Origin of the sequence: Sphingomonas sp. Leaf21, from assembly GCF_916858675.1 — a bacterium.
GTDB lineage: Bacteria > Pseudomonadota > Alphaproteobacteria > Sphingomonadales > Sphingomonadaceae > Sphingomonas.
The window spans coordinates 1-57,388 of sequence record NZ_CAKASM010000005.1 but is presented as its reverse complement, the minus strand read 5'-3'; the positions used below and the strand labels follow the sequence as shown (position 1 = coordinate 57,388).

Below are 57,388 nucleotides of genomic sequence, written 5' to 3'. Positions count from 1 at the left end.
CGCACCGTATGCGGCCCCGGCCGCAGGTAGACGACGAGCAGCAGCGCCATCTGCCTGTTGGTCAGATCGGGCTCGCCCGAACGGACATAATCGACCAGGGCGCTCATCCAGGCCAACAGCGACTGTGCTTCGTGTGGGTGCGACACGGGTGGCGATTCCAATGGCTGAGCCGGGCTTTGCCGGGCGTTGTTTCGTAGTCATAACGCCCTTTATCGGTGAGGGTTTCCACTCATGTTCCACCGAAGCGAACAAGATGGATCAAGGCTTTTCCGCCTCTATTCCTTCCTGTCGCCAGATCGGGCGGGGACTGCACCCGTCACGGCGTGGTCGAGGGGCAGGGGTGCTGGCCCTCCACCACTCGCCCACGCGAGCGGTCCCCCTCCCCGAGCAAAGCTCAGGGAGGAACAGGGGATATCCCCCGCATGGTTGATCCTGCCACCCGTGTCGCCTATGTGCGCGGTTTCGCACACCCTCCATCGGGATCACACGCGCCTCATGTTCGCATTTCTGCTCGTCATCCACGCTCTCATCGCCGCGACCCTGGTCACGGTGATCCTCATGCAGAAGTCGGAAGGCGGCGGTCTGGGCATGGGCGGCAGCCCGTCGGGGCTGATGTCGGCGCGCGGCGCGGCGGATTTCCTCAGCCGGGCGACCGCGGTGCTGGCGACGGCGTTCGTCGGCTTCTCGATCCTTCTGGCGGTGATGGCCGCAACGCGCAGCGCGCCCGCGATCGACACCTCGCTGGCCCGCACGCCCGCGACTCAGGCGCCGATCACCCAGCCCGCACCCGCGCCGGTCCCGACCGGTAGCGCGGCGGCGCCCGCGAACACCCAGCCTGCCGACAATTCGGCGGTCCCGCTCGCGCGCTAAATCCTGATTTCATCGCAGCTTAGGCAAACGCGCCGCCGCAAATCGTCGGCGGCGCGCATCTTTGCTGTTGTCGTATCCACCCCATCCAAGCTAGGCGATTCTTCCCATGGCGCGGTATATCTTCATCACCGGCGGCGTGGTTTCGTCGCTCGGCAAAGGCCTCATGGCGGCCTCTCTTGCGGCTCTTTTGCAGGCACGCGGCTACCGCGTGCGCATCCGCAAGTTCGATCCCTATCTCAACGTCGATCCGGGCACGATGAGCCCGTATCAGCATGGCGAGGTCTACGTCACCGATGACGGGGCCGAGACCGATCTGGACCTCGGGCATTACGAACGCTTCACCGGCGTGGCCTCGCGCCAGTCGGACAACGTCACCTCGGGCCGTATCTACAAGACCATCATCGAGCGTGAGCGGCGCGGCGATTACCTGGGCGCGACCGTCCAGGTGATCCCGCACGTGACCGACGCGATCAAGGCGTTCGCGCGGGCCGACACGGTGGACGAGAATGGCGAGGATCTCGATTTCGTCCTGTGCGAGATCGGCGGCACCGTCGGCGACATCGAGTCGCTGCCCTTCATCGAGGCGATCCGTCAGCTCAAGAACGAGCTGGGGCGCGGCAAATCGATCAGCATCCACGTCACCCTGGTGCCCTATATCGCGGCGGCGGGCGAGCTGAAGACCAAGCCGACCCAGCATTCGGTGCGCGAGATCGCCGCGCTCGGCGTCGCGCCCGATGTGCTGGTCTGCCGCTGCGAGCATCCGCTGCCCGCGTCGGACCGGGCCAAGATCGGCCTGTTCTGCAACGTCCCCCCCTCGGCGGTCATCCCGGCGCTCGATGCCAAGAGCATCTACGCGGTGCCGCTGCAATATCATGCCGAGGGCCTCGATTCGGAAGTGCTGCGCGCGTTCGGGATCGAGCCCGAGGGCGCACCCGATCTGTCGCGCTGGACCGAAATCGTCGACCGGCTCGTCAATCCGGAGGGCGAGGTCACGATCGGCGTGGTCGGCAAATATGTCGGCCTCCAGGACGCGTACAAGTCGCTCAACGAGGCGCTGGTGCATGGCGGTATCGCCAACAAGGTGAAGGTCCATATCCGCTGGATCGACGCCGAGCTGTTCGAGGGCGACGAGAGCGAGATCGCGCAGCAGCTCGAACCCTGCCACGCCATCCTCGTCCCCGGCGCGTTCGGCGAGCGCGGCGCGCAGGGCAAGATCGAGGCGGTCCGCTTCGCGCGCGAACGGCGCGTTCCCTATTTCGGCATCTGCTTCGGGATGCAGATGGCCTGCGTCGAGGGTGCGCGGCACCTGGCGGGGATCGCGGACGCGTCCTCGACCGAATTCGGTCCGACCTCGGAGCCGGTCGTCGGCCTGATCACCGAGTGGATGGGCCGCGACGGCCTGGAAAAGCGCGAGGCGAGCGGCGACCTGGGCGGCACGATGCGGCTTGGCGCCTATCCGGCGAAGCTGGCGGGCAACAGCGTCGTCGGCTCGATCTATGGCTCGGAAGACATTTCGGAGCGCCACCGCCACCGCTACGAGGTCAACACCGCCTATAAGGACGCGCTCGAACAGGGCGGCCTGGTGTTCAGCGGCATGTCGCCCGACGGCACGCTGCCGGAGATCGTCGAGCGGCCGGATCATCCCTGGTTCGTCGGCGTGCAGTTCCACCCGGAACTGAAGTCCAAGCCCTTCGACCCGCATCCGCTCTTCGCCAGCTTCGTCGAAGCGGCGGTGAAGCAGAGCCGGTTGGTCTGATCTCGGAACCCCGCTCCCGGTTGATGGGGGCGGGGTTTTGCTTTTGCCGTTCGGCCTCAGCGAAGTCGGAGGCTGGGCGAGGGATGGCGAGACGTCGGCTTCGACGGCGCTCAGCCGGAACGGGGCATGGTGATCCCGGTCCTCCCTGAGCTTTGCTCGGGGAGGGGGACCATCGCGCCCGCGATGGTGGAGGGGCAAGGACGTACCGGCCAAGCCCCTCCACCACGCCCTGCGGGCGCGGTCCCCCTGCCCAGGCGAGACTGGGGAGGAATGGCTCCTCCTCGGTTCGCTCGGCCTGAACGGACCTGGGCGTTCAAAACAAAGGGCGCCCGGACCCGTCGGTCCGGACGCCCCGCGACGTCTTCAGGGAGGGTAAGACGTCGAGCCTGTTACGCCGCCTTGGCCTCGTCGGCCGCGTCGGCGTGATGCTCCACCGCGGCGAGCGGCTGGCCCGTCTTGATCGCGATCGTCTTGGGCTTCATCGCCTCGGGCACCTCGCGGACGAGGTCGATGACGAGCAGGCCGTCGTTCAGCCGCGCATCCTCGACGAACACGAAGTCCGCCAGTTCGAAGCGCCGCTCGAACGAGCGATTGGCGATGCCGACATGCAGGAAGTTGGGCGAGCCCGCCTTGTCATCCTTCTTGCCGGTGACGAGCAGCATGTTCTGCTGCGCGGTGATCTCGATCTCGTCACGCGCGAAACCGGCCACCGCCAGGGTGATGCGATACCGGTCATCGGCCAGACGCTCGAGATTGAAGGGGGGATAATTCTCCGCCGAAGCAGCCCGCGAATTGGCCTCCAGCAGATCGAACAGCCGGTCGAAGCCGATGGTCGAACGGCGGTACGGGGTCAGATCGATACGCATGTCAAAACCTCCAGTCGAAGCGAATTGAAACGGGATCGGCCGCGTCGCCCCGGCGCGGGGCGGCCCGACCATCCGTGCGGCCCGGAACCGGCACCGCACGCGAACCCATATGGTTCGACGGAATTGGCGTTCAAGGGCCTTTGCGGATCGAAAAGCAAATCTTGCCGCGCCCCAAGCCATGGCTGACTTGAAACCCTACTAAAACGATGTGTGAATGGGAGATGAAATCAAAAGGGGAGCTTCCATGTCCTTCACCCTGGCCCTGATCCTGGCCGCCCAGAGCAGCGCGCCCCAGGCGGCTCCGCCCGGCGATCCACAGGACACGTCGGTCGTCACCGCGCCCACGACCGAGGGGCGGCGAGACGAGGGCCGGTTGGGCACCGCGCAGCAGGGCGGCGGCGATGTCGTCGTCACCGCGCGCCGCCGCGCCGAGACGATCCAGAGCGTCCCCATCGCGATGTCGGTGATCGGCGGCACCGCGCTGGCCGAGACGGGGACGTACAATGTCAACCGGCTGACCCAGATCCAGCCGACGCTGCAATTCTATTCGACCAACCCGCGTAATTCGGCGGCGAATATCCGCGGGCTCGGCGCGCCGTTCGGGCTGACCAATGACGGGATCGAGCAGGGCGTCGGCATCTATGTCGATCAGGTCTATTACAGCCGCATCGCCTCGGCGACGTTCGACTTCACCGATACCGAGCGGATCGAGGTGCTGCGCGGTCCGCAGGGCACGCTCTATGGCAAGAACACCACGGCGGGGGCGATCAACATCATCACCCGCCCGCCCAGCTTCACGCCGGAAGCGCGGGTCGAGCTGAGCGCGGGCAATTACGACTTCTTCCAGGCAAAGGCCTCGGTTTCGGGACCGCTGGTCGACGACAAGGTCGCGGTACGGCTGTCGACCTCGATCACGTCGCGGCGTGGCACCATCTGGAACACGCGGCAGGACGAGTGGCAGAACGGCCAGGACAATCTGTCGCTGCGCAGCCAGTTCCTGTGGCACGCCACCCCCACCCTCGACCTGACCCTGTCGGGCGATTATGCGCGCCAGAACCCCAATTGCTGCGTCCAATATTATGCGCGGGTCGGCGCGACGCAGCGGCCGCTCAACCGGCAATATGCGGCGCTGGCGGCGGCGCAGGGCTATAGCGTGCCCTCGACCGATGCCTTCGACCGGGTGACCGATGTCGATACCGATCTGCGGGCCAAGCAGGAATTGGGCGGCCTGTCGCTGGTCGCCAATTGGGATGTCGGCGACGCGACCCTGACCAGCGTCTCGGCCTGGCGCTTCTGGCACTGGGATCCGTCCAACGACCGCGACTTTATCGGCCTGCCGATCACCACCGTCTCGGCGAACCCGTCGCAGCAGACCCAGGTGACCCAGGAACTGCGCATCGCGTCCAACGGCAAGCGGACCCTCGACTACGTGCTGGGCGCGTTCTACTTCTGGCAGTCGATCGACACCCAGGGCCTGCAGGTCCAGGGTCCGGCGGCGAGCGCGTTCCTGCTCAATCCCACCAGTGCGGCGGGGCGCAATCCCGCGACGCTCAACGGGCTGACCGCGCGCAACACGATCGGCTTCACCAACACGTCGGCGGCGCTGTTCGGCAAGCTGACCTGGCATGTCGACGATCGCCTGTCGGTGTCGCCGGGACTGCGGCTCAACTATGATCGCAAGGACGGATCCTATCTCTCGATCGTGACCAACGGCGCGGGGTCGACCAACCTGACCAGCGACCAGCGCGGGGTGCTGGCACCGCAGAACTACTCGCCGTCCTTCACCAACTGGAACCTGTCGGGCGACCTGACCATCGCCTATGCGTTCAATCCGAACGTCCATTATTATGCGACCTATGCGCGCAGCTATAAGTCCGGCGGCATCAACCTGTCGGGCCTGCCGCTCGATGCGCAGAACAATCCGATCCTCGCGACGCAGACGGTGAAGCCGGAAAAGGTCAATCACTTCGAGCTGGGGCTCAAGACCCAGTTCGCCGACCGCCGCGCGACGGTGAATATCGCGGGCTTCTGGACCGAGATCGGCGACTATCAGGCCACAGTGAACAATCTCCAGGTCAACGTCCTGCGCGGTTATCTCGCCAATGCCGGGCGGGTCAGGACGCGCGGGATCGAGATCGATTCGGCCTTCCGCCCGACACAGCGGTTCAACGTCTATGCCAACGCCGCATTCACCGACGCGCGCTACACCCGTTTCACCAATGCGCCGTGCCCGCCCGAATTGGCGGGCGGCACCGCGCTGCCCGTGGTGAACGGCCAGATCGTGGGCACCCCGGCACCGGCGGGAACGCCGGGCAACTCGCTGCCCTATTGCGATATCTCGGGCCAGTGGCTGCCGGGCGTGTCGCGCTGGGCCTTCTCCTACGGCGCGGAATATGACCTGCCCGCGACCGTGGCGGGGACGGAGGGGCAATTCTACCTCGGCTATGACGGCAGCTATCGGTCCAAATTCTCGTCCAACCCGTCGCGTTCGGCCTATACCGACATCAACGGATACAGCCTGTCCAATGTCCGTGCTGGGTTCAAGGCACCGGGGAGCTGGAACGCGTTCGTCTGGGTCCGCAACCTGTTCGACCACGACTATTACGAGCTGCTCGCGACGCAGTCGGGGTCGACCGGGCTGATCGTCGGCCAGCCGGGCGATCCGCGAACCTATGGGTTCACCATCTCCAAGTCGTTCTGACGCCGGGGCCTGCCCCTCCACCACCGGGCCGACGCCCGGCGGTCCCCCTCCCCAAGCTTGCTTGGGGAGGGGGGCGCTCGCGTAAGCGAGTGGTGGAGGGGTATGCCGCCCTCCGACGAATCGCAGGATTCGTCCACATTCGGTTCATCTTGGTCTGCTAAGACAGAGGTCCCGTGAACGGGCGCCGGGCCGGCATCTGGGGACGGAGTCTGGAAGCTCCCCGTTTCCCACGCCGGTTCCGGCGGCTTTTCCCAAGCGTGGAGCGATCGTCGTTGGTGCCGGAATGACAAACGCCCGGACCGTTTCCGATCCGGGCGCCTGCGTGACGATCGCTCGTCAGCCCCCTTTTCCCGCTCCCGCATCAACCTCGTTGGGTGAGCGTTGGAGCAATCCCCGAACCACGGCCGTTGCTGCCTGTGTCTCAGTAAGAGTGTGTTACGGCAGGGGGGGCGGGCTTGTCATCCCTCTTGCGGCATCCGCGCTACGATTGGCGCGGTTGTGTGGCGCCCGCGCAACAATGTCCGGAGTCGCCGGTTTTACCGAGCCGGCGGGGCGCGGCATTGCCAGCACCCGGCCGCGCTCCTACAGCCTGACGGCATTTCGCTTTCTTCATGGATCGATCGGACCTCAATGATCCTGTCTCGTTACGAACGGTTGATCGCGCGGCGCTATCTGCTGCCGGGCAAGGGGGAGGCGTTCATCTTCCTCGTCGCCTCGATCAGCCTGGTCGCGGTGATGCTCGGCGTCGCCGCGCTGGTCATCGTCATGAGCGTGATGAACGGTTTCAGGGCCGAACTGTTCGACAAGATCGTCGGGCTGAACGGCCATGCGGTGGTGCAGGGGGTCGGTGGCCGTCTGCCCGACTGGCGCGACATCGTCCGCGACGCCCGCGCGACGCCGGGCGTGACCAGCGCGGTGCCGATGATCGAGCAGCCGCTGATGTCCAGCTACAACGGCCGGGTCGAGGCGGTGCTGGTCCGCGGGATGCGCGTCGCGGATATCCGCGGCAACTCCGCGATCCGCTCCAAGATCGTGATGGGCGACCTGAACAGCATCACACCGGGCAGCGGCCGGATCGCGATCGGCAGCCGCCTGGCCGAGGCGCTGGGCGCGACCGTCGGCTCCGAGATTTCGCTGATCAGCCCGCAGGGACAGACGACGCCCTTCGGCACGGTTCCGCGTATCGTCAGCTACCGGGTCGGCGCGATCTTCGAGATCGGCGTGTACGACTATGACAAGGCCTATATCATCATGCCGATCGAGGATGCGCAGACGCTGCTCCTGATGGGCGACGCGGTCGGGATGATCGAGGTTCAGACGGTCGATGCCGACCGGGTCGGACAGATACTCGCGCCCCTGGCCGACAAGCTGGGCGGACGCGCGGTGATCGCCGACTGGCGGACGATGAACGCGCAATTGTTCGAGGCGCTGGCGGTCGAGCGCGTGGCGATGTTCACCGTGCTGTCGATCATCATCCTGGTCGCGGTGTTCAACATCCTCTCCTCGCTGATCATGCTGGTCCGCGCCAAGACGCGCGATATCGCCATCCTCAGGACGATGGGCGCGACGCGCGGCGGCCTGATGCGCATCTTCATGACCGTCGGCACGACGATCGGCGCGCTCGGCACGGTCGCGGGACTGGCGTTGGGCGCGGTGTTCCTCTTCTATCGCCAGGGCGTGGTGAACTTCGTCCAGTTCGTGACGGGACAGAATTTGTGGGATCCCTCGATCCGTTATCTCACCGAATTGCCGTCCAAGACCGATCCCGTCGAAGTCATCGTGATCGCGTCGATGGCGCTCGTCTTCTCCTTCCTCGCCACGCTCTACCCCGCCTGGAAGGCGGCGAGCACGGACCCGGTTCAGGTGCTGCGCTATGAATGATCCGATCATCCGCATGGGCACGGCGGTTCAGCCTCTTACTGGCCAGCCTGTTACCGGCCAGCCCCGTACCGCCCAGCCGGTACTGGAGACGCGCGACCTGTCGCGCAGCTTCACCCGGGGCGGCCAGACGATCGAGGTGCTGCGCGGCGTCGACCTGGCGGTCGCGCCCGGAGAGATCGTCGCGCTGCTCGGCCCGTCCGGGTCGGGCAAGTCGACGCTGTTGCAGGCGGTCGGCCTGCTGGAGGGCGGTTTCTCCGGATCGATCCGGATCGCGGGCGAAGAGGTGTCGAAGCTCGACTCGCATGGCCGCACGATCGCGCGGCGCGACTATCTGGGCTTCGTCTACCAGTTCCATCACCTGCTGCCTGACTTCAACGCGATCGAGAATGTCGTCTTGCCGCAACTGGTGCAGGGCAAGCTGCCCGCCGCCGCCGATGAGCGCGCCAGGGGATTGCTGACCGCGCTCGGCCTGGGGCATCGCCTGACGCATCGCCCCAGCCAGTTGTCCGGCGGCGAGCAGCAGCGCGTCGCGGTGGCGCGCGCGCTGGCCAACCAGCCGCCACTCGTCCTTGCCGACGAGCCCACCGGCAATCTCGATGAGCACACCTCGGAGGTCGTGCTGGCCGAATTCCTGCGGCTGGTGCGGGGCGAAGGCTCGGCGGCGTTGGTCGCCACCCATAACGAGCGGCTGGCGCAGAAGATGGACCGCGTCGTCCGGCTGCACGAGGGACGCCTGCAATGACCGCCTGGACCGAGACGCCCACGCTGACCGGTCGCCATGTCACGCTTCGCCCCTTTGCCGAGGACGACCTCCCCGCGCTGGTCGAGGCGGCACGCGAGGGCGATCTGTGGGATATCTTCTACGCCAATGTGTCGATGATGAAGACGCCCGAACGCTGGCTGGCGGCGGCGTTGAAGGAACGCGACGTCGGGCGTGCGCTGCTGTTCACGGTCGAGACGCCCGACGGTGGCGTGGTGGGCACGACCCGCTATATGCGGATGGCGCCGTCGCATCGTCGGCTGGAGATCGGCGGCACCTTCTACGCGACCCGCGTCCAGCGGACGGGCGTGAATACCGAGGCGAAGCGGATGCTGCTCGCTTATGCCTTTGAGGTCATGGGTTGCCAGGCCATCCAGATCCGCACCGACTCGCTCAACAAGCGAAGCCAGGCGGCGATCGAGCGGCTCGGGGCCAGGAAGGACGGTGTGCTGCGCGGGCATCAGGTGATGGCCGACGGCCGGATCCGCGACAGCGTGGTCTATTCGATCGTCGACCGCGAATGGCCGGGCGTTCGTGCCAATCTCGACTATCTTCTGGAGAAGCGCCGATGAGCGGTATCGCGGATTTCACCGTCAGGGCGGCGGACGGGCGGGTGGTCGATATGTCGACCTTTGCCGGACGCGTGCTGCTGATCGTCAACACCGCCTCCAAATGCGGCTTCACCCCGCAATATGAGGGGCTGGAGGCGCTGCATCGTCGCTATGAGGGCCGGGGGCTGACGGTCATCGGCTTTCCCTGCAACCAGTTCGGCGGACAGGAGCCGGGGGACGCGGACGAGATCGCCAATTTCTGTACGCTGACCTATGACGTGACCTTCCCGGTCATGGCGAAGGTCGATGTGAACGGTGACGATGCCGATCCGCTGTTCCGATGGCTGAAGGCGGAGGCGCCGGGGCTATTGGGGACCAGGGCGATCAAGTGGAACTTCACCAAGTTCCTGGTCGACCGGGCCGGGCAGGTCGTGGGCCGCTACGCTCCGACGACCAAGCCCGAGGATTTGGCGAACGATATCGAGGGGCTGTTGTAAGCTTCACCTCGCGGGGGGCGAAGCCCAGGAACGACCACTCACATCGAAAACGCGCTCGCACCCTTTTTGTGGTCCAGCGCGGAGGCGATCGAAATCACCCCGCCGAACAGGAAGCTGAGCCCCAGGATATAGCCCGGCAAGGTCATCGCGCTCCACGGCAGTGTCGCCAGCACGAACACGGCGAGCAGGATGTTGAGCACCCCCAACCCGATCATCCAGCCGCGCCGCCGCCGCATCCGGGTGCCGAGCCCGATCTCCAGCACGCCGCGCAGGATCAGCCAGGCGGCGACGAGCAGCGTGATCGAGATCGCTCCGGTGGCGGGCTCGAACGCCATGACCAGCCCGATGACGAGCGAGACGATGCCGAAGCCGATGGCGTAGCCCCGCCCCTCATGCCCCTTGCCGAAAAGCCCCGCGCCGATCGACACGATCCCGGTCGCGATGAAGAACGCACCGATGACCAGCGTCGCGGCGAAGGTGGCGGGCACGGGGAACACAAATGCGGCGAGGCCGAGCAGCGCCGAGAACACGCCGTAAGCCAGGATCCAACCCCAACCCGCACCGGGGCGGGCGGCGGTCGCATAGGAACGGTCGGTGTCGGTCATCATCATATCCCGGATTGGACGGATCCTTCTGATGCCGTAACGGATCGTCCGACGCGGGGTTCCGTGCTGGTCGAATCAGACGGGTTGGGCTAGGGAGTCGGGATGCATTCCGGATATGTGCCGCTCCGCATCTTTTCCTCCTTCACGATGCTCGACGGCGCGATCGATCCCAAGGCGATCGCGGCGCAGGCCAAGGCGAACGGCTTTCCCGCCGCCGGGCTGACCGACCGCAACGGCCTTTACGCCGCGATGGCGTTCTCGGACGCCGCGAAGAAGGCGGGGGTGCAACCGATCATCGGCACGATGCTGGGCGTCGCGCGGCCCGACATGCCCGAAAACGTCGGGGCCGTCGTCGACTGGATCGCGCTCTATGCGCAGGACATGACCGGCTATGACAATCTGTGTGCGCTCGTCTCGGCGGCGCATCTGGAACGGCCGATCGAGCTTGCCGCGCATGTCGGCTTCGACGTGCTGGAGACGTTCAGCACGGGTCTGATCGCGCTGACCGCTGGCGGCGAGGGCGGCATCGCACGGCTCTTCGCGGAAGGACAGCCCGACCGCGCCAACGCCTATGCCGACCGGCTCCAGGCGATCTTCGGCGACCGGCTCTATGTCGAGCTGGCGCGCCGCGACGACGCGATCGAGATGGCGGCCGAGCAGGACCTGATCGACCTGGCCTATGATCGCGACCTGCCCCTGGTCGCGACCAATCCCTGCTGTTTCGCCGATAGCGGTTTCCGCGACGCGCACGACGCCATGCTGTGCATCGCCAATTCGACCTATGTCGAAATGGACGACCGCCCGAAAAGCTGCCCCGAGGCGTGGCTCAAGCCCGCGGAGATGATGAAGCAGCTCTTCGCCGATTTGCCCGAGGCGATCGAGAACACGCTGGTCGTGGCGCAGCGCTGCGCGGTGATGGCGCCGTGGCGCAAGCCGATCCTGCCCAGCCTGGCGGGCGACCGCGAGGGCGAGGCGGCGATGCTTCGCCGCGACGCAACCGCCGGACTGAACGCGCGGCTCGACCGCATCGCCGAGCTGGAGGGGGAGGGCGAATCCGGCTGGCGCGAAGCCTATCACGAACGGCTGACGTTCGAGGTCGACATCATCATCCAGATGGGCTTTCCCGGATATTTCCTGATCGTCGCCGACTTCATCAAATGGGCCAAGGATCACGACATCCCCGTCGGCCCGGGCCGTGGTTCGGGCGCGGGCTCGGTCGTCGCCTGGGCGTTGACGATCACCGACCTCGATCCCTTGAAGCTGGGTCTGCTGTTCGAGCGCTTCCTGAACCCCGAGCGCGTGTCGATGCCCGACTTCGACATCGACTTTTGCGAAACGCGGCGTGGCGAGGTCATCCGCTACGTCCAGGAGAAGTACGGCCGCGATCAGGTCGCGCAGATCATCACCTTCGGTAAGCTCAAGGCCCGCGCGGTATTGAAGGATACCGGCCGCGTCCTCCAGATGAGCTATGGGCAGGTCGACCGGCTGGCGAAGCTGGTGCCCAACCACCCGACTGACCCGTGGGACCTGAAGCGCGCGCTCAACGGCGTTCCGGAGTTGGCGAAGGAATATGCCAACGACAATCAGGTCCGCCGCCTGCTCGACCTCGCAACCAAGCTGGAGGGGTTGCCGCGCCATTCGTCGACCCACGCCGCCGGTGTGGTGATCGGCGACCGGCCGCTGGCGCAACTGGTGCCGCTCTACCGCGATCCGCGCTCGGACATGCCGGTCACGCAGTTCGACATGAAGTTCGTCGAGGGCGCGGGGCTGGTGAAGTTCGACTTCCTCGGTCTGAAAACCCTGTCGGTGCTGCAAAAGGCGGTGCAATTGCTCGCCAAGCGGGGTGTCGTGGTCGATCTCGGGGCGCTCGCCTGGGATGACGAGGCGACCTACGCCCTGCTCCAGAAGGGCGATACGGTCGGCGTGTTCCAGCTGGAATCGGAGGGGATGCGGCGCACCCTGTCCGCCGTTCGTCCGTCGAACTTCGGCGACATCATTGCACTCGTGTCGCTCTATCGGCCGGGCCCGATGGATAACATCCCCAGCTTCGGCCGCCGCAAGCAGGGCACGGAGGAGATCGTCTACCCGCATCCCCTGCTCGAACAGATATTGTCCGAGACCTATGGCATCTTCGTCTATCAGGAACAGGTGATGCAGGCCGCCCAGATCCTGGCGGGCTATTCGCTGGGCGGCGCCGATCTCCTCCGTCGCGCGATGGGCAAGAAGGTGAAGGCGGAAATGGACGCGCAGCGCGCCATTTTCGTCAAGGGCTGCCAGGAGGTGAACGGCATCCCCGCGCAAAAGGCGAACGAGCTGTTCGACTTGATCGACAAGTTCGCCGGCTATGGCTTCAACAAGAGCCACGCCGCCGCCTATGCGCTGCTCGCCTATCAGACGGCGTGGCTGAAGGCGCATCATCCGCACGAATTCTACGCCGCGTCGATGTGCTACGACATGGCGCTGACCGACAAGCTGGCGATCTTCGTCGACGATGCGCGGCGCATGGGCGTGACGATGCTGCCGCCCTGCATCAACGCCAGCCAGGCCGAGTTCGATGTCGATCCGCATGAGGATGGGCTGGCGGTGCGCTATGCGCTGGGCGCGCTCAAGTCGGTGGGCGAAGGGGCGATGGAGAAGCTGGTCGCCGAGCGCGAGGCAGGTGGCCCGTTCGGCTCGCTCGATGCGCTGGCCAAGCGGGTCGATCCCCGTCTCATGAACAAGCGGCAGCTGGAGACCCTCGCGTCGGCGGGGGCGTTCGACGGCATCGAGCCGAACCGGGCGGGCGTCCATGCGGTGGCCGAAACCATCCTCGCCATCGCCGCGCGAACCCATGAGGGGCGGACCAGCGGGCAGGGCGGTCTGTTCGGCGAGACCGAGGTGGCGGGCGACGCCATCAAGCTGCCGTCCGGTGCCCGCTGGACCCTGTCGCAGCGGATGGAGCAGGAGAAGGAGGCGTTCGGCTTCTATTTCTCGGCGCATCCGGTCGACCGCCATGCCCATATCGCCAGGATGCACGGCGCGCGGACCTATACCTCGCTGACCGACCTGGTCATTCCCGACGATGGCGCGCGGATCGGCGCGACCATGGCGGCGCTGGTCGAGGATGCGCGCTGGCGGACGTCCGCGCGGGGCAAACGCTATATGATGGCGCAACTGTCGGACGCGACGGGGCAGTTCCTCGCGACCTGTTTCGACGATTCGGTCGCCGCCGACCTGGAAAAGGCGGCGAAAGAAGGCGACTGCGCGCTGATCACCGTCGAGCTGGATCGCCGCCCCGGAGAGGAAGCGCCGCGGGTCAGCATCAAGCGCGTGCAACCGTTCGATGGCCTGGCCAGCACCGCCAAGTTCGTGGTCGAGGTGACGGTGACCGACAGCATCGCGTTCAAGGCGCTACACGCGATGCTCGATCCGCTGCGCAACGGACGCGGCGAGGTGCGGGCGCGGATCGAGGGACCGGACGGCGACACGCTGCTGACGCTCGGGCGCAACTTCCTGCTCGACGCCGAATTGGCCAGCCATATCGAGGACTTGCCCGGCGTGAGAGCCGTGGAGATGAAGTCGTCGGAGGCGCGGCTGGCGTTGGTCGGCTGATCCCCGCGCCAAACTGCCCCGGCTAACGCCGGGGCGGTCCATACCGAAGCCGGTCAGCCGCCGACTTCGCGACGATCCTGCTCTTCCCCTTCAGCGTCCGCGCCAGCGTCGCCGTGATTGCCATAGCCTGCGCCCGAGCTGTCGGCTTCGTCCTCGTCGGGGATCTGGTCGGGCTGGGTAGGCTCGGGATTGCTGGTCATCGTCTCTCTCCTTCACGCCGCTCAACGCATTGGCGAGCCGCGACGATCCTCAGAACAGCTCGCCCTGCGGGCCTTTGGGCGGGCGGAAAAGGCTGGTATCGAGCGGGGGCCGGTCGCGATTGAGTCCGTGCAGGCGACAGGCACGATGAAAGCGGACGCGCAGCAGGTCCGCCCACGGCCCCTGGCCCTTCATCCGATCGAAGAAATTGGGATCATTGTCGCGTCCACCACGCATGCTCCGGATGATCGCCATCACCTTGCCCGCCCGGTCGGGGAAATGCTCGTCCAGCCAGGCGCGGAATAGCGGTGCGACCTCGTGCGGCAGGCGGACGGGAATGAAGAAGGCATGGCGGGCACCCGCCCGCGCGGCGCGCTCGACCAGATGCTCGATCTCGTGATCGGTGATCGCGGGGATGACCGGGGCGATCGAGACATAGGTGGGAATACCCGCCTCGGACAGCCTGGTCACCGCCGCCAGCCGCCGCCCGGGCGTCGGTGCGCGGGGCTCGATCGTCCGCGCGATCCGGGCATCGAGCGAGGTGACCGAAAGGCAGACCGTCGCCAGCCCCTTCGCCGCCATCGGGCCGAGAATGTCGAGATCGCGCACCACCCGGTCCGACTTGGTGGTGATCGCGACGGGATGATCGGTTTCCGCGAGCAGCTCGAGGATCGCGCGGGTGATCCGCCATTCGGCCTCGATCGGCTGATAGGGATCGGTGTTGGTCCCCAGCGCGATCGGCGCGACGCGGTAGCCCGGCTTCGCCAGTTCGGCGCGAAGCAAGCGGGCGGCGTCGGGCTTGGCGAACAACCGGCTTTCGAAGTCCAGCCCCGGCGACAGGTCATGATAGGCATGGCTCGGTCGCGCAAAGCAATAGATGCAGCCATGCTCGCAGCCTCCATATCCATTAATGGATTGGGTAAACGGCACGTCCGGTGACGTGTTGCGCGTAATGATCGTCTTCGGCTTCAGCGTACTGACCGTGGTCCGCAGCTTGAGTGGCTCGCCATCCACCATCGACTGCGCGTCCAGCCAGTCACCGTCGATCTCTCGCTCGGGCAGGTTGAACCGCTTGCTCGTTGCGTTCTGCGTGGCGCCTCGACCAACGGCCTTCACCATGCAAATACCATTGCACTGGTTGACGGCACCGATAAGCTGTCAGCATGTGGTCGATCTTCGCGCTCGTTGTGGCAACTGCCGTTCCTCGGACCGAAGCCGGTATCACTCATAAGAGTGTGGCTTACGGTCAGAGGCAGCTCTTGATTTGCGATTGGTTCTCGAATTTCGAGAACAGTCGGTTCGATCGTTGCCGCGCGAAAGATGGTAAGCTCGTTGCCATTGAGGATGGAGCCTCGATCGAATGCCTTGGGCAGAGCTGCAAGCAGCTTGACGCGCAAGCTAGGCGAGTGGCCAACTGGAAAAAGGCTGAACCAGTGTGGGGTGAATTTAGCGTCCGGCTCTATGGTCGCGTAAGTGCTCAACAGCGCGCAAAGCGATACCTTGGCGATGGCACCCGCACGGTTCTGATCGAAAAACTCGTCAGTGTTCGAAAGCGATAGAGCGGCCTCAAACTCGCACGTAACCGTGTGGGGCTGCTCGCAACCCGCATAGGCGTTGATCGACTGGCTGAACGGCACATCGGGCGAGGTATTGCGGGTGATGATCGTCCGCGGCGTGATGACGGTCACGCTGGTTTTGAGGGACGGCGGCGCGCCATCGACCAGGGCTTGCGCGTCGAGCCAGTCCCCGTCCGTCTCGCGCTCGGGCAGATGGAAGCGTGTGCTCGTCCTGTTGCCGGTCGCGCCCCGGCCGGTCGCCTTCACCATGACGAGATCGATGTGAAACGGTCGCGCTTGCTCATGGCCGCAAACTATGCCAGCTATCAGAACATAGCAAGAACGAGAGGGGCGACTATGGCGCGATTCGAATATATGGAGCTGCCGGTCAGCGATAGGGGCGAGGCCAAACGCTTCTACGCGCAGGCTTTCGGCTGGACCTTCACCGATTTCGGTCCCGACTATGCGGCGACGCTCAGCGGGGATACCGATCTCGGGCTCGACGCCTCGCCGGACAAGGTGAAGGCGCCCTTGCCGGTCATCCGGGTCGAGGATCTGGAGGCGACGCTGGCGGCGGTCGAGGCGGCGGGCGGAACGATCGTGGTGCCGATCTTCGCCTTTCCCGGTGGACGGCGCTTTCACTTTCGCGATGTCGACGGCCACGAACTGGCCGCGATGCAGCCCGGCTGATCAGTGCTCGAGCAGGCGGGGCATCAGTTCGACGAAGTTGCACGGGCGATGGCGGCTGTCGAGCTGGTCGCGCAAGATGCCGTGCCAGGCATCCTTGACCGCGCCCGTCGAGCCCGGCAGCGCGAAGATATAGGTGCCCCGCGCGACACAGGCACAGGCGCGCGACTGGATGGTCGAGGTGCCGATCGTCTGAAAGCTGAGCCAGCGGAAGAGCTCGCCAAAGCCGGGGATCATCTTGGTCGCGACACGCTCGACCGCTTCGGGCGTGACGTCGCGACCCGTGACGCCGGTGCCGCCGGTGGTCAGCACGCAGTCGATGCTGTCGTCGTCGATCCAGCGGTGGAGCTGCGCGACGATATGGTCGGCATCGTCCCGCAGGATCGTCCGCTCGGCGAGTTCATGCCCCGCCTCGGCCAGCAAGCCGATCAACGTATCGCCCGAACGGTCCTCGGCGAGCGAGCGTGTGTCGGAGACGGTCAGTACCGCGATGCGGACCGGGATGAAGGGGCGGGTCGTGTCTATCGGCATGGGGGCCTAACGTCTTTGGTCGGTTTTGGGTGCGGCTTGCTGGGGGTGGGAATGGGGGCGTCCCGACAGCCCCCGATGCGCGATTCCCGAACTTCGGTTCAGCCTGACCGACGTCGAAGGCCATGCGAGACCGTCACGCAGGTCAGTTCGCCTGCGGCACCGTCGTGTTCGATTGCGGGCTGACCGTGGCGTTGAGCGCGATGGTGGTCCTGGGGGCGAGGCTGGCCTGCGCGACGTTGGGGCGTTGCAGGCGGATGGCGCTCGCGCCCGGCAGTCCGGGGAAGCGCGGCCACAGCCCCTGGGCGAGCGCCGCACGGCTTGGCGATTTCGCCTTGCCGGTCTGGCCTTCGTACATCCAGTAGTTGCGCAGGACCATCGTCACATATCCGCGCGTCTCCCAATAGGGGATGCTCTCGATGTAGAGCAGCGGGTCGCCATTGTCGCGGACGATGCTGTTCCACTCACCGACCGGCTTGGGCCCGGCATTATAGGCGGCGATCACCTTGGGCAGCAGACCGCCGGTCACGCCCGTCATATCGCGCAGCCGCTCCAGATGGCGCTGGCCGATGTCCATGTTGGTCGAGGGCTTGGTCAGGGCGCTGCGATCGATCGAGACGCCGCGCTCGCGGGCGAAATCGGTCGCGGCGGCGGGCATGATCTGCATCAGGCCATAGGCGCCAGCCGGGCTGACCACCTTGTTGCGGAAGCCGCTCTCCTGAAGCGTATGCGCGTAGACGAGCGCCTTCTCGACCCGCCAGCCGCTGTCGGGGGTCCAACTCGGCGTCGGATAGCGGGCTTCGGCGGTGGCGGTGACGCCCGCCGGGCAATTATGCGCGAGCCAGACGGTCGTGGCGGGCAGGTCGAGCGATTCGGCAAGACGGACCAGGCTGCGGAATTCGGTCGGCTGGCCGATCCGTGCCTGCTGACGGATGACCTGATCCGCCAGGTCGCTCTCGCCGATCTCGACCAGCGCGGCGGCGACGAGGATGTTGGGACGCCGATCGAGCGCGGCCCAGTCGGTCGCGACGAGCTGCCCCTTGGGCTCGCGGTCGCCGTGCATCCCCAGCGCCTGGCGGGCGAGCTGGCCGTAGAAGCTCTCGCGGAACTGCGAGGCGGAACGCAGGCGCCCCTCGATCTTGTCGGGGCGGCCGCAGACCATGTCCGCCCGCGCCGCCCAGTAGAGCGCGGCGGCACGGAGATCGACGTCGGTGGCGCGCGCCGCCGTGCCCTCGAAGGCGGTCTCGGCGGTCTGGCAGTCATTCTGCCGCCACGCCGACAGCGCGACCGTCCAGCGGCCCTGCACCGCCCATTCTCCATAGCCCTCGGCCGCCTTGGCCGCGAGTTGACGGGCATTGGCGTCGTCGCCCATCAGGAAATAGATCCAGGCGACCTTCTGCTGCCATTCGGTCAGCGCCTCGGGCGAAAGGCCCTGGGTCGCGTCGAGCAGGGCCTGCGCCGACGGGCCGTCATCGGCCTTCACGAAGGGCTGCATCTTCACCGCCAGGTCGGCGGCGATCATGTCGCTGTTGACGCTACGGGCGCGGACCCGGCGCGGCGCGCCGTCCTGCCAGATCAGGCTGTGGGATTCCGGGAGGGGCGGCAGGTCGTGAGCGCCGCGCGAACGGGCCAGCCGGGCCAGCTGCTCCGCCTGGGGAAGTTCGGGCGCTTCGTTGATGAGTGCGACCAGCCGCTCGACATCGACCTTGGGCGAGCCCTTGGCGGTGTAGAGTTCGGCGCGCGCGATCGCATGGAGGGGGCCGGGCTTGAGTGAGTCGAGTTCGAGCTGCGCGTCGGTCCAGCGGCCTTCGCGGATCGCGGCGAAGATGCGCGTATAGCCCGCCTTCTGATCGGCATCGAGCAGCGCGGGGATGCTGGGCGGCGCCTTGGCGGGCAGCGTGACGCGCGCATCGCCGATGGCGGCGGGCGCGGGGTCGACCGGGGCGGCGGCGGCGCCCGATGCGGCGGCCATCAGGAGCCCGATGGTCAGCGCGGACGTGACAAGCTGCCCCAGTTTCATGCTCGCATATCCCCCATCAGCATCTGCAGGTCCTTCCAGCTTTCCGCCTTCGCCATCGGCTTCTCGATCAGGAAGCGCGGATGAAAGCTGGCGACCGCCCGGCTTTTGCCGTCCTTATGGTCAACATCGTGCGAATGTCCGCGTGCGCTGGTGAGTTCGGTCCCGAGGACGGCACGGCTCGCCGCATTGCCGAGCAGGAGCAGCCCGCGCGGCGCGATCAGCCCGACATGGTGACGTGCGATTTCGGCCAATCGGGTCTCCAGACCGGCGGGCGCGCGCCCCGCCAGCGGCCGCCGCGCGCAGACCGAGGCGATGTGGACCGTCTCGCGCGACTGGCCGATCGCGGCGAGCATCCGGTCGAACAGTCGACCGGACGCGCCGGACAGGATCCGCCCCGCATCGCCATCGTCGCGATCGGGGCAATCGACCAGGATCATCAGCGCGGCATCGTTCGGTCCGGTCGCGGCCAGCGATACGCCGTCCCAATCGGCTTCGGGCGCCGCGTCGGACAGGCGCCACGCGAGAAACGCCTCGAGCGTGTCGGGCAGCAGTGTCGGCTGGACGGGCGGTTCGGCGACAATGCCGGGCGCCGCGTTCGGGGCGGGTGGCGGGGCATAGGATAGCGGGCGCACCGGCTCGGCGGCGGTCCAGTCGCGCGGTTCCTCCTCGACCAGCAGGTCGACGCCCGCATCGTGCCACCAGTCCAGCACGCTGGCCGCCAGTGCGGTGTCGAACCCTGCGGTATCGGTTGTCGGAAACGCCCCCATATGGCGTTGGTCCATGCTGCAAGGTTGACGTGCGCGTCAATCTGTCGGATCGGCTGTCAGGACAAGATGTTTCCCGTCCGCGCCCGGACGAGCCCGCGAAACGGGACGCTACGGCAGCGGCGCGGTCACAAAGCGAGGATGCCATGAGCGAACGCGAATCGATGCCTTATGACGTGGTGATCGTCGGCGCGGGTCCGGCGGGCCTGTCGGCGGCGATCCGCCTGAAACAGCTTGCGGCCGAACATGGCGGCGAGCTGGCGGTCTGCGTGCTGGAAAAGGGGTCGGAGGTCGGCGCGCATATCCTGTCGGGCGCGGTGATCGATCCGATCGCGCTCGACGAGTTGCTACCCGACTGGCGCGAGGATGGCTGTCCGCTGGCCGAGGTGCCGGTGACCGAGAATCTCCACTGGATCCTGAGCGCGGGCAAGCATCGTAACCTGCCCCACGCGCTGACCCCGCCCTTCATGCACAACAAGGGCACCTATACCGGCAGCCTGGGCAATCTGTGCCGCTGGCTGGCGGGCAAGGCGGAGGAGCTTGGCGTCGAGATCTTCCCCGGTTTCGCGGCGGCCGAGATACTGTTCCACGAGGATGGCCGGGTGAAGGGCGTCGCGACCGGCGACATGGGCGTCGCGCGCGATGGCACGCACAAGCCCGATTATCAGCCGGGCCTGGAGCTCCACGCCAAATACACCTTCTTCGCCGAGGGGGTGCGCGGCCACCTGTCGAAGGAGATCATCCGCCAGTTCGATCTCGCGCGCGACAGCGATCCGCAGGTCTATGGTCTGGGCGTCAAGGAATTGTGGGACATCGACCCCGCCAAGCATGTGCCGGGCCGGGTGATCCATACCCAGGGCTGGCCGCTCGGCCATGACGCCAATGGCGGCGGGTTCATCTACCATCAGGCGGGCGGACAGGTCGCGCTCGGCTTCGTGACGTGGCTGAACTACACCAACCCGTACATCTCCCCCTTCCAGGAGATGCAGAAGTGGAAGACCCACCCGGTCATCGCGGAGCTGCTCAAGGGCGGCAAGCGTGTTTCCTACGGCGCGCGGGCGATCAATGACGGCGGGCTACAGGCGATCCCCAAGCTGACCTTCCCCGGCGGCGTGCTGGTCGGCTGTTCGGCGGGGTTCCTGAATGTGCCGCGCATCAAGGGCACGCACGGCGCAATGAAGTCGGCGATGCTGGCGGCGGAGGCGGCCTATGCGGCGGTCCAGGCGGGGCGCGAGGGCGACGAGCTGACCGACTATCCGGAGGCGTTCCGCGCCTCCTGGCTGCACAAGGAGCTGTCGACGGTCCGCAACGTCGTGCCTTTGGTCAAGAAATATGGTGATACGCTGGGATCGGGCCTGGCGGGGGTGACCATGTGGGCCGAGCATTTCGGGCTGAAGATGCCCTTCACCATGAAGCACAAGCCCGATCACGAAAGCCTGTGGCGCAAGGATCAGGTGAAGAAGCCCGATTATCCCAAGCCCGACGGCGTGCTGACCTTCGACCGCCTGTCCTCGGTCTTCCTGTCGAACACCAACCATGAGGAGGATCAGCCGGTCCACCTGACGCTCAAGGACGCGTCGGTGCCGATTGCGCACAACCTGCCCTTGTTCGACGAACCCGCGCAACGCTACTGCCCGGCGGGCGTTTATGAGGTGGTGGGCGTGGAAGAGGGCGATCCCAGGTTCGTGATCAACGCCCAAAATTGCGTCCACTGCAAGACGTGCGACATCAAGGACCCGACCCAGAACATCAACTGGGTCGTGCCGGAAGGTGGCGGAGGACCCAATTATCCCAATATGTAAGCGTCCGTCGTGGATCGGGGGCTCGGCTCTCGCCCTGATCGCCGCCCCGATCTTTGGCCTGACCGGAGCCCCGGCGGTCGCGGCGGAAAGGCCCGGTCCTCAGCCGCTCGCCGCCTATCTTTCCGCGCGGGTCGCGGCGGCGGAGGGACGCTCGGCGACGGCGGCGGGGGACTATGCGGTGGCCTTGACCGGCTGGCCAGACGACCCCGCGGTCGCGGTACGCGCCTATCGCGAGGCGATGATCAGCGGCGACACCGCGCTGGCCCTCCGCGCCGCCCGCGTGATGGAGGCCGAAAAGGTCGCGCCGATCGACGTCGCACTGCTCGACCTGGCGATGGCGGCGCGCAAGAACGACCGTGCGGCCTATGACGCGGCGCTGCTGCGGATCGACGGCGACGCGCTGCGCATCCTGTCGCCGGTGCTTCGCGCCTGGGGTGCATGGGATCGCAGGCAGCCGGTCGAGCCGGGCCTGGACAGCGCGGGCAAGGAACCGGTCGCGCGCCGCCTGGCGGACGAGAATGGCATTCTGCTGGCCATCGCCTCGCGCAAGATGGCCGATCAATCGGCACGTGTGTTGCTGGAGACGATGCGCGCGCCCGCCGATACGCGGATCGCGGCGGCCGAGCTGATGGCCGGGCAGGGTGACGAGGCCAATGCGCGCGGACTGTTGAGCGACCCGCTCGTCGCCTCTGATCGCAAGCGGCTCGGCCGCAAGCCCGATCTGGGCTTCGGCGTGTCGCGATTGCTGGCCCGCGTCGGCGCCGAACTGGTCGGGGAAGGTCCGCGCCCGCTGGTGATCGCGCTCGCCCGTACCGCGCTGATCGCCGATCCCGGCAACGATCGCGCGCGGTTGCTGATGGCCGAGGCGCTGGTCAAGGACGAGGCCTGGGACGCCGCCATCGCCGCGCTGGCCGGGGTGGACCCGCAGCGTGCCTTCGCCCATCGCGCTGCGGTCGTCCGCATCGGCCTGCTCGCAGAGGCGGGGCGATCGGGCGAGGCGCTGATGCTGGCGAACGGTTTGGCGACCGCGAAGACGGCGGGCCTCGAAGACTGGCAGGTCTATGCCGATCAGCTGATCGCCGCCAAGCGCCCCGCCGATGCGGCGCCCTGGTACGAGCGGGTGACGCGCGCCGATCCGCCGCTGCCCTGGGCCGCCTGGCTGCAATATGGCGGCGCGCTGGATCAGGCGGGGCGCCGGGACGAGGCGGACGCGGCGCTCGCCCGCGCGGTCGCGCTCGGGCCGGACGAGCCGCTCGCGCTCAACTATCTCGGCTATTCGCGGATCGAGCGGGGGCAGGATGTCCCCGGCTCGCTGGCGCTGCTCGAACGCGCGAGCAAGCTGGCGCCCGACGATGCCTCGATCACGGATTCGCTCGGCTGGGGATATTTCAAGGCGGGCCAGATCAAAAGGGCTTTGCCGCTGGTCGAACAGGCGGCGATCGCCGAGCCCGCGAACAGCGAGATCGCCGACCATCTCGGCGATATCTATTGGACGCTCGGTCGGCGTTTCGAGGCGCGCTATGCGTGGCGCGCGGCGGCGCTGACCGCCGACGAGGCGGAACAGGCTGCGCTGGCGGTCAAGCTGGCGCGCTGAACCGCCTTGCCGCGCGGGGCCGGGCGACGCATGGACGACACATGACACGCATCGTCGAGACCGCGCACGCCAAGATCAACCTGGCCCTTCATGTCCGCCGCCGCCGCGTGGATGGCTATCATGAGCTGGAGACGCTGTTCGCCTTTTGCCGCGACGGCGACACGGTGACGGTCGAGCGGGCGGAGACGACGACCCTGACCCTGACCGGCCCGTTCGCATCGGTGCTGGCGAACGAGGCGCAGGAGGACAATCTGGTGACCCGCGCGGCACGGCGCTTCGGCGAGCGTTTCGGCGTGACGGGCGGCCACGCCATCACCCTCGACAAGCATCTGCCCGTCGCGTCGGGGATCGGCGGGGGCTCGGCGGATGCGGCGGCGACGCTGCGTGCGCTGGCACGGATGCATGATGTGGCGCTCGATCATCCGGAGCTGTTCGCGCTCGCCGCCACGCTGGGGTCGGACGTCCCGGCTTGCCTGCTCGGGCGGACGGCGCGCGGAGAGGGCAAGGGCGATGCGCTCGAGCCGCTGCCGCCGCTCGGCGATCGTCCGGTGTTGTTGGTCAACCCGCATATCGGCGTATCGACGGCGGCGGTGTTCGGGCGCTGGGACGGCGTCGATCGCGGACCACTTGGCAAGGGCGAGGCGCTCATGGTCGCGGCGGCGGGGCGCAACGACCTCGAGCCGGCGGCGCGAAGCCTGGCGCCGCAGATCGACGCGGTCCTGGCGCTGCTCGCCGCGGCGCCGGACGTCGCGCTTTCCCGGATGTCCGGGTCGGGTGCGACCTGCTTCGCGGTGTTCGACCATGGCGACGCGCGCGACGCCGCGGCGAGGATGGCGAGCGAACGGGGCTGGTGGGTGTTGCCGACTTTTTTACGCTGACCTTCGTTCCCTTCTTGTTCTCACGGAACAAAACACATACATAGCAGATGCGTTGAATGGACCACGCGCATGGTCTAGCGAGGGAAGCATCTGATGGCCGCCAATCTGAAAGTGATCGAAACAGGCATGGCAACCGCAAACGCAGACCGGCAAAAGGCGCTCGACGCCGCGCTCGCTCAGATCGACCGGGCATTCGGCAAGGGCTCGGCGATGAAGCTGGGGCAAAAGGAAGCGATGCAGGTCGAGGCGATCTCGACCGGTTCGCTGGGACTCGACATCGCGCTCGGCGTCGGCGGCTTGCCGCGCGGCCGCGTGATCGAGGTCTATGGCCCTGAATCCTCGGGCAAGACGACGCTGGCGCTGCATGTCATCGCCGAAGCGCAGAAGATGGGCGGCACCGCCGCCTTCGTCGATGCCGAGCACGCGCTCGACCCCGTCTATGCCAAGAAGCTGGGCGTCAACATCGACGAACTGATCGTGTCGCAGCCGGATACCGGCGAGCAGGCGCTGGAGATCACCGACACGCTGGTTCGCTCCAACGCGATCGACGTGCTGGTGGTCGACTCGGTCGCCGCGCTCGTGCCGCGCGCCGAGATCGAGGGTGAGATGGGCGACAGCCATGTCGGCCTCCAGGCGCGCCTGATGTCGCAAAGCCTGCGCAAGCTGACCGGTTCGATCAGCCGTTCGCGCTGCATGGTGATCTTCATCAACCAGCTGCGCATGAAGATCGGCGTGATGTACGGCAACCCGGAGACGACGACGGGCGGCAACGCGCTGAAATTCTACGCCTCGGTCCGGCTCGACATCCGTCGCACCGGCGCGATCAAGGATCGTGAGGAAGTGACCGGCAACGCCACCCGCGTGAAGGTGGTGAAGAACAAGGTCGCGCCGCCGTTCAAGCAGGTCGAGTTCGACATCATGTATGGCGAGGGTATCTCCAAGATCGGTGAGATCCTCGACCTGGGTGTGAAGGCCGGGCTGGTCGAGAAGTCGGGGAGCTGGTTCTCCTACGACTCGGTGCGGATCGGGCAGGGGCGTGAGAATGCCAAGACCTATCTGCGTGACAATCCCGACATGGCCGATCGTCTGGAACGCGCCATCCGCCAGCGGACGGAGAAGGTCGCCGAAGAGATGATGACCGGCCCCGATGCCGAGGACGATATCTGAACCAGGGGAACGGCCCGCCAGCGATGGCGGGCCGTTTCGCTGTCGGCGCGAAGGGGACGCGATGACCAGCGGACAGGATTGGAGCGGGCGGGTCGGTGACGTCTGGGCGGCGGAGTGGCAGCGGACCGACCGCAGCTTCGCCGATCTGGCGCCGCACCTGAACGCCGCGATCGCTGCCGTCGCCCCCCATCGCGGCAAGGCGCTCGACATCGGCTGCGGCGCGGGCGCGACCGGCCTGGCGCTCCACGGCGCGCGGCCCGATCTGGACATTATCGGTGTCGACCTGTCCGCCGGGCTGGTCGGGGTCGCCCGGCGGCGCGCGGCCGATCGAGAGGCGGTGGCGGGCGAAGGCAGCCTGTCCTTCCGATGCGACGATGCGCTCGCTCTGGCGGCGCGCGAAGCGCCGTTCGACCTGTTCCTGTCGCGACATGGCGTGATGTTCTTTTCCGACCCCGTGGCCGCCTTCGCCGCCTTGCGCCGCGCCGCGAGCGACAGCGCGACGTTGATCTTTTCCTGTTTCGACGCGCGTGGTCACAATGGCTTCGCGACACTGGCCGATGCGATCACCGGGCAGATGCCGGTCTCTTCCGATGCCTATCAACCGGGGCCGTTCGCCTTCGCCGACAGCCATGCCGTCGCCGACTGGTTGGAACAGGCTGGCTGGACACCGGGTGCTGCCGCCCGCATCTCGTTCGACTATGTGATCGGGCAGGGCGACGCACCGCTGGCGGATGCGGTCGAATTCCTGTCGCGCATCGGCCCGGCGGCGCGGGCGATCGGCGATGCGCCTCCCGAGGAGCGGGCCAGGATCACGACCGCGCTCGAACAGGCGCTGGGTGATTACCGGATCGAGGATCGGATCGCATTGCCCGCTTCCGCCTGGATCTGGCGCGCCCATGCGGGTGCCGATCGAACCTAGCTAGGCGGCGGGTAGCCGGCGTGTCGGTTGCGTGCGGATCGAATGCGCCCGCCGCTTCGCCCCGTGCGTTATCGCGCGCGCATCAAGGGGAACAGGCATGACGATCATCGTCCATCATCTGGAAAACAGTCGGTCGCAGCGTATCCTGTGGATGCTCGAGGAATTGGGCCTGCCCTATGAGGTGAAGCATTACCGGCGCGATCCCAAGACGATGCTGGCACCGCGCGAACTGCGCGCCGTCCATCCGCTGGGCAAGTCGCCGGTCGTCGAGGATGACGGCCTGGTGATCGCGGAGACGGGCGCGATCATCGAATATCTGGTCGGCAAGGGCGATGGGCGCCTGGGTCCGCCCGCGCACCGCGAGGCGATGCAGCGCTGGCGCTTCTGGCTGCATTACGCCGAAGGATCGCTGATGCCGCCGCTCTTCGTGCTTCTGGTGCTCAGCCGTATCCCGGTCGTGGGCAAGGCGGCGATGAAGCGGTTCCAGCCGATGCTCGACCGGCATCTCGATTATGTGGAAAGCGAATTGCAGCGCTCGCCCTGGTTCGCGGGTGACCAGATGACCGCCGCCGACATCATCATGAGCTTCCCGCTCGAGGCGGCGCGCTCGCGTGGCGGGCTGGATGCCGACCGCCCCGCAACGATCGCCTGGCTGGAACGGATTCACGCCCGCCCCGCCTACCAGGCCGCGCTCGCCAAGGGTGGACCCTATGCCTATGCGTGAGAGGGGCTGTCTTTCCCTTTCCCCTCGGAGAGGGGCGAGGGGAAGCTGGTCTCAATGCCCGCCGATCTGCCGAAAGCTGTCCGGCGCCGGTTCGGCAGGGGTGCCCGACGGGGCGTGGAGCGATTCGACGTCCACCGGTTCGGGCGGATCGAGCGGGCCTTCCCACTTGGCGATGACGGCGCTCGCCACCGCATTGCCGATGACGTTGGTCGCGGAGCGGCCCATGTCGAGGAAATGGTCGACCGCGAGGATCAGGAGCAGTCCGGCCTCGGGAATGTTGAACATCGGCATGGTCGCCGCGATCACCACCAGCGAGGCGCGCGGCACGCCCGCAATCCCCTTCGACGTGACCATCAGGACGAGCAGCATCGTGATCTGCTGCCCGATCGACAGGTCGATGCCATAGGCTTGCGCGATGAACAGCGACGCGAAGGTCATGTACATCATCGAGCCGTCGAGGTTGAACGAATAGCCCAGCGGCAGCACGAAGCTGGCGATGCGGGGCGGGACGCCGAACCGGTCCAGCCCTTCGAGGATACGCGGATAGGCGGCTTCGGACGAGGCTGTCGAGAAGGCGAGGATCAGCGGCGCGCGGATATGGGCGATCAACTGGCGGACGCGCGCCCCGATGAACAGCGTCGCGACGCCGAGCAGCACGCACCAGAGCAGGAAAAGCCCGAGATAGAAGCTGCCCATGAAGATGGCGAGCTTGCCGATCACCGACGGCCCCTGTTCGGTCAACGTTCCCGCCACCGCGGCGAACACCGCGATCGGCGCGACGCGCATGACATAGTCGGTCACCTGCAACATCACCGCGACCAGCGCGTCGACCGCGCGAACCAGCGGCGCCGCGCGCTCGCCGACCGCAGTGATCGCGACGCCCAGAAAGATCGACGCGACGACGATCTGCAACACCTCGTTGGTCGCCATCGCCTCGACCAGCGACGCAGGCACGAGGTGGGTGACGAATTTCTGGAGGTCGAACCCGGCCTTCACCACGCCGCTATCGGCGGTGACCGCCGGAAGCGGCAGGTTGATGCCCACCCCCGGCTGGAGCAGGTTGACGAGCAACATGCCCAGGCTGAGCGATACGAGGCTGGCCGAGAGGAACCAGGCGAGCGAGCGGAAGCCGATCCGGCCCAGCGCCTTCGTATCCCCCATCTGCGCGATGCCGGACACCAGCGTCGCGAACACCAGCGGCGCGATGATCATCTTGATGAGCCGCAGGAACAGGCCGGTGACGATCGCGAAATATTGCGCGATCGTGGTCAGCCGCGCGGTCGCCGTCGCGCTGCCGTCGTCGAGCGACAGGTTGATCGCGAGCCCGACGACGAGGCCGAGGACCAGCCCGATGAAGATGTACAAGGTCAGCCGCTTGGCCATGCATACCCCAATATAAGTTCTGCGCGCGAGCCAAGGGCATTGCGGCGCTCAGGTCAAGAATTCTATCGTGCGCGTCATGCAGACCCCGTTGTCCCGCCGCGCGCTGATCGCGGCCGCCGCCCTGCCGCTTCTCGTCCGGCCAGGGCTGTTGCGCGCCGCCGAGCCCGACCTGTCGGGGCTGCACGACATCACCGGTGGGGCGGTGCCGATCGGGCCGGAGGAACGGGCGCGACGGCTGGCGCGCGCGCAGGCGTTGATGAAGGCCAGCGGAATCGGTGCGATCCTGATCGAGCCGGGGTCGAGCATGGTCTATTTCACCGGCGTCCACTGGGGGCGGAGCGAGCGTTTGACCGCCGCGATCCTGCCCGTCGCGGGCGAGCCGTGCATCGTCACGCCGTTCTTCGAGGAACCCTCGGTCCGCGAGACGCTGGCCGTACCGGCCGAGGTGCGGGTGTGGCAGGAGGATCAGAACCCGCTGGCCGTGGTCGCGGCGTTCCTGCGCGATCGAAAGCTGACCGGGCGTCCCGTGGGCATCGAGGAGACGGCGCGCTTCTTCGCGTTCGACGGGTTGCGCAAGGCGCTTCCCGCCATCCGGCTGGTATCCGCCAATCCGGTCGTGCGCGGGTGCCGGATGATCAAGACGCCCGCCGAGATCGCGCTGATGCAGGTGGCGACCGATGTGACCATCGCCGCCTATCGCTGGGTCCATCCCCGTGTCGAGGCGGGCATGACCGGTGCCGAGATCGGTGCGCTGATGAGCGCGGCCACCCGCAAGCTGGGCGGCTCGCCCGAGTTCAGCATGGCGCTGGTCGGTGAAGCCTCCGCCTATCCGCATGGCAGCAAGCAGGTCCACCGGGTCGCGGACGGTCAGGTCGTCCTGATGGACTGCGGCTGCACGATACAGGGTTATCAGTCGGACGTGTCACGCACCTGGGTCCACGGCTCCGCCAGTGCCGAACAGCGCAAGGTGTGGGACACCGTCGCGCGTGGCCAACAGGTGGCGCGCGGCGCGGCGCGGATCGGCGCACCGGCGGGGAGTATCGATGACGCGGTTCGCCGCTTCTACGAAAGCGAAGGCTATGGCCCCGGCTACCGCCTGCCGGGCCTGTCGCACCGGACCGGCCACGGCATCGGCATGGACGGGCATGAGCCGGTCAATCTGGTCCGGGGAGAGGCCACGCCGCTGGCACCGGGCATGTGCTTTTCCAACGAGCCGGGCATCTATCTGCCGGGCAAGTTCGGCATTCGGATCGAGGATTGCTTCCACATGACGGATAGCGGGCCGGTCTGGTTCTCGACCCCGCCCAAGGCAATCGAGGCGCCGATCGGATGATCGAGTCGCTGGAGGAGCAGGGCCATGCGCTCTGGCCGTCGCGGCTTGCGGGGGAAGAACTGGCCGAGTTGGCGCGGCTTTTCGACGCGTGGCCGAAGGGGCGGCCGGGGCGGCGGATCGATCCCGCTCGTGCCGGTGGCTTGGCAGGCGTAGAGCGGCTTTGCGCTGCGATGCGGCCCTATATGGGCGAAGCCGTGCGCCCCGTCCGCGCCATTCTGTTCGACAAGCAGGATGGCGCGAACTGGGCGCTGGGTTGGCATCAGGACCGCACGATCGAAGTGGCCGAGCGGAAGCAGGTCGAAGGCTTCGGTCCGTGGACCGTCAAGCAGGGCCGGGTTCATGTCGCGCCGCCGGTTTCCCTGCTGGAACGGATGGTGACGGTGCGGTTCCATCTCGATCCGGTCGACGGAGAGAATGCGCCGCTGCTGGTCGCGCCGGGATCGCATCGCAGGGGCCTGATCCCGGAGGAGGCCATTTCGGGCGTGGTGGAAGAACTCGGCGAAGTGGTTTGCGTGGCGGAGGCGGGCGCGGTCTGGCTGTACCGCACGCTGATCTTGCACGCCTCCGCGCGGTCCGTTCCGGGACGGCATCGCCGTGTGTTGCAGATCGACCTGTCGGCGGACGATCTGTCGGGTGGATTGGGCTGGGCCATTGACGGGAAATCAGCGGCCTGAGGATGCGACGGAACGCCCCGGACGCGCGGGCGCTTGAGCGGGGACAAAACCTCGCCTAAGTCGCGTTCATGACCTCGACCAACGACATCCGCCGCGGCTTTCTCGACTATTTCGGCAGCGAGGGGCACCAGATCGTGCCCTCCGCGCCGCTCGTGCCGCAGAACGACCCGACGCTGATGTTCGTGAATGCGGGCATGGTGCCGTTCAAGAACGTGTTCACCGGGCTGGAATCGCGGCCCTATGTGACGGCGACCAGCTCGCAGAAATGCGTGCGCGCCGGGGGCAAGCATAACGATCTCGACAATGTCGGCTATACCGCGCGGCATCACACCTTTTTCGAGATGCTGGGCAATTTCTCGTTCGGCGACTATTTCAAGGAACAGGCGATCACCCATGCCTGGACCCTGCTGACCAAGGTCTGGGGCATCCCCGCCGAAAAGCTGACCGCCACCGTCTATCACACCGACGACGAGGCGTTCGACCTGTGGAAGAAGATCGCGGGTCTGCCCGATCACAAGATCATCCGCATCCCGACCAAGGACAATTTCTGGGCGATGGGCGAGAATGGGCCGTGCGGTCCGTGCTCGGAGATCTTCTACGACCATGGCGACCATATCTATGGCGGCCCTCCCGGCAGCCCCGAGGAGGATGGCGACCGATTCGTCGAGATCTGGAACCTGGTGTTCATGCAGTTCGAGCAGGAAGCCAATGAGATCGTCGGCGAGCTGCCCAAGAAGTCGATCGACACCGGCATGGGGCTGGAGCGGATCGCGGCCGTGCTCCAGGGCGTTCACGACAATTACGACACCGACACGTTCAAGGCGCTGATCGCCGCCTCGTGCGAGCTGACCCACACCAAGGCCGAGGATGGGCAGAAGGCGTCGCACCGCGTGATCGCCGACCATCTGCGTTCGGCCGGTTTCCTGGTCGCGGACGGGGTGCTTCCCGCCAATGAGGGGCGCGGCTATGTCCTTCGCCGGATCATGCGCCGCGCGATGCGGCACGCGCATCTGCTGGGCGCCAAGGAGCCGTTGATGCACCGGCTGGTCCCGGCGCTGGTCGCCGAGATGGGCGCGGCCTATCCCGAGCTGGTCCGTGCGCAGCCGCTGATCGAAGCGACGCTCCGCCAGGAAGAGACCCGCTTCCGCCAGACGCTCGACAAGGGGCTGAAGCTGCTGGACGAAGCGACGGCGGGCATGGCGCCCGGCGCGACGCTGGCGGGCGAGACGGCGTTCAAGCTCTACGACACCTATGGCTTCCCCTATGACCTGACCGAGGACGCGCTACGGGCGCAGAATCTGGCGGTCGACCGCGCGGGCTTCGACGCCGCCATGGCCGAACAGAAGCGCGCCGCGCGTGCCGCCTGGAAGGGCTCGGGCGCGAAGGCGTCGGATGACGTGTGGTTCGACATTGCCGAGGAAACTGGTTCGACCGAATTCCTGGGCTATGCCTCGGACACCGGCGAGGGCGAGGTTCTGGCGCTGGTCAAGGATGGCGCGCGTGTCGACAGCGCCGCCGCTGGCGAAAGCGTCGCGATCATCGTCAACCAGACGCCCTTCTATGGCGAGAGCGGCGGCCAGGTCGGCGACACGGGCACCATTTCCAGCGAAACCGGGCTCAGGGCCATCGTCACCGACACCTCCAAGCAGCTCGGCCGGGTGTTCGTGCACAATGCCGAGATCCAGGAAGGCGGCATCAAGATCGGCGACAGCGTGAAGCTGTCCATCGATACCACCCGCCGCGCCGCGATCCGCGCCAACCACTCGGCGACGCACCTGCTGCACGAGGCGCTGCGCCAGCGGCTGGGCACCCATGTCGCCCAGAAGGGCTCGCTGGTCGCGCCGGAGCGGCTGCGCTTCGACTTCTCGCAGCCGGTCGGCATGTCCGCCGAGGACATCGCCGAGGTCGAGACCAGGGTGAACGAGCAGGTGCGCGGCAACGGCCCGGTCGTCACGCGCCTGATGACCCCCGACGAGGCGATCGAAATGGGCGCGATGGCGCTGTTCGGCGAGAAATATGGCGACGAGGTCCGGGTGGTGTCGATGGGCGAGGACGCCGATGGCACCTACAGCCTCGAACTTTGCGGCGGCACGCACGTCGATGCGCTGGGCGAGATCGGCGTGTTCAAGATCGTCTCCGAAGGCGCGGTGTCGAGCGGCGTGCGTCGTGTCGAGGCGCTGACCGGCGAGGGCGCGCGCGCCTATCTGTCGCATCGTGACGACATGTTGAAGGCGGCCGCCGCGACCCTGAAGACCACGCCCGACGACGTGCCCGCGCGCATCGCCGCGCTGGTCGAGGAGCGGCGTCGGCTTGAGCGCGAACTGGCCGAGGCCAAGAAGGCGCTCGCCATGGGCGGCGGCGCGGGCGGCGCGGCGGCCGGTCCGGAACAGATCGGCGATGTCGCGTTCATCGGCCAGGTGCTCGACGGCTTCGAGGCCAAGGGGCTGCGCGGTGCGGTGGACGATGCCAAGCAGCGCCTGGGCGGCTCGGGCGTCGCGGTGATGGTCGCGGTGAATGACGGCCGCGCCTCGGTCGCGGTCGGCGTGACCGACGACTTGACGGGCAGGCACAATGCCGTCGAACTGCTCCGCAAGGCGGTCGCGGCTTTGGGCGGGCAGGGCGGTGGCGGCCGTCCCGACATGGCGCAGGGCGGCGGCCCCGATGGTAGCAAGGGTGCCGAGGCGTTGCAGGCGGTGCGGGACGCGCTGGCTGGCTGAGATTGACAGATAAGGGAGCAAGCGATGCGAAGGACGGTTTGGACGGCTTTGGCATGGCTTGCCTCGATGGGGGCGGCTTTCCCTGGCCTGTCGGCTGCGGAGGCCCAGACCAGTGGTGATCCCGTCGTCGTGACGGCGAGGCCGCTGCCCGCGCGCGGGGCCATCGACAAATGGGTCCGCGACATGTCGGTCCGACGCTCGTCGGACGAGCCCATGTCGCGGGTCAGCGAACCGCTGTGCGTCGCCACGGCGGGGCTGCCGTCGTCGTTGGGCAAGCCGCTCGCCGATCGCGTTCTGTCCAATGCCGAACGGCTGAAGATTCCGCTGGCGGGGGACAAATGCCACCCCAACGTCTTGATCCTGTTCGTCGATGACGGCGCATCGCAGGTCGACTGGCTGGTCAAGCACCGGCCCGGCATCTTCGGCGACCTGCCCTATTCCACCATCCGGACGCTGCGGCACGATCATGGCCCGGTCCATGCCTGGCACATCACGGCGGTCGCCAGCCGGGACGGTGACAAGCTCGTGCAGGGGGAGGGGGGCTTTCCGACCCTGCGTATCCCCAGTGCCAGCCGTATCGACGCGCCGATCCAGTCGATGATCGTCGCGGCCGTCGTCCTGATCGATCGTTCCGCGATCGTGGGCCGCCCGATCGATCAGATCGCGGACTATGCGACGATGCGCACGCTCGCGCTCGTCGCCGCGCGCAACGATGTCGTGGACAACGATCGCACCGCCACCATCCTCTCGATGTTCCGCGGGACAGACGTGCCGCTACAGCTTACGCCGTTCGATTGGGGGTATCTGACCGGGCTCTATTCTGGACGGGCGACGCGGCGCCCGGCGGCGCAATATGCCGACATGGCGCGTTCGGTCGAAAAGGAACTCGCCGCAGGAGAGAAGAAGCCGTGAAGCCGGACAACGGACGTCGTGACCTGACCGCCGGACCGATCGGCAAGACGCTTCTGCTGTTCGCGCTGCCGACCCTGGGGTCGAGCGTGCTGCAATCGCTCAACGGATCGATCAACGCGATCTGGATCGGCCAGTTTCTGGGCGAGCGGGCGCTGGCCGCGACGACGAATGCGAACATCATTATGTTCCTGCTGGTCGCCGCGACCTTCGGCTTCGGCATGGCGGCGACGATCCTGATCGGCCAGAATATGGGCCGCCGCGATGTCGAGGCGGCGCGGCGGGTGCTGGGGTCGGCGCTCGGGCTGTTCGCGGTCATCTCGACCCTGACCGTCTGCGTCGGCTGGCTCGCCGCACCGGCGATCCTCCGCGCATTGGCGACACCGGCGGAGGTCTATCCGCTGGCGCTCGCCTATCTGCGCGTGATCTTCGTCGCGATGCCGCCGGGGTTCGTCGGCGTGCTGCTGACCATGGCGCTTCGCGGGGTGGGGGATTCGATCACGCCGCTGAAGTTCATGGCGCTGGGCTCCGTGCTCGACGTGGCGCTCAACCCGGTCTTCATCCTCGGGCTGGGCCCGGCGCCCGCGCTGGGGATCGAGGGCTCTGCGGTGGCGACGCTGATCGCCAATTGCGGGTCGCTGCTCGCGATGGTGGGCTATATCTATGCCAAGGATCTGGTCATCCGGCTGCGGGGGGCGGAGTGGCGCTACCTGCTCCCTACGCCGACCTTGCTGCGCACGATCGTCACCAAGGGCTTTCCGATGGGGCTCCAGATGCTGGTCGTCTCCACCTCCGCGCTGGCGATGATGGGGCTGGTCAACCGGCACGGCACGGCGACGACGGCGGCATATGGCGCGGCGAACCAGCTCTGGACCTATATCCAGATGCCCGCGATGGCGGTCGGCGCGGCGGTCAGCGCGATGGCGGCGCAGAATATCGGTGCCGGACAATGGGACCGCGTCGACCGGATCACCCGCGCGGGGCTGCGCATGAACCTGTTGCTGACCGGCGCGCTCGTCGTGATCGTCACGCTGCTCGACCGACATGTGCTGTGGCTGTTCCTGGGCAGCGAGGGGACCGCGACCGACATCGCCGCGCGGATCAACCTGATCGGCGGATGGAGCTTCATCCTGTTCGGCGTGTCGATGGTGCTCGCCGCGACGGTGCGCGCCAATGGCGCGGTGGTCGGGCCGTTGGTGATCCTGGCGATCTCGATGTTCCCGGTCCGGTTCGGGCTGGCCAATCTGTTCGAGCCCCGACTGGGTTCCGACGCGATCTGGTGGAGCTTCCCGGCCGGCTCGCTGGCCTCGATGGTGATGACGATCGGCTATTATCGGTACGGCAACTGGCGCAAGGGGCGGATGACGGCGGCGGCGGGCAAGGAGGAATGCGAGGAACAGGCGCTCGCCGAGGGACAGCCGACGAACAAGGCGATGCCGGTCGGATGATCGCTGGCGGCGATGCCCTCCACCACCGCTTCGCGGTCATCTCCCTGCCCATCGGCGATGGGGAGGATCTTCACTCCGCCGGGGCCATCACCTCGATGATGCCGGGCGCGATCTTCGCGGTGACGGGGGTGTGCGCCAGGACCTCGCCATCGATCGAGATCGGCAGCGGCGGGATGCTGTTCAGCCGGATTTCGCGTCCCCGGAATTCGCGCACTTTTTCCTTGCGATAGTCGCTGCGCAGGACGCTGGCCGCCCAGTTGACGATCAGGCGGCGTTTCACATGGCCGCACACCGCCTGCACCACGATCTCGCCCGAATCGACCGCTGCCGATTCCACCAGCTCGGTGCCGCCATGATAGGGACCGTTGGAAATCCGCACCTCCACGACGCGAAGCCGCTCGCGTGTCCCATTCTGTTCGACGATCAGCGTGAACGGGCGGAAGCGCAGGAATTGATAGGCCGCCCAGCCCAGATAGCCCAGCCGCCCCGCAAGCCGCTTCAGGCCGTGCGGGACCGTCTCCGCGATCTTCGGGCTGATCCCCATCGCGGCGCAATTGGCGTAATAGTCATCGTCGATCATGCCCAGATCGATGCGACGCGGGCGGCCGGTGCGGATCACCTCCACCGCGCCCTCGATATCGAGCGGGATGCCCAGCGAGCGCGCGAAGCTGTTGGCGGTGCCCAGCGGCAGTACGCCCAGCATCACGTCATGCCCGACCATCAGGTCGACCAGCCCGCTTATCGTCCCGTCGCCGCCGCCCAGGATCAGCAGGTCGGGCTTGGCGGCCAGCAATTCGCGGACCGTCGGCTCCAGGTCTTCGGGATCCTCGATCGCGCGCGCGTCGACCGGGTAGGGGAGGCCGGACATGGCGGCGCAGGCGCGCTTGAACAGCGCCTGGCCGCGCCGCGATTTGGCGTTCACCACCATCGCCGCCGATCGTATCTCTCTCAAACCCGTTTCCTTTCGCCCCCGGAACGCTTCATCCAACGCTTGGCAAGCGCGGTACGATCCCCCAAATGCCAATGTGATGACCGCTTCCTATCCCGCGCTTCGCCTCCGCCGTACCCGCGCCTCGCAGTGGAGCCGTCGGCTGCACGCCGAAAACGTCCTGACCCCGGCCGATCTGATCTTGCCGCTGTTCGTGACCGAAGGGCAGGGGGTCGAGGAGCCGATCGCCAGCCTGCCGGGGGTATCGCGCTGGTCGCTGGACGGGATCGTGGCGCGGGCAAGGGAAGCCGCCGCCCTGGGCATTCCGTGCCTGGCGCTGTTCCCCAACACGCCGTCGCACCTGCGCACCGATGACGGGCGAGAGGCGCGCAACGCCGATAACCTGATGTGTCGGGCGATCCGCGCGATCAAGGACGCGGTGCCGGAGATCGGCGTGCTGACCGATGTCGCGCTCGATCCCTATACGACGCATGGCCATGACGGGCTCGTCGACGCGGCGGGCTATGTGGTCAACGACAGCACCGCCGACGCGCTGGTCGAGCAGGCGCTGACCCAGGCACGCGCGGGATCGGACGTGATCGCCCCGTCGGACATGATGGACGGCCGCATCGGCCTGATCCGCGCCGCCCTGGAGGCGGAGGGTTTCGTCAATGTCCAGATCATGGCCTATGCCGCCAAATATGCCAGCGCCTTCTATGGCCCGTTCCGCGACGCGGTGAACACGCGCGGCCTGTTGAAGGGGGACAAGCGCACCTATCAGATGGACTCCGCCAATGCCGAGGAAGCGCTGCGCGAGGTCGCGCTCGACCTGGCGGAGGGCGCGGACAGCGTCATGGTCAAGCCGGGCCTGCCCTATCTCGACATCATCCGCCGGGTGAAGGACGAATTCCGGGTGCCGACCTTCGCCTATCAGGTGTCCGGCGAATATGCGATGATCGAGACGGCGGTCGCCGCAGGCGCCGCCGATCGCGACGCGATGGTGCTGGAGACGCTGATGGCGTTCAAGCGCGCGGGCTGTGCGGGGGTGCTGACCTATCACGCCGCCCATGCCGCGCGCCTGCTGAACGCCTGAGCCAGCGCCTGGGATGCCAATCCGAACGTCCAGCCTTCCCGCGCGCATCCTGTTCGTCGCGACGATCCTGACCGGGTCGTTTCTGCTGTTCCTCGTCCAGCCGCTGGTCGCGCGGATGGCGTTGCCCCGGTTGGGGGGCGCCCCGGCGGTCTGGGATTCGGCGATGTTCGTCTATCAGGCGTTGTTGCTGGGCGGCTATGCCTATGCGCACGCGCTGGGACGATGGCGACCTCGCGTTCAGGCGGCGATCCATCTCACGCTGCTCGCGGTGGCGGCGCTGTGGCTGCCGATCGGGCTCATGGCGATCGACCTGCCCCCCGACGCCGAGCCCGCATTATGGGTGCCGTGGCTGCTGGGGCTGTCGATCGGTCCGCTCTTCTTCGCGGTGTCGGCGCAGGCGCCGCTCATCCAGCGCTGGTTCGCGCTCGCACAGCCGGGGCGCAATCCCTATGCGCTCTACGCGGCGTCCAATCTGGGCAGCTTCGCGGGGTTGATCGCCTATCCACTGCTGGTCGAACCGATGATGACGCTCCACGGCCAGAGCTGGTTATGGAGCATCGGATATGCGCTGCTCGCACTGATGGTCGTGATCTGCGCCACCCGATTGCCCGGCGGCGAGGATCGGGAACAGGCGACGACGCCCCAGTCGAAGCCGCCCGGATGGCGCCGTGTCGGCCAGTGGATCGCGCTGGCGGCGGTCCCTTCGGGGCTGGTGCTGGCGACCTCGACCTTCATCACCACCGATATCGTCGCGATGCCGCTCCTCTGGGTGCTGCCGCTTGGCGTATACCTCCTCAGTTTCATCATCGCCTTCGCGACGCGGCGGGGGGCGGCGGATACGCTGACCCGGATCGCGCCGGTCACCCTGTTGCTGCTTGGCGGAGTGATCATGGGGGGCAATCCGGGCCGCCCCTATTTCAACGTGGTCATCGCGCTGTTGCTGCTGTTCATGGTTTCGGTCGCGCTCCACACCGCGCTGTATCGCGCGCGACCGGCGGTCGACCGACTGACCGGCTTCTATCTGTTCATGGCGGTCGGCGGCGCGCTGGGCGGGGTGTTCTCGGGCATCCTCGCGCCCGTCCTCTTCGACTGGACCTATGAATATCCGCTGCTGATCCTCGCAGCCGGGATCCTGATCCCGCAGCAGTTCATGACCATGGGAATCCGCCACCTGTGGCTGCGGCACCGCGCGGTCATGTTGGTCGCGCTGGTCGTCCTGCTTCCGCAATTCTGGCTGGCGGGCCCGGCAGGCTGGTTCGGGGACCATCAGCAGGGGCCGGTCTTCCTCATCATCGCGGCGCTCGCCTTCGTGGTGATCGGATCGCGGCTGGGCTTCGCGGTGCTGCTCGCTGGCGCGCTGGTGTTGTTCGGCGGCTATCGTGCGCTCTCGCTCTCGATGGAGCGCGACGCGCGGATGCGCAGCTATTTCGGTGTCTATACCGTGCGTGACGAGCCGGGCTATCGCGAGCTAGACCATGGCTCGACGGTGCACGGCATCCAGTTGCGCGGATCAGCGGAGCGGGAGCGGACGCCGACCACCTATTACGCGCCCGACTCGGGCGTCGGCCGCGCGATGCGCGCTGCGCCAGCGCTGTTCGGCCCGGCGGCGCGGATCGGCGTGGTCGGGTTGGGGACCGGCACGCTCGCCTGCTACGCCCGGCCGGGTCAGACCTGGCGCTTCTACGAGATCGATCCGGTGATCGTTCGCATCGCGCGCGACACGGGGCAGTTCACCTATCTCCGCCGCTGCGCCGCCGATCCCGTCATCCGGATCGGCGACGCCCGCATCCGCCTCGCCGCCGAGCCGACCGACAGCTTCGACCTGCTCGCGCTCGACGCCTTTTCGTCGGATGCGGTTCCGGCGCACCTGCTGACACGCGAAGCCTTCGCCACCTATGCCCGTGTCGTGTCGCGGCGGGGGCTGCTGCTGGTCCATATCTCGAACCGCTTCGTCGACTTGGAGCCGCTGGTCGCGGCCGCCGCGCGCGACGGGGGCTGGGCGGTCGGCAAGCTGGCCTATATCCCGTCCGACCTGGACGAACAGGCGTCGGCGACCCGGTCGGTCTGGCTCGCCCTGTCGCGCGACCGGCAACTGCTTTCCGCACTGGAAGCGCGTGGCGGCACGTGGCAGCGCGCATCCGCTCCGCCCGACCTCGCACCCTGGACCGACGATTATTCCAGCGTCCTGCCGTTCCTGCGCCGGTTCTGATCGCTCAACCGGTCGGCAGGCTGGCAGTCAGGGCGGAAATCTGTGCCGCCTGCCGCTCGCTGATCGCCGCCGCGCGGGCGCGAAGCTTGGTCAGCGCGGGATAATCGGGCTTCAACTCGGCGGCACGCGCGATGGCGCGGTCATCGATCTCGGTAAGCAGCGCGGAGGTACGCGCCCGTATCTCGTCGAGCGTCGCCAGATCGGTCTGTGCGGCGAGCCAGGCATCGCTGCCGACTCGCTGCCCACGCGCCGCTCGGGCGCTGGCTTCGGCGCGGTCGTGCGCGGTCGTGAACTCACCCTCCACCGTGCCGAGCCGATCGGTGATACCGGCGATATCGCGGTCGAGTGCCGGATCGGGCCGTAGCTCGACCGGCTTGACCACCGGTTCGGCAAAACCCTGCTTCTCGACCGGTCGAACCGCCAGCGAGGGATAGGGCGTCCGGTCGCCACCGCCCGCACAGGCCGACAGCATCGGCAGGGACAACAGGCCGATCCATGCGATGGCCGGAAGGTTGCGGATCGAGGAGGGAAGGAACTGCGTCATCCCCGTCACCCTAGCCGCAAGACGCGGCCGGGGAAAATGCCGCGAATGCGCTTCGGACGCCGCTTTCGAAAAAATGTGGATAACCCGGCACAAGGGCTTGCCATCATCCCGAACCGCTTCTAAGAGCCCACCTCCACAGCGCGCCCGTAGCTCAGCTGGATAGAGCATCAGACTACGAATCTGAGGGTCGGACGTTCGAATCGTTCCGGGCGCGCCATTATATCAGTAGTTTAGCGGTGTGGTGAGTTTTCCTTGGAGATTCACCGTTTGGATCGGTACACGCGGGGCACACCTGAGAAGGTGGCCCCGTCGATCGCAAAAACGATATTCAAACGTCAGATTTTTAGGCTCATGCGGCCTCCAGCACCCCGACCCATGTAATGTCCGTCCTCTTTGGGTCGACTATGCGCCAGATGGTTTCCATCAACGGCCTTGGTATCTGACGTTTGGCCACAGCAAGACTTGCCTTCAGCACCTCATCCGGCCACGGTTTCACGACGTGGCTCGTATCACCGTCCGGCTGGATTGGTCCGAGCAATGTACGGCCATCACGAACGCCGGTGACGCGTACGCCCCTGAACGTGGTTGGAGGCACGAAGCGGTCCCGCGCATCCAAGAAGGCCGCTGCCGGATCATGACCATCATGATCGGTTTCGTCCAGGATTCCAAGGATGCAGGCAGAACCGGAGGCGATTTCAAACCGGTCAGTGCATAGCTTCCGGATGCAGATATGGGATGCGGCAGATCCGCTGGGCAGCGCGGCATACCATAGGTCCAAAAGCGGGTACGGCACCTCGTCGTAGTCACGGCTGTCCAGAGTATCCGCCTGCGGTGGAGTGACACCCTCCCACGAAGTGCCATCCGATAGGATATGCACGCAGTCATTTTCGTCGAAGACGATGCAGTAGCTGGAATGCGATCTTCGGGCACATCGAGAGAAATGATCGATGAGATTCCTCCTCATCATAGGAGAAGTGTGCCCAGGTCCACGATAGCCGATGGTGGCACGATCAAAGCCATCGACCGCTGATCCATCGCCACACTCTGCATACAGATTCATTCTGCTGCGCAGAAATCCCCCGAAGGCCGGGGTGATCACGTAGGGGAAGCAGTCTTGGCGCCGCCGGGGAATGCTGAGCAATTTCATTTTTACCTCCGAGGAATAACAAGTAGCCTGGCTTTCATTCCACCTTGCCTGACGATTGCTTTATTTGCCGGGGGCGTCGCGCATGATCGGGGTGAGGTGTTCAGAATGTCCCGACGGACATTCGCGTGTCCGTTGATTTTATGGCAGATCATCCTCCCTGGGCTGTGCACGGAGGACAACATGCCGATGGGAACCAAGTATCGGGTTGTCGGCCAGCTGAACTTCGACGCCGCTGGCTACCTTCTTCGTGTGGATGGCGGCGGCACATGGCGTCTCGACCTCGGTCTGCGATCATGGTGGCTGGCGCGCCGCTGGGGCGGTCAGCGAGTGGTCGTCTTCGGGATGAGGGAGGGCTTCGATACGCTCAGCGTGAAGCGGATCGAACGATGCGATCCACGGCAATCATAGAGAACATGGAGGAGGATGGGTTCTTGAGCGCTATGCCAAGCGCCCGGAATGCCATCATCAATTTCGGTCACCCGTACGTGAATCAACCGAATCGGTGCTTTTGAAGTTCGTTACCGTTAAGCAGGACATATGCTCAACCGCCTCAGTGATCGCCAGAAGCAATGTCTAGTCGGCGTCGCCGCTCATAAAACGAGTAAGGAGATCGCGGCAGATCTCGGAATCTCTCCGAAGACAGTGGACGGCTACATCGCCGATGCGGTGGCGCTGCTCGGAGCGCGGAATCGTCAGCATGCGGCGACGACCTTTATGGAGCTTTCTGAGGTAGTTAGTAATCCCGTAGTTTTACCGGGGGAACCGATCCGGGTTGAGCTGGACGAACCTCCGGTGTCAGCACTCGTCACACAGTCTGACGACGTCCGGGTCACATCCCGGGGTTTGGAGCGGCTCCGGCCCTTCCATCGCCTGGGTGTGATCATTGGCGTGGCATTGGCGCTTTCCATGGGTCTCGGACTCAGCGCCATGGCTGTGGTCGGAGGGATCGCGATATACGATCCCTCCCGATCATCTGCTGATCGTTCGGAGCGTTGAGCTCCGACAGTATGTGACGGGGGATAATGTGGGGAACGAGGTTACAAGCGTTTTCTATGCGCGCCTAAAGGCGGCGGAATCCGCATCTGATGCGGCTCTGCAGGAATATGCACAGCTGTTGCTCGACGCACAGAAGGCCAGCGCGCAACTGGATTTGACCTTCGGCGAGCCGCAATCGGTCTTCGCAGACATCAACGAGGCGATGGCGCATCATCTTCGAGGGCGTCATCATCTCGCGCGGGCGCACTCGAAGTCTCTGGAGATCGTCGAACGGAAGGGCCATTCCGTGACATCCTGGGGTGATACAGTGCCGACCTACGACGAGGCGCGGGATGCGCCTGCTGGAACGGTCGTCGCGATCCGTTCGGCCGCCTGAACAGGACGACGGCGTCCATGCTAAACGTCGTCGTCTTCTATGCCGGTCTCATCGGGCTTCTCGTCTATTCGCTCAGATGCGGCGGGCGTCCCGAACGCTGGATCGCTGGAATCCTTGGACCGTCGGCCATTGTCGACACGATGATGGTGAATGCCGGGCGGGGAGTGTTCGTCGCCCGAGAACCAGGGATTCTGCTTCTCGACGTGGTTACGCTGACCGCGGTGACGGTCGTGGCATTGAGGGCCGAACGGATATGGCCGATGATCCTCACCGCGTTCCTGCTGGTGGGTGTCGAGCTTCAGATCGGCGTTTGGCTCGCCCCGGTGATACAGCGGCAAGTGTACAAACTCGCGCACGCCTACAGCGCCTATCCCGTCATGCTGATCCTTTTGATTGGCATCGTACGCCACCGTAACAGGACGCGCGATGTGCCGGAGCGGGATTGGACAGTTTTCTGAGAGCAAATTGACATGCGGAATGGAACGGAATTGCTCGACATGGCCAATCGCCTCCGCGCGATTGCCGGAGCCGGAACGGCAATGAAGGCAAGTTCGTCACCATACGATGTGGCGACGACTTTGCTGGGGATCAGACGTCATCGCGATGCCGTGATCGGCAGCGGCTACTTCGGCGAGCCGTCATGGGACATCCTGCTCGATTTGTTCGTGAATGAACAGAAGGGCCGCCCCATCAGTGCAACATCGGCCTGCTTGGCGGGGGGCGTGCCGCCTACGACTGCTCTGCGACATCTCGTAAGGCTCACCACGGACGGATTGATCTGCTCGACCCCTGATCCTGCGGATGCTCGGCGACGATACATATCGTTGACGAAGAAATCGCATGAGATGTTGCATTTCGTGCTGTCCGGGCAGTCATAGAGGGGGCGTTCCTGCCCGACGCGTGGGTGAATGCGGACTGAGGGCAGCCAAACATGAGTCACGGCGGATCGATCCGTTTTTTAAGAAATTTCGATCAGAATTCGGACATCATCAATCAGTCCGAATGGCATAATTTGGTACCTTTCCGCCGCTCCCAAAGAGTTCTCAGTTGGCAGGTCTTGTCAGGAGCCTACGTTCAACGCGTAGCCGATTGGTATGGCTAGCTCCACCAAGTGGGGGCGTCAAGGATCTGGTTTTCGGAAAGATGCCTGCCAGATTGGTTTGTTTGCAACAATCGTTTCGGTCGCGGTTGCTTCCCTTTGTGGGAACTATAGGCGTACTGAATGCATGTGAAAAACGAGAAGTGAGAGTAGGTAAGCGAGGTCTATGTTGACACGAGGATCGGAATGGCGCCGCTGGGAACCCCATATCCACGCGCCGGGCACCGTCTTGAACAACCAGTTCGGCGCGAACCCTTGGGAAGCCTATCTGACTTCGCTCGAGACACTGACCCCCAGGATCGAGGCGATTGCGGTTACCGATTATTATGTGACGGATACCTATGAAGCCGTCCTCGAACATATGCGCGCGGGCCGGCTCCCCGATGTCCAGTTGATCTTCCCAAATATCGAAGTTCGGCTCGATGTCGCAGCAAAATCGGGGTTCGTGAACCTCCATTTGCTGGTCAGTCCGGAAGATCCCGATCACCTCGCGCAGGTGAAGCGGATTCTCACCCGCCTGCAGTTCAATGCCTTTGACGATCGGTTCGATTGCACGCGTGGCGATCTCATCAGGTTGGGCAAGAAGGCCAACCCCGCGATCCTCGATGATGGCGCAGCTCTCGCGCACGGTGCCACGCAGTTCAAAGTCAATTTCGCGCAACTGCGTGAGGTGTTCAAAGAGAGCGGCTGGGCCAAGAAGAACATCCTGATCGGGGTCGCCGGTGCGGCCGGAGACGGCAGCTCCGGCCTCCGGCAGGCCGCCGACGCCACCGTTCGCGCAGAGATCGAGAAATTCGCGCACGTCGTCTTCTCGAGCAGCCCTGCTCAACGCGAATTCTGGCTCGGCCAACGTGGTCTCACGGTCGCCGAGCTTCGCGAGCGATACGATGGCTGCAAGCCCTGTCTGCACGGTAGTGACGCGCATGACCAAGCCTCGACCGGACAGCCAACTGGGGATCGCTTTTCCTGGGTCAAGGGCGCGCTGACCTTCGATGCACTGCGGCAGGCGTGCATTGACCCGGAGAATCGAGCCTTTGTTGGGGTTGAGCCACCCAAGACGGCAATGCCCTCGCAGGTCATTGCGCAGGTCGAGTTCGACAACGCTTCGTGGGTGGCGACTGGCCCGATCCCGCTTAATCCAGGCCTGGTCGCGATCATCGGCGCCCGCGGCTCCGGCAAGACGGCGCTGGCCGATATGATTGCCGCCGGCTGCGATGCAGTTCCGGCAACCGTGTGGGGTGCCAGCGACGAGGTGAGCCCGTCTTTTCTCGTCAGGGCCAAGCTGCTCGTCGGTGTCGGTCAGGTCAAACTGACATGGGGCGGCGGCACGACGACGACACGCTGTCTTGACGGGCGCGACGCGAACAATGCGTATTCTTATCCGCGCGCGCGCTATCTCTCCCAGCAGTTCGTCGAAGAGCTGTGCTCCTCGAAAGGGGCCTCGGAAGCCCTGATCGGCGAGATGGAGCGTGTCATATTCGAGGCGCATCCCCAAGACGAGCGCGACGGAGCCACAAGCTTTGAACAGCTGCGCGATCACCGGACTGCGCGTTTTCAGCAGGCCCGAAAGCGTGAGGCCGAATCGATCGCGGCAACGTCCGAGCGGATTGCGGAGGAGCTCGAGAAAGAAGCGCTGGTCGTCGGGCTCGGCGTTCAGATCACGCAAAAAGAGGAGCTGATTAAAGGCTATAATGCCGATCTATCAAAGTTGGTGATCACAGGAACTCCGGCCCAAACGTTCAGGCATACCGCGCTCAATGAGGCCGTCCAGCATCTAGCGTCCAGGGTGCAGGCTTTTGGCGCGCAGCGCCGCGCCTTCGTGGCGATGCAGGACGAAGTCCGCAACACACGTGGCGCCAAATCCCCCGAAATGCTCCGCGAAGCAAGGGCGCGTCATGCCGCCAGCGGCCTTACCGCCGAGCAATGGGATGACTTCTTGCTGATCTACAAGGGTGACGTTGATAAGGCGTTGACCGAGTATATCGCCTGGGCAGACGGGGAGATTGTCAAGCTTAACGGCGTCGCGCCCGCCGATCCGGGGCCTAATATCCCTTTCATTGCTGGTGGCGCGGATCTGGCTCTCATACCGCTCGCCACGCTGAAGGCCGAGATGGGCCGGCTGGAAAAGCTGATCAGCGCCGACACCATCATTCGGAATCAATATGCGGCGCTCTCGAAGCGGATCGGCACAGAGAATGGGGCGCTCCAGGCGCTCAAGAAGCAATTGGAAGATGCCAAGGGCGCACGCGAACGGCGCAAGAGGCTCCAGATCGAGCGAGAGGAGTCCTGCGGTCATCTGTTCGACGCCATCGTCAGCGAAGAGACTTCGCTCACCGATCTCTATGCGCCGCTCATGGCGCGGCTGAATGCGTCTTCGGGTACGTTGCGAAAGCTCAGCTTCACCGTGAAGCGCGTCGTCGATGCATCGGGCTGGGCGACGGTCGCAGAAGAGCATCTGATCGACCGCCGGGAGACGGGCCCTTTTCAGGGTCGCGGATCGCTTGCCAAACTGGCTAATTCGGACCTCCGCCCCGTGTGGGAGAATGGCTCGGCGGCCGACGTCCAGACCGCGATGGCCGCCTTCATTGCGAACTACCAGAGGGACCTCCTCGCGCATGCCCCCTTCGCTCCAACCCAGCAGGCGGATTTTCGCGTTTGGTCCAAGCGGTTTACCCACTGGCTGTTTGGCACCGACCATATCTCGGTGCGGTACGAGATCGCCTATGACGGGATCGACATCCGAAAGCTGTCGCCGGGCACGCGCGGGATCGTTCTTCTGCTGCTCTACCTTGCGCTCGATGATGCCGACGACCGCCCGCTGATCATTGACCAGCCAGAGGAGAATCTCGATCCGAAGTCGGTCTTCGACGAGCTCGTCTCGCTCTTCATCGCGGCGAAATCGAAGCGCCAGATCATCATGGTCACTCATAACGCCAATCTGGTCATCAACACCGATGCGGATCAGATCATCCTCGCAGATGCCGGGCCTCAAGCCGGCGGGGGCCTCCCCATGATCACTTATGTGGCGGGCGGACTCGAGGACGAGCGAATCAGGAGCAGCGTGTGCGAAATTTTGGAGGGTGGAGCGGATGCATTTCGGGAGCGCGCCCGGCGTTTGCGTGTCAGGCTCGAGCGGTAGCGGAGCGCAGCAGACGCGCTTCTACTTGGGCCAGCTCCGCTTAGCGTCGACGGTCATGTCGGGGACTCCAGTCGTCCCCGCCAGGGCGCGTGGGTAGGTTTCGCCGCCGGCGCACGCGATCGTTCTGTCGGTGGATGAGAAGAGCCAGAGCCAAGCGCTTGTTCGCACACAACCGGGGCTGCGCTCAAGCGTGGCCGGGGCGCGACCATGATGCACGACTACAAACGCAACGGGACGACCGTGTTGTTTGCGGCGCTGATCTGGGACTTGGCGCGGCCTTGATAGCTGGCGGAAATGGACGCTTGCCAGAGGTTCGTTCGACATTGCTAAATCGGTAGCTTAGGGCCATCGCTGCCCTTCCGGGCTCTAGTCCGAACGGCGCGTTTGGTCGCATGTGGACGTTTCGTAAGGTCGTCACCGTGGCGTTCGCGGGGAGCATGCTGTACCTTCAGATGCGTCGATCAACGACCCGAGGATAGCTGAAATGCTGAAGTCGATTCTTACCGCAATCGCGTTGGCTTCTGTAGCGACAGTACCCGCGAACGCAGCTCCGTGCCGTGACGCGAAGGGGAAATTCATCAAGTGCGACACGGCCAAGCCGAAGCCCATGAAATGCAAGGACGCCAAAGGGCGTTTCGCCAAGTGCGGTGCCGCAGGCGCCACACCTGTGAAATGAATTTGAGTGGGGGGCGGGACCCAGTCCCGCTCTTTCCCTCCGTTGCAAACGCGATTCTCACTTGCAACAACTTACTGATTCGGCAGTAGCGATCCACGTCGTCATCTACGGTCGTGGTTGAGATGCTTATTGTGGCCGCAGCTCTCAAGGGCGCAGGATTTGCCTGAGGGGGGCTTCGTGAGGACAGAAGGCACAGGTGATGGGCGTGACGTCGACTTAGCGCGTTCGCTTATGAAACGCGCACTGGACATCCTAGATCGGGCAGGAGATCTGAGGTGCGTACCGCATCTGCAGCACGCCCTCGACGTGCTGGACGGCGACACGATCCGCGAGCCGACGCATGATGAGATCGAGCGGATACTGGGAATGCCGAAGGAGGCATCCGAAATCTAGGCGGCCTCTGCGTCTCCTCCTTCTCCGCCGTTCGTCACGGCACCATCCGGAACGGTGGTGGTATTGTCGATATCCGGGCCATCAGCAGGGGCTCGCTTGGCCGGTGACACTCGCCGCTGAATTTCTGCCAGTCGCGTGTCTGCGTCATCGGCCGAAGCTCCGGCGCCGGCCGTTGCTCCGAGATATCTGGCAGCCGCCACCTCGCTCTGGAAATAGGCGATCTCCTTCTCCATGCCGTTCACCTCGTCCTCCGGAACGGATGCGACGCCCTTCAGATCGGCGGCACCGCAGGTGTCGAGCAGGCGCCAGCTGAAGGCATGAGACAGGGCGTCGTAGCAGTTCTGGCTGTAGATCATGGATCCCGACAAGCCCTCGGACGCGAAGGCCTTGCCCATTTCGGCAAGACCTTCGCGCACTGCTGGCGAACTCAACGGTTGGACTGCGGGTGGCGTCTGAGCGGCCACGGAGGACGTCAAAGTCTTGATCGCAGGATCGGAGGCCGCGACTTCCGCCGGTGTCCGTGGCGAATTCGAAGAGCATTTCGACACGTTCACCAGAACGACCAGCGTCCCGATGATCCCGATCGTCCATGCGATTCCACGGCTCGAACTCTTCGACGCCGCGCCGGTCGACCTTTGGTTCATCGCCATCCCCCACTGTCCTGCAGATTGAACATACATGCTCTTCGGCGTGCCTCAACTCGCGGAATTATCTCGAAAATGGATGTGATGGGTATTGTGGTGCATCTTAGCTCGTCCTAGCCTCGTCCGATCACGCCAAGGGGAGAGGGCGTTGCAGGGGGAAGTCCGCGTAGCGGAATTTTGGATCGACATCGTCGATCTGCCGGAAATGGCGCAGCATCGTCTCGCGACTATCGATCCATCGATAGCGATCGAGCGCGTCGATGGTGGCTTTGCGCTTCGTTCCGAGACGTCGACGCGCGAGCGCATCGAGGATGCCTGGTTGTGCTTCATGACGAACGAGCGCTTGCTCCGCGCGAATGCCGAAGCACGCCGCCTCGTGCTGGCAGAACTCCTTTCATGACGTTCGCTCCAATTAGGGTCCGGCCAACGAACGGAGACGGAATGCTGCTCGTCGGTGATGCGGGCGATTTCGCGCTGGCCGAGCGGTCGATGGTCGAACGCCTGTGCGCCGACGCGCTGACGGACGAGGATCGCGACGTCTTGAGCCGTGAGGGTCTTCTGATCGACGCGGACGACCACCTTGGACGGGTGGCACATGCCTATGGCGTCGCGGAACGGATAGGGCACGCCGGTGCCCTCGACTATCTGATCATGGTCCCCACCCTCCGGTGCAACCTCAGTTGCAGCTATTGTCAGGTCTCGCGCGTGGCGGAGCGCAGCACTGGCTTCGACTGGAACGAGGCGACGCTGGCTGCGGTCCTTCGCCTGATCGATGGCCTGGAGACCGAGCGGGTGAAGATCGAATTCCAGGGCGGTGAGCCGACCTTGAGGCCGGACCTGATCCGTGCAGTGATCGATCGATGCGAGCGGATTCCGATCCGACAGTTCGTCATCTGCACCAATTTGCAGCGCATTGACGAGGAAGTGCTGGCGCTCTTCGACCGGCCCGACGTCTTCATCAGCACGTCGCTGGATGGTGACGCCGCCACGCATGCCAGGCAGCGGACCGGCGATGGAGCGACGACCGACGCATTCCTCGCCAATCTGCGTTTCGTGTTGGATCGGTACGGTCCGACCAAGGTTTCCGCGCTGCCCACCGTCGATCCCGCCCGCCTGCCGGACATGGACGGGCTGATCGACAGCTACGCAGCCCACGGCATCGATGGAGTCTTCCTGAGGCCGATCAACTACCAGGGCTTCGCGCGCAAGCGTCATGCCGAGGTCCGGGAGCTGGCCGCCGCTTGGCGTGATTATCACTCAGCCTTCGTCCGGCGGTTGATCGAGCGGAACTGGGAGGATCGAAGCCGGGTCCTCGAAGAGACCTATTTCAGCATATGCCTTCGGCGGGTGTTCCAACCGGGAGCCGACCGGCACGTTGATCTGCGTGATCCCAATCCCGTCGGGGTCGACTATGTCGTCGTCGATCACGATGGTCGGGTCTATCCCACTGACGAGGCGCGGATGCTGACGCGTTCCGGCGTGATCGACCTGGCTATCGGCGACGTCTTCGATGGCTGGGAAACCGAGGCCAGGGACCGCCTCAATGCGCACGCGACCAACCGTTTCGATCCGACCTGCATGGGTTGTGCGTATCAGCCCTTCTGCGGACGCGATCTCGTCGACGATCTCTCGCGCTATGGCCGCATCGATCTTCCGCGTCACGAAACCGAGTTCTGCCGCAGGCACCTTGCGATGTTCGACCTCGTCTTCGAGCTGACCTATTCGGATGACCCCGCCGTTCGATACTCGTTGGCACGCTGGCTCCGCTTGCCCGGCACGCCCAACGAGTTCGGAGTGCGTCTGTCGTGATCCGCCTCACGCTCCCCGCGGCGTCAGACGCCGAAGCCCCCTATGTCGCCCGACTGAACACCGGCCGCGGCGGGGTGGAGGAAGCCGATGCGGCGCTTGTCGACGAGGATGCCGAAGGCGTGACGTATCTCGGTCGTCACGGCGTATTGGCCATCGATGGTGCCTCGGCGACAGAGCTGGACGGTGACGTCATCATCGTGGATCCGGTCGGAGGACGCGCGGAGCGGATCCTCCGACGAGGATCGGGCCACAACACGCTGCTCGTGACTGAACGGTGTGACCAGCTGTGCCTGATGTGCTCTCAACCGCCAAAGAAGACGCACGTCGACCGGTTCGCACTCTTCGAGCAGGCCTGTCTTCTCGCCGAACCTGACAGCCTTATCGGCATCTCGGGGGGCGAACCGACACTCTACAAGGCCGACCTCCTCGGCATGATGGAACGCGTGCTGGCCGAGCGTCCGGACTTGGAGTTCCATGTTCTGACCAACGGCCAGTTCTTCGATGACGAAGATGTCGCGCGCTTGCGGGACGAGCGGTACGCTCGCGTCAGTTGGGGCATTCCCATATACGCGGCCGACGCCACGCTGCACGATCGCATCGTGGGCAAGGACGGCGCGCTCAGCAGACTGGAGAAGAGCATGGCCGTGCTGGCGCGAGCTGGCGCGCGCATCGAGCTGCGTACGGTGCTGGTTGCCGACAACGCGGACGCGCTGACCCGGCTGGCCAGGTACGTCGCCAAGCGGCTGCGGTTCATCGAGGTCTGGTCGATCATGCAGTTGGAGAACATCGGGTTCGCGCGTGCGCGATGGGCGTCGCTGTTCGTCGAGCATGCCCGAGACTTCGGTCCGATCGGCGACGCGATCGACCATGCCGCCCTTCACGGCATTCGCGCCCAGCTGTTCAACTTCCCCCGATGTACCGTGCCGGAGCCCTGGCGGGATCTGGCGCGCGCATCGATATCCGATTGGAAGCGCCGCTATGCAGACGCCTGCGCACCATGTCGCGAACGGGACGCGTGCAGCGGGTTCTTCGAATGGCATCCCATACAGCAGGCCGAGGACGGAGTGACGCCGCTTTGAAACGCATCAGGTTCCTCATCCCCAGCCTTCTGGCCGCAGGGTTCGGCTACGGCGATCCGGCGCAGGCAATGTACGTCAGGACGACGTCGGGTCCGCGTGACGATCCTGACAGATCGTCGCTGCTGGACGTGTTCCGCCAGGATCATACGGTGATTCTGGCGGATCATAGAAGCCATCGCAGTCATTCCAGTCATTCAAGCCATCGATCCGGCTATGGCGGTGGTGGGCACTACAGTCACACCAGTCACCGTTCGAGCACCGGGGGCAGTTATATCGGCGGCTCGGCCGCACCGGCGCGAACGATATACACGCCGCCGCCGGTTCGGTCGGAACCGATCGCCCCTACGGCACCATCGCCCTTGTTCTCGCCTACCGAGCGGGCCGCCCCCGTCGAGGCTGAACCCAAGACACTATCGGGCAGGACCAAGCGGTTTGCCTCCATCGTCCGACGGGTACAGATCGCATTGATGGCACGGCAGCTCTACGACGGCGCCATTGATGGGGTTGTCGGTCCAAAGCTGAGGGCTGCGCTGCGCAAGTTTCAAGGGCAGCGCTCTCTTCCGGTGACAGGAACCATCACGCCACAGACACTGGATGCGTTGATGGTCTCAAGCGAATAGAGGCGGCGTCTTCGTCACTCTCTTGCATGACGCACTGGCAGGTGCTGGAAGTGTTGAAATAGAAGACATCTGCCCTGCTGGCACGTCATTCTAAGTGAAGATGACGTACACGTCGCCTGATCGCTCGAGGGTCACGTCGGTCAGGGAACTACGTGTATCCGGAGGTCAAACGCTTCGCATTGTGTCGATGAATGACGTTGTAGTTAGAATGCGCATGCTGGACTGGCTTCGTACGTTCTTCAGCCGCTAATTGACGATCCTACACACGGCATGAGGACGCATACACAGTGGTGGGAGCCGCGCCCGCAGACTTCTGCCACAGTAGCGCTAAAAGATTTTTCGAAGGCTGAACTTCAAGGAGCGACCAAGGGGTTCGAGGAAGCCAGGTTGGACGTTGAACGGTGTCGATCCGTTGTCGTCCCGCACGGCGGGCCTGCTGTTGAACAGATTATCGACGTTGAAGCCGATCCGTGCGCCCTTGAGCCAGCCCGGCGCGCTGGCGTCTCCGAACTGATCGGCGAGGTTCGCAAAAAGTTCGAGATCCATGCGGCCATAATCGGAGAACCGCAAATTCCCCGCCGCGCCGTCCGCCGTGGCGGCTAGGCCGCGCACATATGTCCCGCTCTGCCAAGTCGCCGTAACCCGCGCACCGAGTCCGCCTTTGAAGACGCCAGCCTGCGCCTGGACCTCGTGATGCGGCCGGCCACCGCGGTTGTCGATCGCAGACCCGTTGAGGAGGTCGAGTACCTGTGCACCCTCCCGGACGGTGATTTCGTCCCGGAAGCGCCATGTGTGATAGATGCTGAAGATCAAGCGGCTCGTCAGATTCTCTACACGCCGCGCTGCTGCGCTTCCGGCTTCCGGCCTGATAACCCTGGCGCCCGGCGGCAGAGCACCCTGCAGGCCCGCTTCGCCACCCCCTATCACCCGGACGTTCGCGTTCTGCAGCCCCGGGGGCACCGCTCCGAGCGGTCTTGTGAAGTTCAGGCCCCAGCGCATCTGGTCCTGCGACGAACGTTCGAAGTTGAGCGGCCTGGTGTCGATCCGGAGCAACCTGCCGTCCGAATCCCGGACGAACCGGTCGGGAAGCGCCGCTTCGATGTCCGGCGTGGCGATCGGAAAGACGGCGATCGGATCGTCAGTGCGTGTTCGGATATAGTTGATGCTGACGGTGAAGTCGGTCGCGCGAAGCGGCTGGAGATTGAGCGCTAGCCTGGTGACATGACGATTGTCGGGGCGCAGCGCGGGATTTCCGCCGAATACGCGCGTCACATCGACCGCCTCGCGCCGCGTGAAATCCAGCGTGCGAACATTCGGCGTCACGACGAGCGGTGCGCCAAGTTGCTCGACCGTCGGCGCGCCGTCCTCGTCCGTCATCGATGCAATGAAACTGATCCCCCTGAGCGGCGACCAGTTAAGCCCATAGCCGAACGTTCGTAATATCCCGATGTCTGACACGTCCTCGACTTCAAGATTGGCGTTGACGGAAAGGCTGCCGAGCCCATCCGCGCGTTTCGGCCGCGCACGGGTGATGGGAAGGTCCAAGCTCGCCTGCACGGCGGTTCGATCGCGCGAGAGCTTGGTCCGCCCGTCATTGCCCGACAGCGATGATCTGGCGCTGAAATCGCGAAACTCGACGCCACCCCGCACACTGAGCGACGCCGGGCCGGCCGGCAGCTTCAACGGGGAGCCGCTCACCAGCAGATCGGCGTTTGTGAAGGAATTGACCGAACGCGCCACGTCCCGCGTTCCCGCGATGCGGCCCGGATCGGTGAAGGTGTCCGCCGTCGCGCGATCGTAATTGCCGGTGAGGGTCCAGGACCATCGTCCAGCCGATCCGCTTGATACGGTGCCCAGATGGAGGACGCTTGCATCCGTGTCGCGGGTGAGGGGGCGGTCCCCGGCCAGACCGAAAAGGCTGCGGGTGCTGCTTGCCTGCACGCGACCGTTGAGGGTGGACGACACGCCTTTCACGACGTTACCGCTGACGGTGCCCGTCAGGGCGAACTGCTCGGTGCGGGGCAGCAGGGTTCGGAAACGCCCGTCGTCCACGATGCCGGGATCGCGCACGATGTCGCGCTGGCTTTCCAGCAACGCCGACGCGCGATTATATTCGCCGTTCAGATTGAACCGCGTGTCGTTCCTGATCCGCAGATAGTTCGCGTCGGCGCTGGACGTGTCGCGCCCTCCGTCCGTCGACGTGGCGTGATCGATCTGGCCGACACCTGCGGCGTATCGCGCGAAGGTGACGACATTGACCACTTTCTGATCGGCCGGGAAGCCGTACCTCAGCGAAAGCTCCTCGGGAAAGATCTCCATCCTCTCGATCGCCTCGGTCGGGAACTTGGCGATCTCAAGGAAGCTGGATATTCGCTTCCCGTTGAGCAGCACGACCGGGTCGCCATCCTCTCGCCCCCTGTCACTGCTGACCTGCGGTCGGATCGCGTCGAGGAGGTCGCCGATGTTGTTTACCCCGAGCGCCCTTATGTCGAGCGGGCTGAACGATCGCTCCGGTGGAAGGCTGCCTAGCACCGATCCGCGCGCCCGCTGACCGGAGACCACGACGTCGCCGTCGGGGCCGGTCACCGTCTTTCGTTCGACGAGGGGCTTTGCCGTCGGGGCCGGCGGGGTGGGGGCGGGCGGTAGAGGTTCTTTCCTCAACTGCTCCATGACCTTGCGCTGGATTTCGGGTGACATCGCCCCGCCATCGGCACCGCGGAACTCGGTCGCTGGCTCGGGGCGATCTCCTGGGGTTGCGCTTTCGGCCGGGACCGGCCTGGATGACGAAGGAGTTGATGGAGAAGATCCCTCCTGCGCCGCAGCGGGAAACGATGCCACGCTCGTGAGGAGTCCCGCAGCAAGGAGGCAGCGTCGCCGAGACGCGCCGCGCGGCAGGCTGAATTGCAGTGCGCGTTGCTCAGGTGGCGAAGCATGTCGGGTGGGGCGGTCCATCATATCGTGCACGACGTCGGAGAGCGATCGCGACGTGCGGTCGAGAACGCGATTGCCATCGGGGTCTGCCAAACGGCGGCGCGACCTGTCGATCCGTTTCTGCTCATGAGACATGGTGATCTGTCAGCCGCCGTTCGGGCTACCAGTCGCAACGGCGTACCGGGCATCCGACTGGATCCAGCTGCGCAGATCGGCATCCAGGGCCCCGAGCGAGGCCGATCCGTTGCGCTGGCCGCTACGGGCCAGGACCCAAGCGTCCAGGCGCTCGCCCCTGCGGAAGGCATCTGCCAGTTTGGCGACGACGGCAGGCGATCCCGTTCGCGCTACGAGATAGTCATAGAAGGCGCGCGTCATGGCGTAGAAGCGAGGTGTGTCTGAAGAGGCGGCGAGTCTGACGCGGTATGCTGGGCCATCGGACGTGACGGCTGATGCCGGAGCCTCTGTCAGTTCGGGGTGGACCATGGTGAGGAAGCGATCCATGGGAATGAGCGACCCGCTACTTGCAAGACGCGCGGCCTCGCGACGGCGCATCGCGGTCACGTCGGTGCCTTCGAAGGCGATGGCCGCCATCTCGTCGAGCCAGTCGGGCGCATCGCCTCCATATTGACCCTCCCTCGAACTCGGAACGAGGTGGCGAATGAAGAGATCATGCCCGATCTCGTGGCGCAAGGCGTGGCTCGGCGGGACAGGTCGGCCGCCTGGCGCGGCGTTCTCGAAGGCCCAGCTATAGATCGGTGATCCGTTGCTTGCGATGCTGACCCACCGCGCCTTCCCGTGCGATCGCGCCGTTATGCCGAAGCGCACATGCGGCAGGAGCAGCACGTCACGAGCGGCTGCCTGCGCCGCGCGACCCTCTCGGAGCGCGGTCTCGACAGCGGTTGCAGCCACCTCGACGTGACCGAACGATGCCTTCCTGATGATCATCGCGCCAGGCTGTGCGGCATGAGCCGGCGCGATTGACGGAGCCAGCGCGACCAGTGCGATAGCCACCCGCCCCAGGGTCATGGTCACGATTTCCGCGTCGCCGTGAATGGAAGGTTCTTGCCGAAGATCGCCACGTCGCCGGTCATGGCCTTGTTCGCCTTGTCGACCTCAAGGCGGAAGGCAACCGGCGGTTTTGCTTCGATGCCGAACCGCACCGTGTTTCCCGATACGGCCAGGGACTGCATCGGGAACCATTTGCCGCTTCGCGCCGACATGTACCGGCCCGACCAACTGCCACCCTCATGCTTGAACTCGAAGGTCCATTCCGTGGACGCGAAGGTTCCCGCCCAAGTGCCAGCCACCATGCTGGCGGCATGATCTTGCGCGGCGACGGTCGACGCGGACCCAGCCAGGACGGCCATGGCGGCCACAGGCGCGAGACACGACTTCGTGAACATGGGATGCTCCTTGGATGATCGCGCGCCGAACCATAATGCGTCGTCGATCGGAAAGGTGGAATGCGCCTGCTGGAAGCGACCGGGACGATGACGTTCGGCGCATCCGTCCCGGCGCCCGCTGATCCGCTGTCTAGCGGATCGGCTTAATAGTAACCGCCACCCAGGTCGGTGACCTCGTACACGTCATAGACTTGGCCGCCGCTCTCGAAGGAGCCGATATATTCGACATAGGAGTGCTTGTTCTCGACTGCCGCAGGTGCGGCCTGCGCGGCAGCGAACGGCAGCACCGAAGAGAATACGAGGCTTGCAGCAAGTACAATACGCTTCATAATTTTTCTCCCATGTCGGGATACGTGGAAAGACATCTGTCACCGCCCGACATTGTGAAATCATCATGACGCAAGTGTGACGTCAACGATAAAAGTATCCGAATTGGAAATTATTACCCATGGTGTCACGTTGCGAGCAAAATGATCCATTTTGGTTGCTTTTTATGTGATGATCCCGCTTTAGAGATGAGCGCGCAAGCAACCGGATTGGTGCTCCTCCGACGTCCATGTATTGTAGAAGAACTGTCGGAGAGCCCGCTGGTCAGGTGCAGTTCGAGGGACGAGCCCCATCGATTACCGGTGACATGGCGTTCCATGATCGTCAGCGGCGCGCGGTTACCAGCAACCGGCACATTGTCGTTCGAAAAGTGACCCGTGCCGTATCCAGTGGATTGATCGTGTTAACACTCTCCGGTTAGAGGGTGTCCGTTCGCCAGCAGGCGGACCGAGGCGTCAGAACCTCGCAACGACAGCCGATGCCCGGCCCGAATTTCATTCGGCCGGGGAGCGGGCGTGCATTCTCTCGTTGCGGTGGTCAAGCCCCGCGGTTTTATCTTGCCATAGACATCCTTTCGTCATGGGCGGTCGGGGCGT

Annotated in this window: 50 protein-coding genes, 1 tRNA gene and 2 pseudogenes (1 of these 53 cut by a window edge); 35 read left to right on the top strand and 18 right to left on the bottom strand. The window is 65.4% G+C overall.

Annotation, left to right across the window (positions count from 1 at the left end; translation table 11 throughout):
• A protein-coding gene (locus tag LRP66_RS06525; protein WP_175311482.1) for a MarR family transcriptional regulator crosses the window boundary here: on the bottom strand, positions 1-107 show its beginning. The gene continues 214 nt to the left of window position 1, outside the view; only the first 107 of its 321 coding nucleotides appear in the window; its start codon is at positions 105-107; its stop codon lies off the left edge, out of view.
• A gap of 388 nt (positions 108-495) precedes the next feature.
• Between LRP66_RS06525 and secG the strand changes: the two genes are divergently transcribed.
• Positions 496-870, top strand: coding sequence for a preprotein translocase subunit SecG (gene secG / locus LRP66_RS06520; protein WP_230481706.1), 375 nt, complete (start codon positions 496-498; stop codon positions 868-870).
• 106 nt (positions 871-976) lie between these two features.
• Positions 977-2,626, top strand: coding sequence for a CTP synthase (locus tag LRP66_RS06515; protein ID WP_230481705.1), 1,650 nt, complete (start codon positions 977-979; stop codon positions 2,624-2,626).
• A gap of 389 nt (positions 2,627-3,015) precedes the next feature.
• Here LRP66_RS06515 and LRP66_RS06510 read toward each other — a convergent pair whose 3' ends face one another.
• Complete coding sequence (locus LRP66_RS06510; RefSeq protein ID WP_230481704.1) at positions 3,016-3,492, bottom strand: Hsp20 family protein; 477 nt, start codon at positions 3,490-3,492, stop codon at positions 3,016-3,018.
• Between the two features lie 244 nt (positions 3,493-3,736).
• On the opposite strand from LRP66_RS06510, the gene LRP66_RS06505 reads away from it, so the two are divergent.
• From LRP66_RS06505 to LRP66_RS06485, 5 genes are all read left to right on the top strand, one after another.
• Complete coding sequence (locus LRP66_RS06505; protein ID WP_230481703.1) at positions 3,737-6,193, top strand: TonB-dependent receptor; 2,457 nt, start codon at positions 3,737-3,739, stop codon at positions 6,191-6,193.
• A 630-nt stretch (positions 6,194-6,823) separates the two neighbouring features.
• Positions 6,824-8,074, top strand: a complete 1,251-nt coding sequence (locus LRP66_RS06500) for a lipoprotein-releasing ABC transporter permease subunit (protein WP_230481702.1) — start codon at positions 6,824-6,826, stop codon at positions 8,072-8,074.
• Positions 8,067-8,816, top strand: coding sequence for an ABC transporter ATP-binding protein (locus LRP66_RS06495; protein ID WP_230481701.1), 750 nt, complete (start codon positions 8,067-8,069; stop codon positions 8,814-8,816). The genes LRP66_RS06500 and LRP66_RS06495 overlap by 8 nt, the downstream gene beginning before the upstream one ends.
• Entirely contained in the window at positions 8,813-9,406 is a 594-nt protein-coding gene (locus LRP66_RS06490) for a GNAT family N-acetyltransferase (RefSeq protein WP_230481700.1), read from the top strand. Before LRP66_RS06495 ends, LRP66_RS06490 begins: the two co-directional genes overlap by 4 nt.
• Positions 9,403-9,882 (top strand): glutathione peroxidase, encoded by a 480-nt coding sequence (locus LRP66_RS06485; protein WP_268992438.1) that lies wholly within the window; start codon positions 9,403-9,405, stop codon positions 9,880-9,882. The genes LRP66_RS06490 and LRP66_RS06485 overlap by 4 nt, the downstream gene beginning before the upstream one ends.
• Positions 9,883-9,920: 38 nt before the next feature.
• Here the strand turns inward: LRP66_RS06485 and LRP66_RS06480 are convergent, their stop codons facing one another.
• Positions 9,921-10,487 carry an HdeD family acid-resistance protein gene (locus LRP66_RS06480; RefSeq protein ID WP_230481699.1) on the bottom strand — a complete coding sequence of 189 codons (567 nt, stop codon included), beginning with the start codon at positions 10,485-10,487 and terminating at the stop codon, positions 9,921-9,923.
• A gap of 147 nt (positions 10,488-10,634) precedes the next feature.
• Between LRP66_RS06480 and dnaE the strand changes: the two genes are divergently transcribed.
• Positions 10,635-14,078 (top strand): DNA polymerase III subunit alpha, encoded by a 3,444-nt coding sequence (dnaE, locus tag LRP66_RS06475; RefSeq protein WP_443026667.1) that lies wholly within the window; start codon positions 10,635-10,637, stop codon positions 14,076-14,078.
• A 53-nt stretch (positions 14,079-14,131) separates the two neighbouring features.
• Here the strand turns inward: dnaE and LRP66_RS06470 are convergent, their stop codons facing one another.
• From LRP66_RS06470 to LRP66_RS06460, 3 genes and pseudogenes are all read right to left on the bottom strand, one after another.
• Positions 14,132-14,278 carry a hypothetical protein gene (locus LRP66_RS06470; protein ID WP_230481697.1) on the bottom strand — a complete coding sequence of 49 codons (147 nt, stop codon included), beginning with the start codon at positions 14,276-14,278 and terminating at the stop codon, positions 14,132-14,134.
• A gap of 49 nt (positions 14,279-14,327) precedes the next feature.
• A complete protein-coding gene (locus LRP66_RS06465; RefSeq protein ID WP_230481696.1) occupies positions 14,328-15,395 on the bottom strand; it encodes a PA0069 family radical SAM protein in 1,068 nt (355 codons plus the stop codon).
• A 476-nt stretch (positions 15,396-15,871) separates the two neighbouring features.
• Positions 15,872-16,102, bottom strand: a pseudogene (locus tag LRP66_RS06460) (PA0069 family radical SAM protein); the annotation flags it as partial.
• Between the two features lie 87 nt (positions 16,103-16,189).
• Here LRP66_RS06460 and LRP66_RS06455 point away from each other — a divergent pair.
• Positions 16,190-16,522 carry a VOC family protein gene (locus LRP66_RS06455; RefSeq protein WP_230481695.1) on the top strand — a complete coding sequence of 111 codons (333 nt, stop codon included), beginning with the start codon at positions 16,190-16,192 and terminating at the stop codon, positions 16,520-16,522.
• Here LRP66_RS06455 and moaB read toward each other — a convergent pair whose 3' ends face one another.
• From moaB to LRP66_RS06440, 3 genes are all read right to left on the bottom strand, one after another.
• Positions 16,523-17,050, bottom strand: coding sequence for a molybdenum cofactor biosynthesis protein B (gene moaB, locus LRP66_RS06450; RefSeq protein WP_230481694.1), 528 nt, complete (start codon positions 17,048-17,050; stop codon positions 16,523-16,525).
• 142 nt (positions 17,051-17,192) lie between these two features.
• The gene (locus LRP66_RS06445) at positions 17,193-19,067 is read right to left on the bottom strand and encodes a lytic transglycosylase domain-containing protein (RefSeq protein WP_230481693.1); all 1,875 of its coding nucleotides are present in this window, start codon (positions 19,065-19,067) and stop codon (positions 17,193-17,195) included.
• Positions 19,064-19,834, bottom strand: coding sequence for a uracil-DNA glycosylase (locus tag LRP66_RS06440; RefSeq protein ID WP_230481692.1), 771 nt, complete (start codon positions 19,832-19,834; stop codon positions 19,064-19,066). Before LRP66_RS06440 ends, LRP66_RS06445 begins: the two co-directional genes overlap by 4 nt.
• A gap of 143 nt (positions 19,835-19,977) precedes the next feature.
• Here LRP66_RS06440 and LRP66_RS06435 point away from each other — a divergent pair, with 143 nt between their 5' ends.
• The 6 genes from LRP66_RS06435 to LRP66_RS06410 all read left to right on the top strand — a co-directional run bounded on the left by LRP66_RS06435 (position 19,978) and on the right by LRP66_RS06410 (position 26,915).
• Positions 19,978-21,633, top strand: coding sequence for an electron transfer flavoprotein-ubiquinone oxidoreductase (locus tag LRP66_RS06435; protein WP_230481691.1), 1,656 nt, complete (start codon positions 19,978-19,980; stop codon positions 21,631-21,633).
• Entirely contained in the window at positions 21,602-23,227 is a 1,626-nt protein-coding gene (locus LRP66_RS06430) for a tetratricopeptide repeat protein (RefSeq protein WP_230481690.1), read from the top strand. Before LRP66_RS06435 ends, LRP66_RS06430 begins: the two co-directional genes overlap by 32 nt.
• Before the next feature lie 41 nt (positions 23,228-23,268).
• Entirely contained in the window at positions 23,269-24,105 is an 837-nt protein-coding gene (locus LRP66_RS06425; RefSeq protein WP_230481689.1) for a 4-(cytidine 5'-diphospho)-2-C-methyl-D-erythritol kinase, read from the top strand.
• A gap of 93 nt (positions 24,106-24,198) precedes the next feature.
• The gene (gene recA / locus LRP66_RS06420; RefSeq protein WP_329959243.1) at positions 24,199-25,272 is read left to right on the top strand and encodes a recombinase RecA; all 1,074 of its coding nucleotides are present in this window, start codon (positions 24,199-24,201) and stop codon (positions 25,270-25,272) included.
• A 61-nt stretch (positions 25,273-25,333) separates the two neighbouring features.
• Entirely contained in the window at positions 25,334-26,191 is an 858-nt protein-coding gene (locus LRP66_RS06415) for a class I SAM-dependent methyltransferase (RefSeq protein WP_230481687.1), read from the top strand.
• A 97-nt stretch (positions 26,192-26,288) separates the two neighbouring features.
• On the top strand, positions 26,289-26,915 hold the full coding sequence (locus LRP66_RS06410; protein ID WP_230481686.1) for a glutathione S-transferase family protein: 627 nt from the start codon (positions 26,289-26,291) through the stop codon (positions 26,913-26,915).
• A gap of 51 nt (positions 26,916-26,966) precedes the next feature.
• On the opposite strand, the gene LRP66_RS06405 is transcribed toward LRP66_RS06410, so the two are convergent.
• Positions 26,967-28,298, bottom strand: coding sequence for a dicarboxylate/amino acid:cation symporter (locus LRP66_RS06405; protein ID WP_230481685.1), 1,332 nt, complete (start codon positions 28,296-28,298; stop codon positions 26,967-26,969).
• A gap of 76 nt (positions 28,299-28,374) precedes the next feature.
• On the opposite strand from LRP66_RS06405, the gene LRP66_RS06400 reads away from it, so the two are divergent.
• The 5 genes from LRP66_RS06400 (at position 28,375) to LRP66_RS06380 (ending at position 35,379) form a co-directional block, all read left to right on the top strand.
• Positions 28,375-29,631, top strand: a complete 1,257-nt coding sequence (locus LRP66_RS06400) for a M24 family metallopeptidase (protein WP_230481839.1) — start codon at positions 28,375-28,377, stop codon at positions 29,629-29,631.
• Positions 29,628-30,305: a phytanoyl-CoA dioxygenase family protein gene (locus tag LRP66_RS06395; RefSeq protein ID WP_230481684.1), complete on the top strand. Its 678-nt coding sequence runs from the start codon at positions 29,628-29,630 to the stop codon at positions 30,303-30,305. Before LRP66_RS06400 ends, LRP66_RS06395 begins: the two co-directional genes overlap by 4 nt.
• Before the next feature lie 68 nt (positions 30,306-30,373).
• Complete coding sequence (alaS, locus tag LRP66_RS06390) at positions 30,374-33,022, top strand: alanine--tRNA ligase (RefSeq protein ID WP_230481683.1); 2,649 nt, start codon at positions 30,374-30,376, stop codon at positions 33,020-33,022.
• Positions 33,023-33,088: 66 nt separating this feature from the next.
• Complete coding sequence (locus LRP66_RS06385; RefSeq protein WP_230481682.1) at positions 33,089-33,934, top strand: hypothetical protein; 846 nt, start codon at positions 33,089-33,091, stop codon at positions 33,932-33,934.
• Positions 33,931-35,379 (top strand): MATE family efflux transporter, encoded by a 1,449-nt coding sequence (locus tag LRP66_RS06380; RefSeq protein ID WP_230481681.1) that lies wholly within the window; start codon positions 33,931-33,933, stop codon positions 35,377-35,379. The genes LRP66_RS06385 and LRP66_RS06380 overlap by 4 nt, the downstream gene beginning before the upstream one ends.
• A gap of 70 nt (positions 35,380-35,449) precedes the next feature.
• On the opposite strand, the gene LRP66_RS06375 is transcribed toward LRP66_RS06380, so the two are convergent.
• Positions 35,450-36,307, bottom strand: a complete 858-nt coding sequence (locus LRP66_RS06375) for a diacylglycerol/lipid kinase family protein (protein WP_230481838.1) — start codon at positions 36,305-36,307, stop codon at positions 35,450-35,452.
• Positions 36,308-36,407: 100 nt separating this feature from the next.
• On the opposite strand from LRP66_RS06375, the gene hemB reads away from it, so the two are divergent.
• Both hemB and LRP66_RS06365 read left to right on the top strand, forming a co-directional pair.
• On the top strand, positions 36,408-37,400 hold the full coding sequence (hemB, locus tag LRP66_RS06370; RefSeq protein WP_230481680.1) for a porphobilinogen synthase: 993 nt from the start codon (positions 36,408-36,410) through the stop codon (positions 37,398-37,400).
• Positions 37,401-37,413: 13 nt separating this feature from the next.
• Positions 37,414-39,609 (top strand): fused MFS/spermidine synthase, encoded by a 2,196-nt coding sequence (locus LRP66_RS06365; RefSeq protein WP_230481679.1) that lies wholly within the window; start codon positions 37,414-37,416, stop codon positions 39,607-39,609.
• 4 nt (positions 39,610-39,613) lie between these two features.
• Here the strand turns inward: LRP66_RS06365 and LRP66_RS06360 are convergent, their stop codons facing one another.
• Positions 39,614-40,153 (bottom strand): hypothetical protein, encoded by a 540-nt coding sequence (locus tag LRP66_RS06360; protein WP_230481678.1) that lies wholly within the window; start codon positions 40,151-40,153, stop codon positions 39,614-39,616.
• A gap of 140 nt (positions 40,154-40,293) precedes the next feature.
• Here LRP66_RS06360 and LRP66_RS06355 point away from each other — a divergent pair.
• Positions 40,294-40,370 (top strand) — tRNA-Arg (locus LRP66_RS06355).
• 132 nt (positions 40,371-40,502) lie between these two features.
• On the opposite strand, the gene LRP66_RS06350 is transcribed toward LRP66_RS06355, so the two are convergent.
• The gene (locus LRP66_RS06350; protein WP_230481677.1) at positions 40,503-41,300 is read right to left on the bottom strand and encodes a hypothetical protein; all 798 of its coding nucleotides are present in this window, start codon (positions 41,298-41,300) and stop codon (positions 40,503-40,505) included.
• 180 nt (positions 41,301-41,480) lie between these two features.
• On the opposite strand from LRP66_RS06350, the gene LRP66_RS06345 reads away from it, so the two are divergent.
• The 8 genes and pseudogenes from LRP66_RS06345 (at position 41,481) to LRP66_RS06310 (ending at position 47,979) form a co-directional block, all read left to right on the top strand.
• Positions 41,481-41,708 carry a DUF5818 domain-containing protein gene (locus tag LRP66_RS06345; protein ID WP_230481676.1) on the top strand — a complete coding sequence of 76 codons (228 nt, stop codon included), beginning with the start codon at positions 41,481-41,483 and terminating at the stop codon, positions 41,706-41,708.
• Positions 41,709-41,837: 129 nt separating this feature from the next.
• Positions 41,838-42,296 (top strand): helix-turn-helix domain-containing protein, encoded by a 459-nt coding sequence (locus LRP66_RS06340; RefSeq protein WP_230481675.1) that lies wholly within the window; start codon positions 41,838-41,840, stop codon positions 42,294-42,296.
• A gap of 118 nt (positions 42,297-42,414) precedes the next feature.
• Entirely contained in the window at positions 42,415-42,672 is a 258-nt protein-coding gene (locus tag LRP66_RS06335) for a hypothetical protein (RefSeq protein ID WP_230481674.1), read from the top strand.
• A gap of 17 nt (positions 42,673-42,689) precedes the next feature.
• Positions 42,690-43,130, top strand: coding sequence for a hypothetical protein (locus LRP66_RS06330; protein ID WP_230481673.1), 441 nt, complete (start codon positions 42,690-42,692; stop codon positions 43,128-43,130).
• A 39-nt stretch (positions 43,131-43,169) separates the two neighbouring features.
• Positions 43,170-43,550, top strand: a complete 381-nt coding sequence (locus LRP66_RS06325) for a transcriptional regulator (RefSeq protein ID WP_230481672.1) — start codon at positions 43,170-43,172, stop codon at positions 43,548-43,550.
• Between the two features lie 387 nt (positions 43,551-43,937).
• Positions 43,938-46,910, top strand: coding sequence for a TrlF family AAA-like ATPase (locus LRP66_RS06320; RefSeq protein WP_443026663.1), 2,973 nt, complete (start codon positions 43,938-43,940; stop codon positions 46,908-46,910).
• 97 nt (positions 46,911-47,007) lie between these two features.
• Positions 47,008-47,168: pseudogene (locus LRP66_RS06315) on the top strand (IS630 family transposase); the annotation flags it as partial.
• A gap of 649 nt (positions 47,169-47,817) precedes the next feature.
• Positions 47,818-47,979 carry a hypothetical protein gene (locus LRP66_RS06310; protein ID WP_230481670.1) on the top strand — a complete coding sequence of 54 codons (162 nt, stop codon included), beginning with the start codon at positions 47,818-47,820 and terminating at the stop codon, positions 47,977-47,979.
• On the opposite strand, the gene LRP66_RS06305 is transcribed toward LRP66_RS06310, so the two are convergent.
• Positions 47,976-48,629 (bottom strand): hypothetical protein, encoded by a 654-nt coding sequence (locus LRP66_RS06305; protein WP_230481669.1) that lies wholly within the window; start codon positions 48,627-48,629, stop codon positions 47,976-47,978. The two genes, LRP66_RS06310 and LRP66_RS06305, sit on opposite strands and share 4 nt — an antisense overlap.
• A gap of 142 nt (positions 48,630-48,771) precedes the next feature.
• On the opposite strand from LRP66_RS06305, the gene LRP66_RS06300 reads away from it, so the two are divergent.
• The 4 genes from LRP66_RS06300 to LRP66_RS06285 are packed head-to-tail and all read left to right on the top strand — an operon-like array spanning position 48,772 to position 52,131.
• Entirely contained in the window at positions 48,772-49,023 is a 252-nt protein-coding gene (locus LRP66_RS06300; RefSeq protein WP_230481668.1) for a hypothetical protein, read from the top strand.
• Positions 49,020-50,432, top strand: coding sequence for a His-Xaa-Ser system radical SAM maturase HxsB (gene hxsB / locus LRP66_RS06295; RefSeq protein WP_268992440.1), 1,413 nt, complete (start codon positions 49,020-49,022; stop codon positions 50,430-50,432). Before LRP66_RS06300 ends, hxsB begins: the two co-directional genes overlap by 4 nt.
• A complete protein-coding gene (gene hxsC / locus LRP66_RS06290) occupies positions 50,429-51,511 on the top strand; it encodes a His-Xaa-Ser system radical SAM maturase HxsC (protein WP_230481666.1) in 1,083 nt (360 codons plus the stop codon). The genes hxsB and hxsC overlap by 4 nt, the downstream gene beginning before the upstream one ends.
• A complete protein-coding gene (locus LRP66_RS06285; protein ID WP_230481665.1) occupies positions 51,508-52,131 on the top strand; it encodes a peptidoglycan-binding protein in 624 nt (207 codons plus the stop codon). Before hxsC ends, LRP66_RS06285 begins: the two co-directional genes overlap by 4 nt.
• A 327-nt stretch (positions 52,132-52,458) precedes the next feature.
• Here LRP66_RS06285 and LRP66_RS06280 read toward each other — a convergent pair whose 3' ends face one another.
• The 4 genes from LRP66_RS06280 to LRP66_RS06265 all read right to left on the bottom strand — a co-directional run bounded on the left by LRP66_RS06280 (position 52,459) and on the right by LRP66_RS06265 (position 56,794).
• Entirely contained in the window at positions 52,459-54,828 is a 2,370-nt protein-coding gene (locus LRP66_RS06280; RefSeq protein ID WP_230481664.1) for a TonB-dependent receptor, read from the bottom strand.
• Between the two features lie 378 nt (positions 54,829-55,206).
• Positions 55,207-56,094, bottom strand: coding sequence for a hypothetical protein (locus tag LRP66_RS06275; RefSeq protein ID WP_230481663.1), 888 nt, complete (start codon positions 56,092-56,094; stop codon positions 55,207-55,209).
• Positions 56,091-56,465, bottom strand: coding sequence for a hypothetical protein (locus tag LRP66_RS06270; protein ID WP_230481662.1), 375 nt, complete (start codon positions 56,463-56,465; stop codon positions 56,091-56,093). The genes LRP66_RS06275 and LRP66_RS06270 overlap by 4 nt, the downstream gene beginning before the upstream one ends.
• A gap of 143 nt (positions 56,466-56,608) precedes the next feature.
• Positions 56,609-56,794 carry a hypothetical protein gene (locus LRP66_RS06265; protein WP_230481661.1) on the bottom strand — a complete coding sequence of 62 codons (186 nt, stop codon included), beginning with the start codon at positions 56,792-56,794 and terminating at the stop codon, positions 56,609-56,611.
• Positions 56,795-57,388 lie beyond the last annotated feature (594 nt).

Coding starts and splice junctions, on each gene's coding strand:
- LRP66_RS06455 (WP_230481695.1), top strand. CDS start 16,190: ATGGCGCGATTCGAATATATGGAGCTGCCGGTCAGCGATAGGGGCGAG.
- LRP66_RS06350 (WP_230481677.1), bottom strand. CDS start 41,300: ATGAAATTGCTCAGCATTCCCCGGCGGCGCCAAGACTGCTTCCCCTAC.
- LRP66_RS06395 (WP_230481684.1), top strand. CDS start 29,628: ATGATCGAGTCGCTGGAGGAGCAGGGCCATGCGCTCTGGCCGTCGCGG.
- LRP66_RS06435 (WP_230481691.1), top strand. CDS start 19,978: ATGAGCGAACGCGAATCGATGCCTTATGACGTGGTGATCGTCGGCGCG.
- LRP66_RS06510 (WP_230481704.1), bottom strand. CDS start 3,492: ATGCGTATCGATCTGACCCCGTACCGCCGTTCGACCATCGGCTTCGAC.
- LRP66_RS06320 (WP_443026663.1), top strand. CDS start 43,938: ATGTTGACACGAGGATCGGAATGGCGCCGCTGGGAACCCCATATCCAC.
- LRP66_RS06445 (WP_230481693.1), bottom strand. CDS start 19,067: ATGAAACTGGGGCAGCTTGTCACGTCCGCGCTGACCATCGGGCTCCTG.
- LRP66_RS06385 (WP_230481682.1), top strand. CDS start 33,089: ATGGGGGCGGCTTTCCCTGGCCTGTCGGCTGCGGAGGCCCAGACCAGT.
- LRP66_RS06375 (WP_230481838.1), bottom strand. CDS start 36,307: ATGGTGGTGAACGCCAAATCGCGGCGCGGCCAGGCGCTGTTCAAGCGC.
- LRP66_RS06330 (WP_230481673.1), top strand. CDS start 42,690: ATGCTAAACGTCGTCGTCTTCTATGCCGGTCTCATCGGGCTTCTCGTC.
- LRP66_RS06400 (WP_230481839.1), top strand. CDS start 28,375: ATGCAGACCCCGTTGTCCCGCCGCGCGCTGATCGCGGCCGCCGCCCTG.
- LRP66_RS06515 (WP_230481705.1), top strand. CDS start 977: ATGGCGCGGTATATCTTCATCACCGGCGGCGTGGTTTCGTCGCTCGGC.
- alaS (WP_230481683.1), top strand. CDS start 30,374: ATGACCTCGACCAACGACATCCGCCGCGGCTTTCTCGACTATTTCGGC.
- LRP66_RS06440 (WP_230481692.1), bottom strand. CDS start 19,834: ATGGGGGCGTTTCCGACAACCGATACCGCAGGGTTCGACACCGCACTG.
- LRP66_RS06465 (WP_230481696.1), bottom strand. CDS start 15,395: ATGGTGAAGGCCGTTGGTCGAGGCGCCACGCAGAACGCAACGAGCAAG.
- LRP66_RS06270 (WP_230481662.1), bottom strand. CDS start 56,465: ATGTTCACGAAGTCGTGTCTCGCGCCTGTGGCCGCCATGGCCGTCCTG.
- dnaE (WP_443026667.1), top strand. CDS start 10,635: ATGCTCGACGGCGCGATCGATCCCAAGGCGATCGCGGCGCAGGCCAAG.
- hemB (WP_230481680.1), top strand. CDS start 36,408: ATGACCGCTTCCTATCCCGCGCTTCGCCTCCGCCGTACCCGCGCCTCG.
- LRP66_RS06305 (WP_230481669.1), bottom strand. CDS start 48,629: ATGGCGATGAACCAAAGGTCGACCGGCGCGGCGTCGAAGAGTTCGAGC.
- LRP66_RS06265 (WP_230481661.1), bottom strand. CDS start 56,794: ATGAAGCGTATTGTACTTGCTGCAAGCCTCGTATTCTCTTCGGTGCTG.
- LRP66_RS06345 (WP_230481676.1), top strand. CDS start 41,481: ATGCCGATGGGAACCAAGTATCGGGTTGTCGGCCAGCTGAACTTCGAC.
- moaB (WP_230481694.1), bottom strand. CDS start 17,050: ATGCCGATAGACACGACCCGCCCCTTCATCCCGGTCCGCATCGCGGTA.
- LRP66_RS06280 (WP_230481664.1), bottom strand. CDS start 54,828: ATGTCACCCGAAATCCAGCGCAAGGTCATGGAGCAGTTGAGGAAAGAA.
- LRP66_RS06495 (WP_230481701.1), top strand. CDS start 8,067: ATGAATGATCCGATCATCCGCATGGGCACGGCGGTTCAGCCTCTTACT.
- LRP66_RS06490 (WP_230481700.1), top strand. CDS start 8,813: ATGACCGCCTGGACCGAGACGCCCACGCTGACCGGTCGCCATGTCACG.
- secG (WP_230481706.1), top strand. CDS start 496: ATGTTCGCATTTCTGCTCGTCATCCACGCTCTCATCGCCGCGACCCTG.
- LRP66_RS06405 (WP_230481685.1), bottom strand. CDS start 28,298: ATGGCCAAGCGGCTGACCTTGTACATCTTCATCGGGCTGGTCCTCGGC.
- hxsB (WP_268992440.1), top strand. CDS start 49,020: ATGACGTTCGCTCCAATTAGGGTCCGGCCAACGAACGGAGACGGAATG.
- LRP66_RS06415 (WP_230481687.1), top strand. CDS start 25,334: ATGACCAGCGGACAGGATTGGAGCGGGCGGGTCGGTGACGTCTGGGCG.
- LRP66_RS06360 (WP_230481678.1), bottom strand. CDS start 40,153: ATGACGCAGTTCCTTCCCTCCTCGATCCGCAACCTTCCGGCCATCGCA.
- LRP66_RS06485 (WP_268992438.1), top strand. CDS start 9,403: ATGAGCGGTATCGCGGATTTCACCGTCAGGGCGGCGGACGGGCGGGTG.
- recA (WP_329959243.1), top strand. CDS start 24,199: ATGGCCGCCAATCTGAAAGTGATCGAAACAGGCATGGCAACCGCAAAC.
- LRP66_RS06480 (WP_230481699.1), bottom strand. CDS start 10,487: ATGACCGACACCGACCGTTCCTATGCGACCGCCGCCCGCCCCGGTGCG.
- LRP66_RS06365 (WP_230481679.1), top strand. CDS start 37,414: ATGCCAATCCGAACGTCCAGCCTTCCCGCGCGCATCCTGTTCGTCGCG.
- LRP66_RS06325 (WP_230481672.1), top strand. CDS start 43,170: ATGGCCAATCGCCTCCGCGCGATTGCCGGAGCCGGAACGGCAATGAAG.
- LRP66_RS06505 (WP_230481703.1), top strand. CDS start 3,737: ATGTCCTTCACCCTGGCCCTGATCCTGGCCGCCCAGAGCAGCGCGCCC.
- LRP66_RS06425 (WP_230481689.1), top strand. CDS start 23,269: ATGACACGCATCGTCGAGACCGCGCACGCCAAGATCAACCTGGCCCTT.
- LRP66_RS06470 (WP_230481697.1), bottom strand. CDS start 14,278: ATGACCAGCAATCCCGAGCCTACCCAGCCCGACCAGATCCCCGACGAG.
- LRP66_RS06340 (WP_230481675.1), top strand. CDS start 41,838: ATGCTCAACCGCCTCAGTGATCGCCAGAAGCAATGTCTAGTCGGCGTC.
- LRP66_RS06310 (WP_230481670.1), top strand. CDS start 47,818: ATGAAACGCGCACTGGACATCCTAGATCGGGCAGGAGATCTGAGGTGC.
- LRP66_RS06410 (WP_230481686.1), top strand. CDS start 26,289: ATGACGATCATCGTCCATCATCTGGAAAACAGTCGGTCGCAGCGTATC.
- LRP66_RS06500 (WP_230481702.1), top strand. CDS start 6,824: ATGATCCTGTCTCGTTACGAACGGTTGATCGCGCGGCGCTATCTGCTG.